This is a genomic window from Desulforhopalus glucosivorans (genome assembly GCF_054397165.1).
Map to the genome: position 1 here is coordinate 3,952,402 of NZ_AP044854.1, position 57,671 is coordinate 4,010,072.

A 57,671-nucleotide genomic window follows, 5' to 3' on the forward strand; every position below is an offset into this window, starting at 1 on the left:
GAGCCAGTGGCTTGCCTTTTTCGATTGAATTTCCTTGCCCGACTACGCTTTATATTTTACATCTTCTATGATAGAAGTAGCATAAATAACAGCTCGTACTCAACTACAGTTTATCCGTGAAAAAGAAGGGAGATAGAAATGCAAGAGATTCGTGATAACGCAAGAAAATTAATGGAACCGCAGTGCCGGGTATGTCCCATTTGTAACGGCAAGGTATGTTCCGGCCAGGTCCCTGGAATGGGTGGGCTTGGAAGTGGCTCTTCTTTTAGAAATAACATTGATGCTCTTGCAAAGTATAAATTTAATATGCGGCTCATCCATAACGTCACGGAGCCTGATACCAGCGTTAATATCCTCGGGAAACATCTAGCAATTCCAGTTCTGGCTGCCCCCATTGGAGGCATATCCTTTAACATGGGCGGCAAGGTCACTGAAGAGGATTATGCCGCAGCGATCATTAACGGTTGTAAGGAAAAATCCATCATCGGTTGTACCGGAGACGGCGTTCCCGAATTTATATACCAGGCGGGCTTTGCTGCCATAACAAACGCTGGCGGGCATGGTATTCCTTTTATTAAGCCGTGGGAAGATGATGAGCTATTCGATAAACTCGCTAAAGCTCAGGATACCGGATGCGACACAATGGGTATGGACATCGATGCTGCAGGTCTCATAACTCTTAAAAAAATGGGCAGACCAGTATCTCCAAAACCACTTGAAAAACTTAGCGAAATCATCAAAAAAAGCGGCATGAAGTTTGTCATCAAAGGAATCATGACTCCCGATGATGCGCAACTGGCCGTCAACAGTGGCGCAGACGCCATCGTTGTCTCTAACCATGGCGGTAGAGTGCTTGATCACGCCCCCGGAAGTGCCGACGTCCTGGAAGATATTGCTGATACTGTCAAAGGTAAAATTACAATTCTTGCAGACGGCGGAGTACGTAGTGGTGGCGATGTATTAAAGCTCCTTGCCCTTGGAGCTGATGCGGTCATGATAGGCAGGCCTTTCTCAGTTGCTGCAATAGGCGGGCTCCAGGATGGTGTTGAAAAATATATAGACACTATCACTACAGAGTTACAACAGACCATGGTGCTCACAGGTTCATCATCTGCAAGTTCTGTGGATAAAGATATTCTCTTTTCATCCTGATCTTCCTGACCCGGCAATAATTTATTGTCCGGGTCTTTTTTACCTGACACATTGTATTGGTTTAGATTATTGTTCAGTCCATCTTAGCTTCAACCATTTTTGTTCGTTGCAATAAGTTAATTGATTACTATTATTAACTAGCTATCAACTATCCGAAGTAACAGTAACTATCGGCTATAAGGTGGGAACATTTCTCCCTGTTATAGCGTACAAAATCTGCTAGGAGTACTTACATGAGCGAAAAAGCAACACTGAATGTTGGCGGAAACAGTTATGAATTTGATGTTATTACCGGGTCTGAAAACGAAACCTGCATAGATATCCAAAAACTACGATCAGAAAGCGGTATCATTACAATGGATCCCGGCTTTGGTAATACCGGTTCCTGCTACTCATCTATTACCTATGTGGATGGTGCCAAGGGCATCCTTAAATATAGAGGGTATCCCATTGAAGAGGTAGCTAAGAAGTCATCATTTACAGAAACCTGTTACCTGATTTTATATGGAGAACTTCCCACACCAGTGGAGCTACGGGCGTTTTCATCCAGATTAAAAGAACACGCTCCTCTACACACAAACCTTGAGCACCACTTTTCTGGTTTTCCAAAAGAAGCCCCACCCATGGCAATTTTATCCGCCATGCTCAACCTGGTCTCCTGTTTCCATCCGGAAGTCCTTGAAGTCCCAACCACAGGAGAGGAATTCGACAGAACAGCATCGTTACTTCTTTCAAAAGTTAGAACCATAGCGGCTTTTGCCTACCGAATGGCTGCCGGTAAGCCTATCAATCATCCAAACCCGCACCTCTCCTACTGCGGTAACTTCCTGCATATGATGCACTCCGACCCGTATCAGGAGTACGAGGTGTCACCGGTTGTGGACAGGGCGCTCAATCTCTTTTTGATCCTCCACGCCGACCATGAGCAGAACTGTTCAACCTCAACAGTACGGGTTGTGGGTAGTTCCAGGGCCAATCTTTTCAGTTCTGTTGCGGCTGGTGTATGTGCACTCTGGGGACCATTACATGGTGGTGCCAATGCTGCAGTAATTGCAATGCTTGAAGATATAAAACAGTCAGGCCACCCCATTCAATACTATCTTGATAAGGCTAAAGACAAAGACGACCCATTTAGGCTTATGGGCTTTGGTCACAGGGTCTATAAAAACTTTGATCCACGCTCCCTCATCCTTAAAGAGCAGGTCCATGAGGTTCTTGCAGCTCTCAATATTCAAGATAACCTGCTTGACGTTGCCCTTGAACTTGAAGAAGTGACCTTAAAAGACGACTACTTTGTCTCGAGAAACCTCTATCCAAATGTAGATTTCTACTCCGGCATACTCTTAAGAGCCATCGGTATACCGCTTAATATGTATACCGTGATGTTCGCCATTGGCAGAATGCCCGGCTGGATTGCCAACTGGAAGGAACTCCATGATCATAACCAGAGGATTTCCAGACCGCGCCAGATCTATACCGGGGAAACTACCCGTACATTTGTGCCGCTTACGGAACGCTAACCCGTTTTTTTCACTAATTTTTTATAATAAATAGTAACTCAAGAGTAGCCCCCGTCCAAAAACGAGGGGCTACACGATACAGACATGGAAGAACAGTTAGATAAATTTCAGATGATGGCAACCCGTACCGAGAGATACGGGGAATTGGAAAAGCCTGAAGGCTACGGAACTCGAACCGGAGAGTGTGGAGACACCATCAACATGTTTCTTTCAATCCGGGCAGATCAGATCCAGATGGTGACCTTTACAGTAAACGGCTGCAGCAATACAGTGGCCTGCGGCAATACGGTTTCCTATCTCATGGAGGGGAGATCAGTCCAGGATGGCTGGAACCTTTCCCCTGAAAATGTGGCGGATTACCTGGAGACACTACCGGAAGATCACTTTCACTGCGCAGAACTGGCGGTGGGTGCCTTTTATAAGGCGCTTGCCAGTTACAACAAGCTGCAAACAGAAAAGTGGAAGCAGGCATATCCAGCCAGATAGCTTACTTCCACCTCTATAAAAGAAATGCGGTACACATCATTTCAGCTGACTACTCATGGATGGTGTCAGCTGAATCGATTATCGCCGTATCAACAACTAGCCCCATACGCTCTGCAGCTTTTGGATTGATGTGAAAAGAAAGGTCTTTCTGGAACTCCACTGGTAAATCACCAGGCTTTGCCCCGGCTAGCAGTTTTCTTGCCATGGCTCCAGTCTGCTTGCCATGGAGATAGTAATCAAAACCAAGGGCTGCAATGGCACCCCGCTTTACAGAATCAGTATCTGCCGCAAAGAGTGGTAATTGTGTCCGCTCACATATCTTCACAACCGCCTCAAAGGCCGAGACCACTGTATTATCGGTGGGCACGTAGATGGCATCAACCTTACCCACAAGACTCTGGGTTGCCTGGAAAACGTCAGCTGAATTTGTAACCGGCCCATCCACAATGGTAATATTCCGCTCTTTCGCTGCTGCCTTGAGACGTTTTACATTGGAGACAGAATTCACTTCACCAGCATTATAAAGAACACCTAAGCGTTTTACTCCCGGGATAAAACGTTTGACCATATCAAGGTGTTTGTCCATGGGCATCTGGTTTGAAACACCTGTGATATTAGCTTCCGGCTTTTCATAACTCTTCACAAGACCCGCTGCGAGGGGATCGGTTATCGCTGTAAAAAGCATTGGAGTCTCAGCAAGCTGAGGAGCCTTTTCATATACCTTGGCACAGGCCTGGGCGCTTGGAGTGGCAATTGCCAGAATAAGATCAGGGGAATCTGAGGCAATCTGAGTCGCTATCTGCCCCGCTGTCCCCATATTACCATGCGCGTTATAATCTTTATACTTCACCTCCACACCATTTTCTTTCAGATCATCCTTAACCCCTTTAAGCACAGCATTAAGTGCGGGGTGTTCAACAAACTGATTCACTGAAATGAGCGGTGTTTGGGCAAGGGCAACAGAGGTCATTCCCAAAAGGGCGCAACCAAGAAAACCGGACAATAACTTTTTCATATCTTCTCCTTATCAATCAAGATTTGTTGTTTTTTAAGATTGGTCGACATTCCTATTGACCTTTCTAGAAGATTATGGGATTTCATTCAAGTTATATATATTTTTCGCTTTCCAGTTTGCCATATTGTGCAAACTCCATTGCATATCGTTAACAAATGATCGCAGAGATACCCCGATCATCCCTTCATGGTGTACATTCCATTTTCAAGGGTAAGGTGAAAGCGAATATCAATAATAAGCCGTCCCATTACTGCATTCTAACCAAGGAAAACCAAGGAGAACTAATGGCAGGAAAAAACGTTTCCCTTTTTATACAGTGCCTCGTCGACTCCATGTTTCCGGAAGCCGCGGAAGCCATGGTCGCAGTGTTTCAAAAATTGAATATCCCCTTTGACTACCCCACAGATCAAACATGCTGTGGTCAGCCAGCCTTTAATAGTGGGTATCGAAAAGACGCAGCTGTTGCCGCAAAGAGGTTTATCGAAATTTTTGAACATGAAGATGTGATCGTTTCTCCGTCAGGGTCCTGCGTTCATATGGTTCGCCATCACTATCCTGAACTGTTCGCAGATGATAGCGAAATGCTGGCAAGAGCCAGGGCCGTTGGGGATAAAACATTTGAATTAACCCAATATCTTGTGGATGAACTGCATCTATCCAACATAGGCTCAGAATTCAACGGCTCAGTCACCTACCATGACTCCTGTCACCTGACCAGAGGTCTCAATATAAATTCGCAACCCCGCACCCTGCTTCGTCATATAAAGGGACTTGAATTCATAGAAATGAAAGACAGTGACACCTGTTGTGGTTTTGGCGGCACCTTTGCCATGAACTACCCTGAGATATCCACTGCCATGGTCGATGACAAAATTGAAAACATCCTTGCATCCGGTGCAGAAGTCGTTACCGGTTGTGACATTAGTTGCCTGATGAACATTAAAGGCCGCCTCTCAAGACGTGGGGAAAACGTCAAAGTTATGCATATTGCAGAACTCCTAGCCAGCACAGGAGGTAAGTCATGAAACCGAAAACAAAATCTGCTTACACCGAGGGTTCCATAAAAGGAATCGCCTCCCCCACCCTGCAAAAGAGCCTTACCAACCTTCAGGATCGATTTGGCAAAGGCGCCATGCAGCTCTGGGAAGACATGGAAGACCAGACCATGAGAGACCGCGTTAAAGATGCCAGAATGCGTACCCTTGCACATCTTGACATTGTCCTGGCTGAGCTTGCAGAAAACGTGCGAAAACGTGGAGGCCATGTCTATTTTGCAGAAACTGCCCAGGATGCCATTGACTACACCTTAGATGTTGCCCGGAAAAACGAGGTAAAAAAGGTGGTCAAGGGTAAGTCAATGACCTCCATGGAAATTGATATTGACCCCGCCCTGCAGTCAGATGGTATCGAAGTCATTGAGACGGATCTTGGCGAATATATTATCCAGCTTGCAGAAGATACCCCTTCCCATATCATCGCCCCATGCATTCATATGGATCGTAATGATATCGGAGAATTATTTACTGAAAAGCTTGGCATCGAGCCAACCACTGATCCACCCGAACTCACCATGGCTGCAAGAAAAGCGCTGCGGGAAGAACTGCTCACAGCAGATATGGGTATCACCGGTTGCAATATGGCCTGTGCCGAAACCGGGCAGATCAGCCTTATCTCCAATGAAGGAAACATTCGCATGGCAACCACCATGCCAAAGGTGCATGTGGCACTTATGGGCATGGAGCGGGTAGCGGCCAACATGGATGAGCAGAGAGAGGCCATCCAACTCATAACCCGTGGAGCCGCCCTGCAAAAACTATCCACCTACGTGAGTTTCACCGGTGGGCCAAAGGCTCAAGGCGATCCGGATGGCCCGGAAGAGTTTCATCTTGTGATTATTGATAATGGTCGCTCGAAGATCTTAGGTGATACGGATTTCAGAGAGGCTCTTGCCTGTGTGCGCTGCGGGGCCTGTCTTAATATCTGCCCCGTGTACGGCAAAATCGGTGGACACGCCTACAACTCAACATATTGTGGGCCCATTGGCGCTGTTGTCACCCCACTGCTCGATGGCATCAATAAACACGCAGACCTCTGTAAGGGTGAGACACTGTGTGGAGCCTGCCTTGATGTCTGCCCTGTGAAAAATGATCTTCCGCGTATGCTCAGTGTTCTACGCTACAAACTTGCCTATGGTGATAATCACTGGAATGTGCGCCAGCATAATGTGGCAGAGTCCTACGTATATGCAGCATGGCAGAAAGCCATTTCACACAGCTCTGCATATAAGCGTATGATTAAAACTGTCCGTCTTTTGCAAAAACCATTTATCGGCGAAAACAATATGATTAAGAGAATGACAGGTCTTGCAGCGGGCTGGACAGACGATCGTGACCTGCCACCTATTGCCAAACGGACCTTTTCAGAAATCTGGCAGGATAAGTATGCAGATAAGGTTCAACAGAGCAAACTGCCGCAAACGGCTGCAAACGAGGAGGAAACCAATGAATAGTGAATTTCCTTTTTTAAAAAATCTTCGCCGGGCTCTAAAAGTTAATCCTGGGGCTTCACGTACCAAGAGTACCTTCCCTGAACTGTTTACCACAACTGACACGGAAGACCTTCTTAGTACAATTAGGTCCCGAAGCTATGCAGAAAAAGAACTCCTCATAGAACAGTTGGCTGACAACTGTGCAGGACTCAATATTACTCTTCATGTTGTGGATTCCCTGAAAGAGGCTGAAGACGTCGTAGTAGAGCTTATTCGCACGAAGCGACCCGAATTTTCCCATAACAGGCATATCATACAGCACACCCATCCTGACATTGCTGCAATGAAACTGTGGCAACGCTTTAATCGCGAATCAGTCACAGTACACACTGCATATCCCGGAGATGAAGAGGTTAAGGAAAAAACAATTGCCTCCTATATTGGCATCACCGCCCCCGACATAAGTGTCGCCGACTCAGCAACGCTTATGCAGCTGACAGGACCGGGCTGCCCCAGATCTACTTCGCTGGTACCATCAATCCATATCGCTGTTACCAGAAGTGAAAACCTTGTAGCCAATCTCGAAGAAGGATACGCACTTCTAAAAGAGCTTGATCCCCGGGAGAGCTTTGTCTTTATCTCAGGACCTTCTAAAACTGCTGATATTGAGGCCCACCTGGTACACGGTGCCCATGGCCCTAAAGAACTTCACCTCATTATATTAAAAGAAGATGAACCGCCCATAGAAGCCCAGCCTGAAGCTGAGGCGATCGCCGAGGACGTTGAAGAAAATACAGAAGAGATGGTCGAGGAAATCGGAACAGAAGAAAATCAGACAGACGATGCAGCTGAAATGGTAGTTGATGAGACTCCTGTAGAAAGTGACAAACAACAATAATCGAATCTCCGCACGCTGAGAGAGGAAAAAATAAAGGCAATTTGTCATGGCCAATCTACAAAAAGAAAATATCAGCAAGATCACTCTCGTGACCCTGGTTGTTCTCATCTCCGGGGTCTTCCTCACCATGATCCATCAGTTTTTGATGGCAATTTTCATGGCAGGACTGTTCTCCGCAACCGTCAAACCTCTGCATATTAAGTTGACAGAGAAGCTTGGTGGCAGGGAGACTGTTGCCTCGATCCTCACGGTCTTTGCCATTGTCACCCTGGTACTCACCCCCCTTTCTCTGCTATTTACCATTGTCATCACCCAGGCAATTACCATTGGCCAATCAGTCACCCCCTGGGTGCAAAGCTTTATTCAGGAACCCACAATAGCCACAAGCTACCTTGAAAAGTTTCCATACTATCAGGAGATTCTCCCCTACAGGGATATCATCATCCAGAAAGCAGGAGAATTGGTTGGTACGGTCTCTTCTTTTTTAATCGACTCGGTTTCCGGTTTTACCAAGCTAACGATGAACGCCGTCTTTTCATCGATTATAATGCTCTATGTGATGTTCTACTTCCTCACCATGGGAGATGTGCTGCTTAAAAAAATCCTCTATTTCCTGCCTCTTGACGATCACAACGAACTGCGCCTTCTCAACAGATTCACCTCTGTAACAAGGGCCACCCTTAAGGGCACACTTATCATCGGCCTGCTCCAGGGATCCATATGTGGTGTGGCCTTTGCCATTGCCGGAATTGAAGGCCCGGTCTTCTGGGGCTCTCTTATGGCCGTAATGTCAATTGTTCCTGCTGTTGGAACTGCTATAATCTGGGGCCCTGCACTAGTGATATTGGCTCTGATGGGCAATTTTTCCGGTGTCATTATTCTTGCCATACTCTGCGGCGCTGTTGCCGGCAACCTCGACAACCTCGTTAGACCTCGACTCGTGGGCAAAGACACAGAGATGCACGATCTCTTTGTGCTCTTTGGAACCCTTGGAGGACTCTCGATGTTTGGCCTCCTCGGCATCATCATCGGCCCCATCGTTGCCGCTCTTTTTATTACAATCTGGGAAATATATGGGGATACCTTTAGTGACTACCTGCCAAAGGTCCGATCAATCCGCCCAGCCAGTGAAGCTCAACTACCAGCAGAAGATGAAGAGTAAAATCACTTCAATTCCTGAGATTCTTGTTTTTTATGACAGCTTTTCTGGAGTAAGGTACTAACTGATGCCATATATCCTTCTCATACTGACAACCCTTTTCTGGTCAGGAAATTTTGTTTTAAGCCGTGGGATGCACGCTGCGATTCCTCCCATGTCTCTCTCTTTCTGGCGCTGGACTGTCGCTTTACTTATCCTGAGTTGCTTTGGACTCCGTCATCTGATCGCAGAGCGTAAACTGATAGTCGAACATAAAAAATTTATTATTACCCAGGGAGTGTTTGGGGTCGCAGGCTTTAACAGCCTCATTTATTACGCAATTCAGACCACAACTGCCATCAATGCGGTGCTCGTCAACTCTTGTATACCCGTCATTATCGTGGTTATTTCCTGGCTGATGTACAATGACAAACTCAGTCCCAGGCAATTTTTTGGCGTCTGCCTCTCACTGAGCGGAGTTGTACTTATTATCTCCCAGGGCAAACTTTCAACGCTCATGGAACTGCATTTTAACAGGGGTGACGTTCTGGTTTTTATCGCTGCTATCTTCTGGGCCTTCTATTCAGCCAACCTTAAAAGGTACCCCAAAGGGTTGCATCCCTTTGCCTACCAGACCGGAATTGTCATTGTCGGCCTTACAGTAATAAGCCCGCTCTATATACTTGAACTCTATTCAGGCAAGAGTATGGTTATCTCCACTCATACTTTTATTACAATAGGCTATGTTGCGCTCTTTGCCTCGGTCCTCGCTTTTATTTTCTGGAACCGTGCTGTCACTATGCTGGGCGCTAATATTGCCGGGCCATTTATCCACCTCATGCCCGTTTTCAGTACAATACTCGCGGTACTTTTTTTAGGCGAAACACTTACAACCAATCACATCCAGGCCATCTGTCTCATCTTTAGCGGTATCCTCATGACCACCTTTATGGTGAAAAAAGACAAGGGATGAAACCTGTTCAAGGTTCACCCCTTTATAATCAGGACCTCTTGGAAAGATCGAAAAATTTCAGCTCGATTTTTTCACAAATTTAGTCAAAATCACAATGTGTTGTCCACTCACCTTCCCTTCAATATGCTCGGCATTGTCAGTCACAAGAGAAATCGATTTTACCAGGGTTCCTCTTTTCGCGGTAAAACCTCCACCCTTTACATTAAGATCTTTAATGAGGGTGACTGAATCCCCAGCACTAAGGGTTGTTCCGTTTGAATCACGATGTACCACACTATCACCGCCACCATCAGGCAAACCCGCTTTTGCCCAGGTCAGGACGTCGTCTTCAAGGTACATCATATCAAGCAGATCCTGGGGCCATCCTTTATCCGCTAAAAGAGTGAGCATCCTCCAGGCAAGTACCTGGACTGCAGGAACCTGACTCCACATGCTGTCATTGAGACAACGCCAGTGATTTTCATCAAGGGCCTCATTACTCTCAACCTGTTCAATACAGGTAGAACAGAGCAATAGTTCCGGTTCAGCACCAGCATTCTCTGGCCCCACGACATAGAGAGCTAAATTATCCTTTGCTGCACACAGCTCACAACTGCTATCACTTCGTTCTCGTAGTTGTTCTTCGTTATTCACACTCGTTTTCCTTTATTAAAGCTATTAAAATCTATAGAGTCTCCTGCAAATGGCTCAATTTACAATCCAGCCCATACTTAATGCAAACTTAATAAATACTTACACAACATAGCAAGACACATAACAACCACCACTAGCCTAAGCAGTGCCGGGTTAATTTTAAGAAGACATTTAGAACCAGCCCAGGCACCCATAACCTGGCCTAGCATCATGATAAGCCCAGCACTCCACATCACCTTTCCAACAATAAGAAAGATACAGAGGGAACCTATGTTAGTGGCAAAATTAAACGTTTTAGCAACAGCAGTGGCATCAACCAGACCTTTGGCCCGCAGAGAGACCCCCGCGAGGGCAAAAAAAGAGCCCGTTCCCGGACCAAACATACCATCATACCAACCAATGAGCGGCACAACCACTCTCTGATACGTCGATCTAGACAGCAATGGTTCTGTTCTCTTTGAGGCCATAAGGGGTGAGAGGATAAAATAGATGGCAATGAGCAGCAATACCAGCGGAATGACGAACACCAGAACCCTGGTATCAATAAACTGCACGGCAATGGTACCTGCAACCGATCCTAAAAATGCATAAAGCATCGGCATCCTCACATCCCGTAGGCGAACCGCCCTTGATCGCAGCATCATAAGAGTTGCTGTGGCTGTGCCCATTGTTCCCTGTAGCTTATTGGTACCAAGGGCCAAAAGTGGAGGTATTCCACTTATGATAAGAGCGGGCAGTACAATAAGCCCTCCACCTCCGGCAAGCGTATCCAAAAAGCCTGCTATAAAGGCTGCAAGAAACAAAAATGCAAGGACATCCATAGAAAGAATTGTTAGTTCCACTACACACCCCAGTGACTATTTGCCTAAAAAAAACTCCCCGCATATCGTAAGATAAGCGGGGAGAAAATACACAGTTCAAAGAATCTTGAACAATTACTCTTTCCAGTCGGGCCTGATATGAAGCTCTGTCAGCTGCTTTCTGGCAACTGATGCAGGGGCTTCAGTCAGTGGACAGGTCGCCTTCTGGGTCTTAGGAAAGGCGATGACATTACGAATAGAATCACTTCCGGTGATGATCATAAGCAGACGGTCAAGACCGAAGGCTAAACCACCATGGGGAGGTGCACCAAGCTCAAGGGCTTTAAGCAGGAAGCCAAACTTCTCATCCGCCTCTTCTTCACCAATTCCAAGAACATCCAAGACCTTAGCCTGAAGATCTTTCTGATGAATACGTATGGAGCCACCACCAATTTCAGTACCGTTAAGCACGAGATCGTAGGCACGGGAGTACACCTTGCCAGGATCAGTATCGAGCTTTTCAATATCCTCTTCTTTGGGCGCGGTAAACGGGTGATGCAGCGCCTGGTAGCGTTTATCCTTCTCGTCATACTCAACGAGAGGAAAGTCAGTTACCCAGGTGAATTTGAAATCATCTTTTTTCAGGAGGTCAAGGCGTCTTGCCAATTCAACACGCAACTCTGAAAGTACCTGAAAAACGACTTTTGAACTGTCTGCACCAAAAAAGAGGAGATCGCCTTCTTCTGCATCTGCTTCTTTTGTTATTGCTGCGCGTTCATCATCGGTGAAAAATTTGGCGATGGGTGACTGCCACTCTCCATCTGCCTTCATCTTAACCCAGGCAAGACCTTTAGCACCAAACTGGGTAACCCAGTCGGTGAGTACATCAAGTTCTTTTCTGGAAAAAGTCGCACATCCCTTTGCATTAATAGCGCGGACAGAACCGCCCTGATCGGCAATAGCGCGGAAAACCTTAAACCCACAATTTGCGGCAATTGAGGTAAGATCCACAAGCTCCATACCAAAACGAACATCGGGACGATCTGTTCCAAATCTCCTCATGGACTCATCAAAGGTGATGCGATCAAAAGGAGGAGTGAGGTCGATATCTAGAGTATCTTTAAAAAGACGTGCTATCATACCTTCGTTAAGAGCCATGATCTGCTCTTCGTCAACAAAGCTCAGCTCCATATCTATCTGGGTGAACTCTGGTTGTCTGTCTGCGCGAAGATCTTCATCACGGAAGCATTTAACAATCTGATAATACTTGTCCATTCCAGCGATCATCAGTAACTGCTTGAACAGTTGGGGAGACTGGGGCAAGGCATAGAACTTACCGGCATTAACACGGCTTGGCACCAGATAGTCACGGGCACCTTCAGGGGTAGACCGTGTGAGCATTGGAGTCTCAATATCGAGAAATCCAGCATCGTTGAGATAGTTACGCACGGTCATTACCGCCTTGTGACGCATAACGAGATTTGACGCCATCTCAGGTCTTCTAAGATCAAGATAGCGATACTGTAATCTTAGATTATCAGATATCTCTGTTTCTTCATCGAGTGGGAACGGAGGCGTTTCACTGGAATTCAGGATTCTCAGCTCGTCAACAAGTACTTCAATGGCACCCGTATTAAGCTTTGGATTCGCCATATCTCCTGGACGCGCTTCAACCTTACCTTTAACGGCAAGAACCCACTCACTGCGAATCTGATGCGCCTTTTCATGGACTTCAGGGTTTATTTCCGGATTAAACACTATCTGGGTGATACCATCGCGATCTCTTAGATCGATAAAAATTACACCTCCGTGGTCACGCCTGCGGAGTACCCAGCCCATCAGTGTTACTTCTTCACCGATATTTTCTTTACCGAGGTCATTACAAAAATGAGTCCGGCTTAATTTTCCCATTGATTCCATGATGTTTACGTATGTTGAATTTTCTCTCTGCTTATTGGTATCAGCACTCGCCCCAACCCATCAAGGCGACTTAAAGAACAGAGAATAAGTATATTAGTACCTTAGAAATTTATGTCTTGTTTTTTTAGAATAATTTCGTGAAGGTACTTATCCCGTTCACCGGGGTTGTTTTATCCGATTGCGGCAGTGACAGCTTCGACAGTGAGTGCAACATTTTGTTGCTCAGCGTCACGGTCCCGCATGTTTCTCAAAACACCGGACTCTGCTTCAAGTTCGGCATCGCCAATGATAAGAGTATGTTTTGCAAAGGCCTTATTGGCCTGTTTCATCTGGGCCTTAAGACTTCTACCTTCGTGATCCATGGCAACAGAAAAACCCTGTTTCCTGAGTCCATGTCCAAGGGCAAATCCAGTACGACTTCCAGCCTCACCAATTCCTGCTATAAAAAGATCAACGGTAGCAGGCTCTAATGCTGCCTGCTTCTGTTGAATAAGGAGGACAATTCTCTCCATTCCCATGGCAAAACCGATACCGGGACTGTCCTTAGGTCCACCGAGGGTCTCAACCAGACCGTCATATCGACCACCGGCAGCTACTGCGGCCTGAGCACCAAGATCTGCGGTGATAAATTCAAAGGTGGTTCGACAGTAATAATCAAGACCACGAACCATGAATTTATTAAGTGTAAACTCCACTCCAAGATCAGTCAGGTTACTTTGCACAGCATTAAAGTGATCGCTGCAATCCCCACAGAGATGCTCAAGGATAGAGGGGGCATCACCTATCTGTTCCCGGCAGGTTGGGACCTTACAGTCAAGGACACGTAGAGGATTGGTCTCACTTCTTCTCTTACAGTCACTGCATAGAGCATCGATACGTTCGTTAATATATTCTATCAGAACTGCTCGGTATCCAGGTCTGCACTTGGGGCAACCCAAAGAATTTATTTCAAGACTGACACCTATACCAAGCTCAGTAAACAGCATATCGCCCATGGCCATAAGTTCAGCATCAACCCTTGGGCTTTCTGAGCCCAGTACCTCGACATCAAGTTGATGGAACTGACGCAATCGGCCTTTCTGAGGACGCTCATGGCGAAACATGGGACCGATTGTAAATAATCGCTGAACCGGTTTCTGCACATAGAGACCATGTTCAATATAGGCACGCAACAGAGAAGCGGTCGCCTCAGGTCGCATGGTGACCTGCTTATCGACAAAGGTATACATCTCCTTTTCGACAATGTCAGTGGCTTCACCAATAGATCGTGCGAACAACTGCGTTTCTTCGAGAATCGGCATACGAATCTCAGAGAAATTAAACCTTTCAAATATGCCACGTGCTGTCTTTTCCAGGGACTGCCACAACTCAACGTCACCGGGAACGATATCTTTAAACCCTTTCAGGGCCTTGATCTTCAAACCTTTCTCCAATTTATATATATGAAATGAGACAATATTTTTAATCAAAAACCCTGAATTTAACCGCAATTATATGATTTTGTCAAGCAGGACACGATTTTTTACCTGCAACCAGCACTGACTAACGACGCCATAACAGCGAGATATCCCAACAAACACCTTACAACAGGCCATCTTGTGAGATTTAGAGAATTCTTGACAAACCGCCGGAAGAGATGCATTATCTCAACTCTATTGCTTTTATTATTTACTAACCCCGATAAACGGGATAAGTACCTTGTGAATTACTCGAAACAATGATTTTACCTCAACTCAGTTTCTCGGTGTCTACCCTACCCGTTTTTTATGACAGGTTTTCCTGAGTGAGGTACTAAGGAGTTGCATTTTTATGAAGTTACCCTCGCTTAACATAGCTAACCTTAAAGCTACTTTTCCACTCCTTCAGGGTGGGATGTCAATTCGTGTTTCCACCTCTTCACTGGCCATTCCGGTTGCAGAGGCTGGTGGCATAGGCATAATTGGTGGATCCGGTCTTCCACTAGAAGAGCTCCACGAAGACATTAAAAAGGCCAAAGCAGCAACGGATGGAATCATTGCTGTCAATATCATGTATGCCATGAAAGATTTCTACAATCTCGTCATGACTTCAGTTGATGCTGGCGTTGATATGATAGTCACCGGAGCCGGTTTTTCCCGTGATATTTTCAAAATCGGCAAGGAACATAACACCCCCATCGTCATGATCGTCAGCTCACCAGCACTTGCAAAGATGGCAGAAAAACTTGGCGCTGCTGCTGTGATTGTAGAGGCCAAAGAGGCCGGCGGTCACCTTGGCACAGACAAACCACTGCGCGAAATTTTCCCTGCAATTCGAAAAGCTATCAAAAAAATCCCGCTCATCGCTGCCGGCGGCATCACCAATGGCTATGAAATGGCCGAAATGATGGACAAGTACGGCGCAGACGGAGTACAGATTGCATCCAGGTTTGTCCTCAGTGAAGAGTGCGATGTGTCGGACAAGTATAAACAGGCATTTTTAGATGCCCAAAAAGAAGATATTGTTCTCACCTCATCCCCTGTGGGAATGCCGGGACGGGCCCTGAACAATCCATTTGTAAAGGGAATGAATGCTGGCGAAGATGTCAGCACCAAAAAATGCCCCCACCTCTGCCTGAAAAAGTGTAACCATCACTACTGCATTAACGAGCGGTTGATGCTAGCTAAAGAGGGAAACACTAAAGATGGGCTTATCTTTTCCGGTGAAAACACCTTTAAAATGGACAGCATCCTTCCAGTTGCTGAAATATTCAAGCGATTCAAAGAACAGGCTGAGTCTGTTTACCGAGAGGGCAAAGGCTTTAGCCCAGTCGTATAACAGCCCCCACAATGAATCAAGACACCACTCCAAACGAAGTGCAGGACACACTCGATGTGAACTGCACTCCCGTTATCATTACACCAGACCAGCATCCGATCACAAACAACATGATCGACAAGGACGCACTCTACGTCCTGCGTAAACTTAAAAATGCAGGTTTTGCCGGTTACCTTGTAGGTGGAGGAGTGCGTGATCTCTACTTAGGAAAAAAGCCCAAAGACTTTGATATCAGTACAGATGCAAGGCCAGGACAACTCCGGAAACTCTTCCCCCATAGCAATACCATCGGCAGACGCTTTCGTCTTGTTCAGATATTTTTCAAAGGTGGAAAAGCCATAGAGGTGAGTACACTCAGGTCTCTTTCCGAATTTGACATAGACGGACCGGAAGCTGTTCTTGCACCCAATAACACCTTCGGAACCCTTCATGAAGATGCGAGAAGAAGAGATTTGACCATTAACTCTCTTTTTTATGAGATCCAAAACCGTACAATCATAGACTATGTGGAGGGAAGTAAGGACCTTGACCGTTCGATTATTCGCATAGTGGGTGATCCGGATAAGCGGTTAAACCGCGACCCTGTCCGGATGCTTCGAGCTATTCGTCATGCGGCCCGCAACGATTTCAAAATCGACAAACTCAGCTGGCGTGCCATACGTGACAATGCACCTAAACTTACCCTTTGCCCGCCATCAAGACTCAGAGATGAGTTAATAAAAGACCTGTACAGCGAGGCTTCGGAGCCATGGTTCCACCTCGCCCTGGATTCAGGTCTATTTTACTCGCTGTTTCCGTTTTACAAAAAAATCTTTAGCCCTAAGAGCAAGGACAGTGAGACCCAGCGCGAACTCCTTGGAAAGCTATTTGGCGCAATTGACTCCCTTAATGGACTCTGCCAGGCCAACACTATCCACAGACAGCGAGATTTTTTTCACATCGGCCTTATCCTTGTGCCTTTTGCAGAATCCCGCTACCAGCTATACAGTACATACCGCAAGGGCGGCGCCCTGTTTCAACTGGCAAAGCAGATCCGCCAGGACATCGACCAGGGAATCGGCACCCATCTTAATCTAAGGAAATCATTACGCCAGGAAGTCGTCAATCTGCTGATTAACCTTGCTCAGCTCATTCACCAAGAGCATAATAATAACTGGCCAAAGTGGTTAAAAAAGAAGAGTTATTTCAAGAGAACAAAACTTTTTTACCAGTGTTACCAAAGTGCAGCAATGGGTATTCCCATTGAATTACAGCACATATCCAACAAACCGGTCCAGATACCTGTCTCCTCAGCACCCTCAGAATCCTCAGAATCCTCAGAATCCTCACTACCCTTAATTCCAGAGAATAGCACAACAGCCCCGGCCAGCTCCCCAAAACCTGTTATCTTAAAAAACACCAAAGGCGGCATCTTTGGCCTGCGCAAATAATATCTTTCAGAGGTCCTTTCAAATAACCACAAAATAGTCACACGCACATCCCGCACAACCCCACCCCGACCCGTTCAGATTGACAGGCATTCTCTGCAGGCTGCCACTCACCAAAACAAGCCCCCAGCCCAACAGCATGCACACCCACCCCAACATCTTTAAAATATTGTTGCTTTAGCAGGGTGATGGTGGTATTTTTACCAGACTTTTTGACTCATGTGGCGTTTTTGCACAAGCAAACCGCCGCTCTTACACTTTTTATTGACGCACTCTTTGCACAATGGCTGAAAAGATCCATTACAGGCAACCCGCTCAATTAAAGGGTTGTCCCAGCACCAACCACCCTAGTTCCAACAATTGCCCCCTCTGTTTCCGGGTAGAACCGGCATACCAATACAGCATTAAAACAGGTCACACCCCAGCAAAAGACAAAGAAGAATCTAAGCACAACCACCTGATAAGGCAGGAAATACACAAACAACAGCCTTCATCAACCCCATTTATTTGTCAAAAAAACATTGGTACCTTTTGGGCACCGCGCTATGTAACCCACAAAGCCCATGGGCTTTTTAATATTATGAGTAGTTTAGTTTTTTTTGTTTTCGGCACTGCACGTCGAACTAATCGCGCACTGGCGCACACTTGTTGTCACACAGCAATAGGAGGTTGATATGGCAGACACAGTTAAAAGTAATCTGGACCCGCAGCTTGATCGGCGCGGATTCCTTAAAGGCTGCACAATGGCTGCAGCTGCATTGGGATTATCCGATGCAATGATTCCCAAGCTGGTTGAAGCGGCTGCAACAGCAGAAAGGCCCAGAGTTATCTGGTTGCATTTTCAAGAATGTACTGGATGTACGGAAAGTTTACTCCGTTCCTCCCACCCTGATCTTGCCAGATTGATACTTGATGTCATCTCACTTGACTACCACGAAACCATCATGGCAGCAGCTGGTCATCAGGCAGAGCATAACCTGCATGACACAGTAGACAATCACCCATTCATTCTTGTTGTGGAAGGCGCAATCCCAACAAAAGACAATGGTATCTACTGCAAAATAGCTGGAAAAACGGCAATGGACATTCTGGCTGAAGTGGCTCCTAAGGCTTCTGCTATTATTGCAATTGGAACCTGTGCCACCTTTGGTGGAGTTCAGGCTGCTGCACCAAACCCAACCGGTGCTGTAGGCGTTCAGGATCTCGTCAGTGACAAGCCTATTGTGAACATTCCAGGCTGTCCGCCCAACCCAATATCCTTTCTTGGAACCATTCTCCACTATTTGACTTTCAAGAGACTGCCGGCTCTTGATAACCTCAACCGCCCACTATTTGCTTACGGTCGTAGGATACATGACCATTGCGAAAGACGTGCTCACTTTGACGAAGGTCGCTTTGTTGAAGAATTTGGCGATGAGTTCCATAAGCTTGGCTACTGCCTCTACAAGGTTGGCTGTAAGGGACCTGAGACATTCTCCAACTGCCCGGTCGTTCGTTTTAACGACGTAGATGTTTGGCCTGTAAGTGTTGGGCATGGTTGTATTGGCTGTACTGAGCCAGGGTTCTGGGACACTATGACTCCATTTTATGAGAGACTGCCAATGGTAAAAATCCCTGCTACAGGCATTGTTGAAAATGCTGATAAAGTTGGAAAAACTATTCTGGCTGCAACCGCTGCCGGTATCGGTATCCATGCTGCTGTAGGTATTGGTAAAAGTTTAATTAAAGGGAAGAAAAAAGAAGATACTGAAGCTTAATTGATTCACCCCTTTACACATTATCATTTGCATACGCTTACCGGTAAGGAGATGTAATACTCTCACACCTGGTAATCTAAATTTATATGGAGGTTTCACAAATGGCTCAAAGAATTACCATTGATCCGATCACCAGGATCGAAGGTCACCTAAGAGTAGACGTTGAAGTTGATGGTGGTCAGATCACCAAGGCCTGGTCTTCGGGACAGATGTACCGCGGCTTGGAAAACATTTTAAAAGGCCGCGATCCTCGGGATGCATGGCTTTTTGTTCAGCGTATCTGTGGTGTATGTACCACCGTTCACGCCCTTGCTTCTGTTCGCGCAGTTGAAGACGCACTTGGACTACAGATTCCACTCAACGCCCAGCTCGTGCGTAACATGGTTCAGTCCATTCATTGTCTGCAGGATCATATCGTCCACTTTTACGCACTGTCTGCACTTGACTGGGTTGATGTTGTTTCCGCCCTTGATGCTGACCCTGTAGCTACTGCAAAACTTGCTGATAGTCTTTCTGACTGGACTGGTAACAGCCCTAAGCGTTTTGCTGCAGTAAAAGATAAGGTCAAGACTCTGGTTGCAAGCGGCCAGCTTGGACCATTCAACAATGCATACTGGGGTCACTCAGCCATGAAACTGCCACCTGAGGCAAACCTCATGGCTGTATCTCATTACCTTGAAGCCCTTGATTACCAGCGTAAGGCAACTCAGGCTCTAGCGATCCTTGGTGGTAAAAACCCGCATGTTCAGAATCTTTCAGTTGGTGGTGTGACCACCAACCTCAACCCTGAAAACGAGACTGCAGTTACCATGGAACGTCTCTACTGGGTTAAGCAGCTTATCGAAGAGGTTCGTGACTTCGTTAAGATGGTATACATGACCGATGTCGTTGCAGTTGGCGCTCTCTACGCAGACTGGATTCCATACGGCGCTGGTGTCACTAACTACCTCGCAGCTCCTGATATGTTCCTCGATGCAGCAGCTACTAAAGCTGATCTTCCTGGCGGTACCGTCATGGGTGGCGACCTCAGCACCATCAAGAACATTGATATTCATGCTGATCCATACTTTAAGGAAAATGTGGAAGAGTCCATCGCAAGAGCCTGGTACGATGGAGACTGGTCCAAGCATCCTTGGGAATCATCCACTGATCCTAAGTACACTGACTTTGAAGATGAAGGCCGTTACACCTGGCTCAAGGCTCCACGCTTCCAGGGTAAACCAATGCAGGTTGGTCCTCTTGCCCAGATGGTTGTAGGTTATGCCCAGGGTCATGATATGACCGTTAAAAGTGTTGATGACTTCCTTGGCCGTGTCAGCTCAGTTGCTGGTGTTAAGGTTGGTCCTGAAATCCTCCATGGAACCATTGGTCGTCATGCAGCCCGTGCAGTTCGTGCCGGAATGATGGCTGATCTTGCGCTCAAGCATTGGGATCTACTCGTGAACAACATTGGCTCCGGTGACTATGAGATCTTCAACCCACCTGTATTTCCTAAGGGAGAGCAGCGCGGTGTTGGTGTCCATGAGGCTCCTCGCGGTCTCCTGTCACACTGGATCGTTATCCAGGATGGCAAGATCAAAAATTACCAGTGTGTTGTTCCTTCAACCTGGAATGCAGGTCCACGTGATGCAGAAGGACAGCTTGGGCCATACGAGGCTTCGCTTATGGGCAACCCTGTTGCTGATCCGGAAAGACCTCTTGAGGTACTGCGTACTATTCACTCATTTGACCCTTGTATTGCCTGTGCCGTCCACATGCTCGACCCTGAAGGGAAAGAAGTAGTTAAAGTAAAGGCGATGTAACGAGCTGTTTACAATAACTTCAATCTTTTCTTTTTGGTTCATACCAAAGGAGGTAACTAGAATGGCAACATTTGAAAAACAACAGTGCTGGAGCATACTACTCCGGCTGTTTCACTGGATGTTTGCTCTCTCTATTGTGTTTCTTGTAACCACGGGTTTTTACATCAACAATCCTTGGACCAACACCATGATAGAGGGCAGTGCAAGCTTCCCAATGGCGTATATGCGCTATATTCATTACATAGCAGCGTACACCTTTTCTGGTGCAGTGATGATCAGACTTTTTCTCTACTTTTTCGGTAATCCCCAGGAACGTATCTGGGACATCCTGCCGATCAACAAGAGAAATCTGAACAACCTGAAAATGACTTTGCTCCAATACAGCTACATCAGCGAAGAACATGATGAACGACTCGGCCACAACATCCTGGCCGGCTTGTCTTACCTGTTCACTTTCCTAGTGGCTGTAGTCATGATCATCAGCGGCTTTTTCATGCTCTTCCCTGAAATACCTTTCTGGGAAGGTTGGGGGCTTGCGCTTTTTGGCAGCCAGCAAGCTGCGCGTTACTTACATCACTTACTTATGTGGTGGTTTATGATATTTGTGATCATCCATCTGTATCTCTGCATATGGAATGACGCTAAATCACCTGAGGGATTAATTTCCTCTATATTTACCGGTGTCAAGTTTACCCACAAATCATAAGCAGTGTAGAGTCGAAATCCTCGTCCAGGGCACAGTCCAGGGCGTAGGATTTCGACCTTTTATCTACAACTTAGCCTTGCGCCTTAATATTGTCGGAAGTGTTATCAATACCGGTGCAGGCGTTCGCATCCATGCCCTGGGTGAGGAGTCCACTCTTCACACTTTTACCTGCGCAATCACTGAAGAAGCTCCACCTCTTGCCGTTATCGACTCCGTCGAGTCCAGACCCACACAAGAAGAGTTTAACACCTCGGAATTTTCTATTCTAACCAGCAATAACCAAAACATAGCAAACACCGCAATTCCACCAGATATTAACCTGTGCAGTGACTGCCTTTCAGAACTTTTCAATCCTGATAACAGAAGATTTCACTACCCATTTATCAACTGCACCAACTGCGGCCCCAGGTATACCATAATCAAAAGCATCCCATATGACAGAAAGGAAACCTCCATGCAGGTCTTCCCGATGTGTGAGGATTGCAACAGAGAATACAACGACCCAACCAACAGACGCTTTCACGCCCAGCCAAACGCCTGTCCAGTATGCGGCCCTAGCATTACCTTCCACAATTCAAAAGGAGTTCAGATAGAGTCCTTAGATGCAATTGAGGACGCAGTGCAAGGCATTGGTAGTGGTAAGATCATCGCAATTCGTGGACTTGGAGGCTTTCATCTCTGCGTTAACGGCTGTTCATATGATGCAGTGGCTCATTTACGCTCTAAAAAGAATAGACCCGACAAACCCCTTGCCATCATGGTAGCAAACCTTGAGACGGCACGGCAGCTCTGTCATGTTAGTGACAATGATGCGAAACTCTTGCAGTCATTTGAACACCCCATCGTTCTACTCAAACGTAATCAGGACAGCCTGCTTGCAAACAATATTGCGCCCTGCATAGAAGAACTTGGTGTCATGCTCCCCTACACGCCACTCCACCACCTTCTCTTTGCACATAAAGATTGCCCCAAAGCCCTGGTTATGACGTCAGGCAACATGAGTGGCACCCCGATCTGCACCAAAAATGACGAAGCTATCCAGCGACTCGGTCATCTTGCTGATAATTTTCTGCTCCATAATCGAGAGATCCTTACACGAGTTGACGACTCTGTTGTTAAAAATGTAGATGACCTGCAAATCATTTTAAGACGTGCACGGGGCTATGCTCCTGCAAAAATTAGTATCGACATGGAACTCCCCCAGATACTTGGTTGCGGGGCGGGGCTCAAAAACACCTTTAGTTTTTCTAAGGGAAGCAACATATTTCCCAGTCAATATATTGGAGATCTGGACAATCTGGAAACCACTGAGTTCTACCAGGAATCAATAGAACATTTACAACGGCTGTATCAGATCAAGCCCGAGGCTGTGGCCTGTGACCTCCATCCGGACTACCCCTCTACTCTCTATGCAAAAAGCTTAGGCCTTCCAGTCTATCCCGTTCAACACCATCACGCCCACGCAGTGGCCGTGATGGCAGAACACAGCCTCACTGAACCTGTTTTAGCCATAGTACTAGATGGCGTAGGCCTTGGAGGTGATGGAACGCTGTGGGGCGGCGAAATACTTAAGACGAGTTTGGTTGACTTTGAGCGACTGGGTCATCTCAGTCAACTACCTATGCCCGGTGGTGACGCAGCTGCCGCGGAACCATGGCGCATGGCAATCTCCGCACTCTATACAGTTTATGGTAAAGACGGGATAACAGCTGAGAAGTTACCAGCAACCCTCAAACACCTTGACCCTGCGACTGTCAATGTCATCAGCTCAATGCTTGAAAATGGTTTTAACTGCCCACTCACCTCAAGCTGCGGTAGACTTTTTGACAGTGTTGCCAGTCTTCTTGGCATCTGTCATAGTCTAAGCTATGAAGGCCAGGCGGCTATGGAACTGGAAGCATTGGCAAAAACCGCCAAATCTACCTATTGGCCAGAACTTGAAGCGCACAACCTGCCCATAAATAATGACCAAATCTTGCGTCGCAAGGACGGAAAGTGGGAGATTAGTTCAGCAGAATTTGTTAAACTGCTTCTGGATAGAGTGCAGCAAGAAAAGGATGTTGCGTCAATTGCGCTCGACTTTCACCTCATGCTTCTTACAAGTGTGAGTCAACTTATTGAGACCCTCTCCAAAGAGACAGGAATTCAACAGGTTGTGCTTTCTGGAGGCTGTATGCAAAACAGCCTGCTATTAGAAGGCTTTATGTATTTTCTTCAACAAAAAGGCCTGGAAGTTTTTACAGGAAACTGGCTGCCGATTAATGACGGTGCCATTTCCATAGGTCAGACAATTATAGGAGGTCTGCGTCATGTGTCTCGCAATTCCGATGAAAGTAACCGCCGTTCAGGGTGATCCTGACGATTTCACCACTAATCAAATTGCAACCGTTGATGCGGATGGTATTAGTCGGGACGTTAGACTAGATATCATCGATTACTGGCCAGCAGTTGGCGACTACGTCATTATCCATGCTGGTTTTGCCATTCATTCTCTCGTTGAGGAAGAGGCTCTGAAAAATATTGCTCTTCTTCGAGAACTCGCAGAAAACACCCCAAATGAGCTGCTTTCTTAGAGGGAACGAATGAAACACCTTGATGAATACCGCGACAGCACTCTTGCTCTGCCCCTGGTTGAAGAGCTGAAAAAAGCTGTTACGAAACCTCTTACTGTCATGGAGGTGTGCGGTTCCCACACCATGGCCATCTTCCGTAACGGTCTGCGTTCTATTCTGCCCGATGGCATGAAGCTTGTTTCCGGCCCCGGCTGCCCTGTCTGCGTAACGTCTGCATCCCATATGGATGCCTTTATCGCCATGGCCGATATCCCCGGAGTACACGTCACGATCTTTGGCGACCTTTTCAGGGTCCCTGGAAGTGCAGGTTCCCTTGCTGAAGCTAGCTCACGGGGTGCTAAAGTGGACATTGTCTACTCCCCCATGGACGCTCTTGAGATTGCAAAAAACAACCCGGATGAGCTTGTAGTGTTTTTAGGCGTTGGCTTTGAAACCACAACTCCTGGAATTGCAGCCACAATACTTGCCGCCAAAAATCAAAATGTAGACAACTTCTGTGTTTTTGCGACCCAGAAGACCATGCCCGCCCCCATGGAGGCACTCCTTAACGACCCAAGCCTTAAGATTGACGGGCTGCTCTGCCCTGGCCACGTCTCATCCATTATTGGTGCAGGAGCCTGGGAACCAATGGCAAAGCAATATGACCTTGCCTGCGTTGTCGGAGGCTTTGAGACCGCCGATCTGCTTAAAGCACTCATCCTTCTTGCACGACAGGTCGGATCAGGGGAAATCAAAGTTGAAAATGTCTACCCCCGTGCAGTTGCATGGGAAGGTAACGCCAGGGCAAACAATATGGTCACAGAGATATTTGAGCCTGTTGACATGGATTGGAGAGGCCTGGGCTCAATCCCCAAAAGCGGTTTAAAGATTCGAGAAAAATATAAGGAATTTGACGCAGAGTTCCGCCTCGACATTTCTCTACCTGAATCAAAGGAACCTAAGGGTTGCCTCTGTGGTGAGATCCTCAAAGGCAAACAGACACCAAATGAGTGTCCACTTTTTGATAGTCGCTGCACTCCAGCAACCCCTATCGGCCCATGCATGGTCTCCAGCGAAGGAACCTGCGCCGCCTACCATAAATACGGCAGGGACCTATAGACAGATATCACTGATGCAATTTTTCTTAAGACTCCCCACGAACTCCCATAGAGGTTTTCTCTCATATGTCAGATAAAATGATATTGCTTGACCACGGTAGCGGAGGCCTTGCAAGCCAGGAACTGATCAGCGACCTGTTCCTAAAGCACCTTGATAATCCCATACTTAACTCCCTTGAAGACAGTGCCATTCTTGAAAACAATGGAGGTAGGATTGCTTTTACAACAGATAGTTATGTGGTGGACCCGATATTTTTTCCAGGTGGCGACATCGGAAAACTTGCCGTCCATGGCACCATTAACGATCTCGCCATGCGAGGTGCCCAGCCCCACGCCTTGAGCCTTGGCCTCATTTTAGAAGAAGGACTGCTCTTAGATGATTTAGAAAGGGTTATCATCTCCATTGCCGAGGCCTGCAAAGAAGCCGGCGTCTATATCGTCACAGGTGACACCAAGGTTGTACCCAGGGGCAAGGGAGATAAGATCTTTATCAACACCTCTGGCATCGGCTTTGTCCCTGACGGCATCGATATTTCTTCAAAATATGCAAAAGAAGGTGACGCGGTCATTTTATCGGGCACCATGGGGGACCACGGCATTACCATCATGACCAGAAGAGCTGGTATAGCCGTTCAAGGAGACCTTCAAAGTGACACCATGGCTCTGCATAAACTTGTGGAGAAACTCCTTACAGAATTGCCTGGTTCAGTACACACCCTTCGTGATCCTACCCGGGGAGGCGTTGCTTCTACACTCAATGAAATCGCAGAAAACAGCGGCCTCTCCATAGAACTCGATGATCAGGCTCTACCGGTGCGCCCACAGGTCAATGCGGCATGTGAGCTGCTCGGTCTCGAGCCACTCTACCTTGCCAATGAAGGAAAGTGTCTCGTCATAGTGGCTGGTGACAAGGCTGAAGAAGCCCTGAAAATTATGCAGGCCACGGGTGAAGGTAAAGAAGCCGCAATAATTGGAAAGTTGGTCGCCGGAAAAGCCGGAAGAGTCATCATAAATACACCGGTTGGAGGCGCCAGGGTTGTCACTCCCCTGCACGGTATGCCCCTGCCCAGAATATGTTAAGGTACACAACATGACTGAAGAAAAAAGAATTGGTATTGCCGGTATTGGTAACTACATCCTCATGGATGAAGGTTTTGGAGTTCACGTTGTACACTACCTCCAGGAAAACTATGATTTCCCTGATAATGTAGACATTCAAGATGTTGGTACAGCCGGCATTTTCATGGCTCCTTTTTTTGAAGAATGCGACCCGGTTTTTGTCATCGATGTTGTCGATATCGATGGCGAGCCCGGCTCCTTTCACTACTTTGATATCAACGACGTAAAGGCTGGAAATTTCCAGTTACGGATGTCACCCCATCAACTTGGATTGCTCGAGATACTGGAAGTCTCAAAACTCCGAGGAGCCATGCCCGGTGACATTGAGTTTTACACGGTCATCCCAAAGACTCTTGAAGAGGGCATTGAGCTCTCTGAGGTGGTCGAAGCACGAAAAGTTGAAGTCGCAGAAATGATCCTTGGCAGGTTGACTGACCTCGGGGTTACCTATACTAAAAAACAATAGCTGGATCTACCATGCACGAGATATCGCTTGTACAGGGACTTTTTCAGCAACTAAAAGACCTGGCCGGAGAAAACAAGGCCACCCAAATAACATCTGTGACCATGGAAATCGGTCCGCTCTGCGGGGTTGTACTTGATTCATTTCAGTTTGGTTTTGAAATTCTTTCAGCCGATGACCCGATGTTTAAAGGTGCCAAACTCATCGTCAAGATTCCCGATGTTGAGTATAAATGCACAGACTGCGGACATATTGAAGTCATCGCAGGCCCGCGCCCTGAAGAGTGCCCAAAATGCGGCGACCTGCTTCTTATCCCAACCGGGGGAGAAGACCTGATATTGCTCCAGGTGGAAATGGAATAGATTGCTTCGTTTAAATTTTTACAGTGCATAGAGCATTGCAGTACTGTTGCTCTGTCACTTTACCCTGATATACTTGAAGATTTGCTACTAATCATATTAATGAGGTTGAACAATGTGTGATACATGCGGTTGCCCAAGCCCTTCTGACCATTCTCACGATCACTCCCATGATCATAGCCACAGCAAGCCAAAGATTGTTGACGTACACGCAAGTCTATTTGCAGCAAATGATGCCTTGGCAAAGGTCAACAAAGACCATTTTGATGAAATAGGTGCTGTTGCCCTTAATCTCATCAGCAGCCCAGGTTCGGGGAAAACAACTCTTCTAGAGCACACCATTGATGCACTCAAGGGAGAAATTAATATCGGGGTAATCGAGGGCGACATTGAAACAGAGCGCGATGCAGAACGCATCCGGGCTAAAGGTGTACCTGTTATCCAGCTCACAACGGGCGGCGCCTGCCACCTTGACGCGGCCATGACCCACAAAGGTTTTCACAGACTTCAACAAGAGCCGGGCGGGGATAATATCGACCTTCTCTTTATTGAAAACGTTGGCAACCTGGTCTGCCCTTCCACCTTTGATCTTGGTGAGCACGAGCGTGTGGTTTTTGTCTCTGTACCTGAGGGACCGGATAAGCCGTCTAAATACCCAAAGGCTTTCAGTACATCACAAACCTTTGTTATCACCAAAACAGATCTGTTGCCGCATTTTGATTTTCCAGTACCCGACGCGAGAGGCGACGCCCTGAAAATTAATCCAAATCTTCGCACCATGGAGCTTGCCTCCACTACTGGTGAAGGTATGGACAAATGGCTGGACTATCTGCGAGAACTTGTTGCAGCAATGAAGGCTAAGAAAAATGCGTAAGCCATAGTCCCAAAGCAGTAACGAAAAAAGCCCCTTGATTCGTCATGAATCAAGGGGCTTTTTTTATTGAGTAATACTGGTAATACTAATGTAAAGCATTTGCTACGCAGTATGGCTCTGGAAGTAGATCGATCTTCTTGCGATCCTATTACTTATTTTCTTCTTCAGCCTGAGCCTGTACCGCTGTAATGGCAACGGTGTTCACAATATCAGCCACCAGACAACCACGACTCAGATCATTTACTGGAGCACGGAGTCCCTGTAGAATTGGGCCTACAGCTACAGCACCTGCAGATCTCTGTACCGCCTTATAAGTGTTATTTCCTGTATTAAGATCAGGGAAAACAAAGACCGTGGCCTTACCGGCAACCTTGCTGTTTGGCATCTTAGTCGCAGCAACACCTGGATCTACTGCCGCATCGTACTGAATAGGACCTTCAATCTCAAGGCCTGGATACATTGTCTTGGCTCGTTCTTTTGCCATTTCAGTTGCAGCGCGAACCTTTTCTACCTGCTGGCCTTTTCCAGAACTTCCAGAAGAGTAGGAAAGAAGGGCTACAAGTGGATCAATTCCAAAGAGTGCAGCTGTCTGGGCTGAACTAATCGCAATCTCGGCTAGCATCTCAGCAGTAGGGTCAGGATTTACAGCACAATCACCATAGGCCAGAACACGATCATTGAGACACATGAGAAAGACTGAAGAAACAATAGAACAGCCAGGCTTGGTCTTAATAAACTGAAAAGCTGGTCGAATGGTATCTGCTGTAGTGTGAACAGCACCGGAAACCATGCCATCAACATGTCCCTTGTAAATCATCATGGTGCCAAAGAAGTTCAGGTCTGTCATAACATCCCTGGCAACATCCTTCGTTATACCTTTAGCCTTACGCAGTTCATAGTATGTTTCTGAGTAGTCCTCAAATTCGTCAGCGCCACGTGGGTCAATAATCCGTGCCTTTTCCAAATGAAGCCCGAGGCTTTTTACTCTCTCACTGATTTTTTCTTCATTCCCTAGAAGAGTAAGGTCAACAACGTCCCGGCGAAGTAAAACTTCCGCAGCCTGTAGTACGCGATCGTTCTCACCCTCAGGCAGAACAATGTGTTTCTTGTTAGAACGAGCCCGTTGTAGCAGTTGCGACTCAAACATTTTAGGTGTGACAATTGTGGTCTTGGTCTTGATAATTTTATCACTGAGCGCTTCCATATCAATATGACGCTCAAAAACGGCGAGGGCGTGGGTGATCTTTCTGGTATTGTCAGGGGTGATGGCTGCGTGAATTTTCTCTACCCTGATCGCCGCCTCAAAGGTGTTTTCATTAACTGCAATAATGGGCACCGTATTATGAAAACCTTCTATCACTTTTTGAATAGGTTCTTCGGGAACGAGACCACCTGTGAGCATGATGCCCGAGATATTTGGCATTGTTGCAGACTCAACGGCTGCAAGAGAGGCAAGCACAACATCAGAACGATCACCAGGAGTAATCACTAAAGTACCGTATTCAATTCGATCAAGCAGATTACGCAACTGCATGGCCGCAATGGTAAAGCTACGAACATGGCGGGTCAGATTATCTTCACCGTAGAGGATCTCGGCATTAAGCAGTCGTGCAACTTCCCCCACAGAAGGGTTACCAAGATTTTCATTATTGGGAATCACATAAAAATGCTGGGCACCATTTCCGATCTTTTCTTCAGCTAACCGCTCTTGAATACGATCCACCATTAAAGGATCTGCACGGTTAACTATGGTACCTACAACATCACAACTCCTCTCCTGCAATGATTCGTAGTACACCTTGATGGATCGAACCAACTCATCTGTGGACTTCATCCGGCCACCTGCAACAAGCATTACCGGGCATCCAAGGTTATTGCTAATCTCTACGTTGAGATCGAAATCAAATGAAGCGCTGGCACCTTCAAGCTCAATTCCTTCACAGAGAACAAAGTCAGCCTTAGCTGAAAGAGCATTAAATTTTGCCAAGATGCCTTCATGAAGCTCTTCTGTTCGCCCCATGGAGATCATCTGGTTCGCCTCTGTTACCGTATAGGCGTACATCTCATCACAGTCGTAGCAAAGATGATAATGGTGCTTGATCAAACTAATGGTATTATCAATCCCCGCATGCCGGTCGTCTATGTCAACAAGAGGCCTGAAAAACGCAACCTTTTTGATATTTCTGGTCAACAACTCCATTAAACCAAGAATAACTGCAGATTTACCGGTACGCGGTTCTGTTCCCGCAACATATAGTTTATTAGCCATGATCTTCTCTTTCCATACTCCTGCGTAGATAGGAGGGACAACCTCCCTGTAACCTCAACTTCACAACGTTAATTATACAATACCTCTTAGGACACTTGTCAACTTGGGGCGTAAAAAAAATGCGAGTATACCCAAGTCCCATCGTTATTTCTACAAAATATCATTGATTTTTTAGGCATTTTTTCTTCATATCTCAAGGTCTGCCAGTAATCCAAATCATTGTAAGGACTTAGTTTTCAATTAATGAATAATTATTTTTATATTAAGGTCTTGGACAGCGACGCAGCTTTCTATAATGCTTATTCAAAGCATCAATGATATTGAGGGATAGCGCCGATTTGTTACATTGTTGTGAATCCATGAACAATTATTGTCAGACGTACACACGAAGCCGCATATGCCATAGCCAGACACATTTTATACTTAAAAAGAGAGAGATTGCTTTTTTAGGGGACAATCGATTAGGTTTTCAATGCTTTCACTTTTGCATCTAACCAACTATGTATACTTTTACCTACGGACACACATGTATATTCTCAAATACACTTTTTTCCTTTTTGCACTTACGCTCCTCACCACAATATCACCATGCAGTGCAGATGAACTGAAACCAACCAAAGACTATCTCAAACGCACTGCCCAGGTATTTTCTGAAATAATTGAAACGTGCAAACCTGCAGTTGTCTACATTCAGGTCACCAAGAAGGCGAAAAATAATGGTTCGTCAATGGATGAACTGAGTCCTGAACTGGAAGAGTTTTTTGGTAAAAAAGACAAAACCAGTGACAACAACCCATTTTTTGGCCAACCAACCTATGGATATGGCTCAGGGTTTATATACAACAACCAGGGATATATTATTACCAATAGCCATGTTATTAAAGATGCCGTTGAGGTCACTGTCACCTTGACCGATAAACGACAATTACCGGCACAAGTTATTGGGGTTGACTCAAAAACAGATATTGGACTGATTAAGGTGGATGCTGATGATCTCCCCACCATTCCCCTTGGAAATTCAGACCTGCTCAAAAGTGGCCACTGGGTTCTAGCCATAGGCTCCCCCTATGAATATATCCAAACTGTCACTGCCGGAATTATCAGTGCCACAGGCCGTAATGCACTTGGGATCAGCGATTATGAAAGTTTCATACAGACTGATGCGGCCATAAACCCCGGCAACTCAGGAGGACCACTGGTCGATATTGAAGGGGAAGTTATTGGGATGAATACCGCTTTTCTCACCCAGACCGGCGGATATATGGGAATTGGCTTTGCCATACCCATTAATATGGTACGAAAGGTCACAGAACAACTCATTGACCATGGAAAAGTAATACGCGCATGGCTTGGCGTTGCACTCAAAGATGGAACAGTTGACCTTCCCAACCTGAATTTAATCAGCAATCAGGCAGCAAGAATTGTTGGTGTAAAAAAAGATTCACCTGCTGAGCGTGCTGGGTTTCAAAAAGGTGATCTCATTATAACTATTAATGGTGCCCCTATTGCGGGTGCTGCTGATCTCAGGAATAGAGTTTCCCTTTGCCCGCCAAACTCTGAGGTGACCATAGAGTACGTCAGAGGACAACTAAAAGTTATCGAAAAACTAAAGCTTGGAGTGCTCAAATAGCTGTCCATTACTCCTGATTTCGGAGGGCTGCATCCCCAAAACTACAGATCCTGTTTTAGGCCAGTTGTTTACGATTTGCCTCTATTGCCAATTCAACAAGCTTGATCGTGACAGGACGAATTTTTCTGGTTGAAGCCAATTTCCGAAACTGACCGGCCTCCTCTACGATGGTGGAGATGACATCCCCAGACCACGTCATATCAAGACCACCTTGCTGAGCGAGTTCCAGCATTTTAGTGCGCGTGATATCACAACCCTCTCCACACACATCCATTTGATGCTTGCCACCTGGCCCTTCGCTAAAGGTCAAATCGTAGCAAGGAGCCAAACGCCAGCGGCGGTCGCGACCGAGACGGAAAGAAAAATTCTTACTGTGGTCATCTCGATTATTAAAGACGATATTGAATACAGCCCTTTCATATGCTTTTTGCACCTCACGCTCGTCACGGGTAAACATGCGCGTAGCGCGCAAAAATGTCGAATAATCTACTGAGAAAGGCAACCGAAAATTAGCGTGCAAAGCACCAGCAAGGGTGTGTACAGGTACCCGCATACCGTCTTCCACATCAAAGCGCTCAATACCAAATGCGGCTAGATTTTTATCTAGATCAAAGTAGTGTGTAGTCGGCATATCCAGACCACAGTTACGTGCGAGTTGCGCATACAAATCCTCAAGCGCGCAGACTTCTTTGTGCTCATTCTGGGCCTGAAATTTAACCAGCCACGGTTGGCTATTGGCCATCGGAGTCGTACTCATAATACCCGATTCCGTATTGTAGTAGACCAACACCTTAGGACGCGCTCCATGCGGAGAGCCACCCATCAGTGCTAACTGACGCAGCGCAATGCTATCCTCCCCGGCAATAATAGCCTGAACGTCTTTAGCAAGCCCCAATAGTTTCACGTCCTCTTCTTGTAAGTCCAACATATTCTCGGGCTCAAAAGACAGAGCACCCAATGCACGATCGCCAATGAAAGCCAATCGATCCAGCGAAGACAGTTGAGCCGGCATCATTCCACTCTTACGGAACAAGCGGTCCATTAACAACATGCCCCACCCATCCGGAAGCGAATCCGCAATGAGACCAGGCAAGCGCTGTAAATACTCTGGAAATCCGCCGTAGGCCTGCCCACGCAGCATCAAATGACGCGGTGACATTTCTAACCCTTGCCTTAATGCTTCTGGTGAATATTCAAACAATAACTCATCGCCGTTATCCGCCAAAGTGCCGAGAAGCCAATGTTCACCCCATCCATTATAGTAGACGAAGAGCTTCTTCATTTGACAACCCTTCGAGGGGCACGAATTCGCTTGGATTGTTCTTTTTGCTCCATCTGAGCGATGGACTTAACCTGCAAATTGAATAACTCCTGAAAATGGTCAGCCAAACCAAGCGCCAAACCAAGACGAACAACCGATTCTATTGATGATTGACCTTTATTTTCGATATTTTTTACGGTCCCCGCTGATACGCCAGCCCGTGCTGCAAGCTCCTCCTGGGTGAGCAGTTGGGCTAAACGCTGGGCTTTCAAGCGAGCACCGAGCTCCTTACAAACCTCTTCGTATGTTGAAAAACCAATGTCCATTATAATACCCCTTAAACTGTTTTCAAGACGTTAATGACTAATATATTAACCTTTAAATCGGATTTAATCAAGTTTCAAATCTGTTACAAAGGAAAGTGAACTTCGGAATTTTCATGATGGAGAATTGTGAATATTTAAACTTTGAGAGGGTTTTGGTCTGGTTGAGTGAAATACAATAAGATTAAACTATTTCTTAAAAAGAAGGGTTGAGTATCAAATTGTAGTTTTTCCATTGCGATAGAAATTTTTGTGTGTCCCGAGAGCCAATAGTTCTAATATTACAGAGCCATTTTCGTAGCGATACCCCAGCAGCGACAGTTGCTTTGACATCTTGAACTTGTAAACACGCATATAGGAGAGGTCGCCTTTTTTCTGTTCACCCAGTAAAGGATTTTCCATTAATTCCCGGACTGCTGCATCAAGATCTTTTTTCTTGTTTTTGTGAAGTTTTTTTACGGTTTTCTTGAAACCGGCAGCTTGAAGAACGTGCGTGATTTTAACCAAAATCGTAACTCTCTAATTCTCCAGCTTCTATTTCAGCTTTAGCAATAACCGCCTGTTTGACAAACTCATAAGATAAGTCAGGGTTATCTTCCATCATTTTACCAATTTTAGCCCAATGCTCTATTTGCTTTGGAGTAGTTCTATCAAGCGCTTTACCTATAATTGCAGCTCTGTTTATGAGGTCTTTATCGAGCCGAATGCTTACTGTAGCCATATTTCACCTCCTAGTGATATACAAATTGTAGCAACTTGCTACAGAAAAAACAAGTGGGATCAGTATAATCCGCTTACTACAAGTATAAGCATCTAACAAAAGAGGATGAGAAAATTTGGCTAATGAATTGGACCATCATATAGCATCGAAACGTCGAAGATGATCTGAAAAGTGTTACCCCATCTCCCTGAAGGGCATAAGTTCCATAGTGATATATCTTACAACATAATTTTTAAATATATTCTTCATTTTCTTGTTTTTCTTACAGAAGTTCAGGAGTAAGGTACTAACCCCGGTAAACGGGAAAAAGCCAGGATAAGTGCCAAGGTGGCTATGTTAACTACTTAATTTCAAAAGAGGCTCCAGCTTTCTTGTTTTTTTAGGCAGAAGTTGAGTTATAAGGCACTAATAGGTGAAATCAATTTTTATACACTAAGCTATACTCCATTCAGGATTATTAATATGGCAGACATCAGATGGATACAACGATTTCAAAACTTCGATCGAGCTTTTGTGTTGCTTCGTTCAGCAATGGAAGAGAGACCCATAGAGCAGTTTTCCGATTTGGAGCAAGAAGGGATTATCCAACGATTTGAATATTCTTATGAACTTGCATGGAAAACCCTGAAGGACTATCTCGAGGAAAATGGAGTCATCATAACACCGATTACCCCTCGGAACGTCATCAAAGAGGCCTTTGCTGCAGGTATGATTGACAACGGCCAGATATGGGTTGACATGATGCTTCACAGGACCCTTCTTGCTCACACATACGATTTCTCAAAATGTAAAGAAGTATTGAAAGCAATTGAAGATCATTATTTGGCAGAGTTCAGTTCAATCCATGAATGGTTCAGCACCAAGCAGTTCGAGACCTAAATATTGCATGTCAAACATTCAAAAAACATATTTACTATGTCAATACGTTCTTTCTCGTTTGGAAAAGAAGGTATTAACGAACTCAAAAAAATTTGTTTTCTCATATTTTCCTCCCTCGGGGAGAACCGATTTTTCTTCGTCAACAGCCCCTTGAGGTACACAAATACGTCTACGTGTCTATTGCTTTCATCTCCGGAAGATAACGCAGATTCCGAACCTATGCGATTGCAAATTTAGGTGATACATGAAGAACTTAGGGTTAAACAAACAGGAACTAACGAAGATCCTTTCGGTCTTTAACCGCCATCCAGAAATTATTAAGGTTGTCATTTTTGGATCGCGCGCGAAAGGCACATCACGACCAAATTCAGACATAGACTTTGCGGTGGATGGGATCAGCAGTGACTTGCACATTGAATCCCTCGCCATGGAACTTGACGAACTTTCATTACCCTATAAATTTGATGTGAAATCAATTGCTACAATTAGCAATAGTGCTCTGAGCGAGCATATAGAAAGGGTCGGTGTTACTATTTACCCCTAGCCCGAAACTCCTCAAAGCAGGGGCACTGAAATCAGCCCCCCTATTGTGATCGATAATTCCGTCTCCCCTATTTTGACTCCAACAAGACCTTTACTTCAAGAGGTGCAAAGCGGGCCTGGATAGTACTATCAACAACAGGATAAACCCCGCCTGTATAATAGTCCTGCCAGTCAATTGGGCCTTCTGACGGAACCTCTATGTGCGCTTCTGTATAGGTCCTGATTGTATTCACACAGATCAGCATTCCTGTATTGTATTGCTCTTTGCGAGCACAATGCACGGCTTTATTTCCGCTAGGATCAACTGAGTATTTTGAAATCATTTTGAGTTTCACTGGCTCATCGTCATTTACAACCTGCAACCAGGAGCGAATACTATTGAGGCGACGAATCAACCGGGAGAAATCTTCCTTCCCTTGATCTGTAGAGGTAATACTAGGGAAGGTATAATAATATATCCCTCGACTCCCATGAACAACAGAGAGGAAAGAAAGGCAGTTCATCTCTTCAAAAGTTGGAAGTCTTGGCCAACCGCTATTTTCAAATTTTCCACCACCAAATGCCTGAATGACAGACTGGAGCCGATCTTTTCCAACGTAACCAGCAGCCTCATCCATGGATTCCGAAAGCCAACTCATCGGCATATGGGGGACGGGGTATTGATCCAACATGAAGAAGTCTGCCGCTTGCTCGTAATAAGGTATCGCTTGGGGACGAACAATTGCCATATTGGTCACAGCATTTGGGAAATGGGCTTTAACAGTATCGTATATCTCTTTGGCCGTGGATTCTGAAAATGAATGAATCCCCGGTTCATCATTCACATAATAGGAGAAATTGCCGAGTCCAAGTGTGGAACTAAATTTCTCCAATGCAATCGCAAGCTTCCCAGCATCGCGGGGCACTGAAAGAGTACAACGCATACCCAGTTCAAGACAAATATCAATATTCTCCCGGGTCATTGCCATAACGGCGGTATTAAGGCCCAGTTCTTTTATCTCTTTTACGTTTTTTACATTTGCTCCATAAACACCAAGGGGGAAAAAGTCGGTTTGAAGAGTTTCTCTCTGGAACTCCAATTGAGGGCGTGTATCGCGGACTAACTGAGGGGATCGCATCCAGAAAGTGGTTCCTGGGTAGTCATTTTTAAACAGAAAGATATCGTCCTTCTCAGCTATATCCTCAGGACAAACGACCTGAGCTTGTAGTTTTTGCCATGCATCTATGACCCTGTGGGTGTTTAGTCGATACTCCTTCCCCCAGATTGACACTTCAGCATAGGCCCGAGGATCACTACGATCTTGCCGGTAAAAATCACCACTAAACTGATATCTCTCGCCAGGCTCACAGCTCTGCAGTCTGGTTGACCATTGAGCACTTCTGTCATGGCCCGCCGTAAGCCCGATTGCATAAATGTCGTCACTCCCATAGGTGCCATATAAGAACGTACTATCTTGGATTAAAGATGGCGGCGGCCGAAACCAGTCCAGAGGACTGCCCACACCATTTTCCCCTCCACCCTCTCCTTGACCTTCCTCATTTTGCAGTTGAGGATTTGGGATAAGGTTTTCCTGAAGCGTAAAACCATCTGCAAGCGCAAGTGGTGGATAGCCACATAGAAGTACATAATAAACCACAAGTAGTCTTATCACATCAACTCTGTAGAGAATACTCATTTGCCCCCCAATACCCAACTACGTTCTCGCAAAAACAGAGAAATCATCACCATAATCGAAAGCCACCAACCTTGACATCACTTCAGGCTCACCGTAAGATGTGGCCAACAACGTCCGTTACACATACACAAGCCTATAAAATGCCAACAAATTTTAATCACCGCTTTTTATCTCTTATTTTTGGTTGCCTGGTCTTTACCACCTCAACAGATACACTTGATGCAGCTGAGTTGCAAATCGATCCTACCGAAAACGATGCAGCTTATAGCTACATATTAAAATTGGATCGCATAGAGAAGCTCGCCGGTGTAAAACTCGTCATAAATTACCCTAAAGACCAGCTGCACTTTGCCTCTGCACGCAAGGGAAAAACATTCAATTCATTTATGCATATTGTAAATGACAAGATTCCGGGAAAGATAATTGTGGTAATGGCGAGCGCAAAAGGGGTTTCAGGATCGAATCTGCCCCTTTTAACCCTTAACTTCTCAAGAATACACTCAAATGCTTTAGCTGACAACCAATCAATCAATCCGGTACAATGCCAGTTGATGAGCGAGGATCTTCAAGAAATATCATGCACAACCCCACAACAGGCAAAAGGTAATTCACGCCATTGACAACACTACATGTGCATGTTAATGCTAAATTTTCAAACTATCATTACTGCCGACAAAAATGACGAACACAAAGAAACATAAATTCCTTTTCCAAGTAGTCACTATAGCACTGCTGGTGTTTTATGTTTTCTCTTCCCCCCCTTTTTGTCAGTTTAATGAAACATCCTCAGATCTCAGTCAGATAATCCTGCACTTGCAAGAAACTGGGGAGTCCATCACACCACATTGCGCCACTGAAAATACTCGTTACTTAGACTCGATTCGAATTCTGCAATCAATTGCAGGTTTCAATTCTATGCAGGTTGACAGAGATGACAGTGACCAGAACATCGTGGTTGTTGAGTTAAAAACGTTCCATCTCTTATCTGCTACCCAAGAAGCACCTGCCCTTCTTGTCGGAAAAGAAATTATACATCATCAAACTTTCTTTTATATTTCAATTAACTCTCCACCAGACACACCCCCTCCCACAAGAGATATTGCTTAACCTGTAATGGAAAAAACCATTTTTTTCCTCTATTACTTGGCCTACACTGCATTTTAAGTGTATAATTTAGCGAAGATCTAACCCAGGAATTTAATATGCACATGAAGATAAGCAAAACATTGCTTACTGTTATATCCGCCATACTTGTAGCTTCAACAACCGTAACGGCTGCAGATAAAACTATCAGCCTTTTATCTGACGCAGGTCTGAGTACGATTGATGTTACTAAAGGCAACAGTTTTACTGTCCAGCTTAAAGTAGATGATGCATCAGAAATAGCAGGTGCTTCGTTTACCGTAACCTACGACACTGACAATATAACTCTAAATGGCGTAACCAGTCAATTTTTCGGAACATTTGATGACCAGGCAATCGACACACCAGATACAGACGCTATCGGAGGATACGTTGCTGTAGATTCAGTTAATTACTATAGCCCGCTGGTTCTTGCTTCGGCGACCGATAATGGCAGTATGCTTGCTGCAGCAAGGTTTGATAATGGTTCGGGGATAGATGAAACTCTTTTCACACTGACATTCAGGGCCACAGGGAGTACAGGTATCTATCCCATTTCTGTAAGCCAATCCACCATTAATAATGTTGATGCGGGATACGATGAAGCAGGTGAGAGCATCCCATTTTTCGTTGGCATTGATAATGACACATATCTCAGTTACAATGATTGTACGGTTAATGCAGTTACTGTAACGGTGAAGATAGTCGATAACGACAGTGACGGCATTGATGACGACTGGGAAATCGAATACAACCCAGATGGTCTGGGTATAAATGATGACGGAGTCCTTGACTACTTCACGGCAACTGGTGACTATGACAATGATGGGTACAGTGATTACCAGGAGTATGTGAACGCACAGAATGGTGAAACCGACCCTGATGGTGGTTCATATAATCCAACCGTAGAAAATGCCCCCAATGGCACGGGATATGTCGCTAAGAGAATAATTCCTCCCGGGATAAACCTCCTTCTTTTAAACTGAGAGCCAAATCAATGCGAATTCTTATTCTCACAATCTTGTTTACAACATTTTTTCCAATTTCTGGCTTCCCTGCTCAGCCAAAAGTAACATTAATATTGAAAGAAACGCCTTTAATAGAGGTTTTGGAAAAAGTGTCGATACAAACAAACTTGTCTTTCAAAATTGATGAAAATTTAGGCCAAAAGAAAATTTCTGGAAATTTTGTTGAAAATGACATAGAAAGTTTTATTAGCAAATGTCTTCGCGGTTCTAGTTATACATATGTTCATGAGGCGTCCAATAACACCATCATAATTAGTACTTTTGGATCCCAAAACAATCAACTCGTAGACATTAAACATTCGACAGACACCGATAAAAATAGTCCTCTAATAACAGAGAACATAGGACAGCTTCGTGCAAAGGAAAACATTACCTATGAAGAGTATATAAACAACCCAAAATCTATTGAGCCTTTATCAGGAATGACGCTCCAAGAAATAGCCATTATTCAAAAAGATGAGAATATTGCTTTTAATCAATATCTCAATGCCCCTGATGCAATAGAGCCTTTAACCGGCACGAAATTGCAAGAAATCGAGCTACTCAAAAAAAAGGAAAATGAAGCATATACTCAGACAATTAACAACCCAAAATCTATTGAGCCTTTATCAGGAATGACATTCCAGAAAATTGCAATCCTCCACAAAAGAGAGAATGAAATATACACTGGTAATAGCAATCCATTAAGGCTCAAGCCATAATGTAAACCAAGAAAACATATACTTAAGGAGAACATAAAATGACTGCCCTATACAAACTCATACTACTATCTACCTTCGCCACTGCCTTTTTTTTCGCCACATTTCAATCCTCATTTGCACAAGATGGATATTGCTCAGATGTTATAGTTACTTCTGTAGGTGCAAATAATATTGGAACGATTGTCCAAGCACAAAACACTAGAAGTGATTGTGGAGATTGGGAGCGATTTGCTTATAAATGGTTTTATGTAGATAATAGTGGAGGCAATGCAAACGTGATGGTTGCGGCTGCAATGACAGCAATGGCAATGGAATCGACTGTTACAGTAGTTCACAAATCAGGGAACACCTATACAAATTGGGGTTCGCTAATGCACATTTCTGCTAACAGAAATAGCCCTTAATAATAAAATAACTAGACTTCAGTTGGATTGAGCAATCACCGGTGCTCAACTCAATTTTGACCACAGACTCTAGTTTCACAGAAAACTGTGCTATCAACGAGAGGATTGTTGCAACTACGATAATCCTCCAATAGAATCTTTGTTCGCGATCCTTAAACGCCGAGCGCTCTATAGAGTTTTGGGGAGTCAAGCATATTGTTGGTTTTATACAGGATCTCGTTTTCGTTCTATCTACTAATTTGCAATTTATTTAGGATTCATACATACGGTTTACAGCGTTGCCTAGTTTATTATTGTTCCGGAGCAATTCTACTTGCACGTCGCAACACTTCTTCAAGAACGTCGCATGTCAAACTGATATCAGCGCCAGTAAGCGTTGGATGAACGAGGAACATCAAACTGTTTTCGCCCAATTCCCTGGCAATATGCAACGGTGCAGTGGGTCTCCAGCCGGTGTTATCGAAGGCCTTCTCCATATAGATTTCAGAACAGGCGCCGGAATAGCAGGGAACACCCTGTTGATTTATTTCTGCCATGATTCGGTCACGATTCCAGTTTGACTGCAAACGTTCAGGCTCAACAAAAATGTAACATTTATAAGCCGCATGACCTATATAACTGGGAACAACAGGCACGCGCAAGCCTGAAAGTTTTCGGGCGCTATCCCAGATAAGCTGAGCATTGCGACGGCGTTGAGTAGTCCAGTTTAACATCCGTTTTAACTGGATTCGGCCAATCGCGGCCTGCATCTCCATCATCCGCCAATTGGTACCAAAGGATTCATGTAGCCAGCGAAACCCTCGCCGATGTTTTCGTTCGTACACCGCGGCCCAACTTTTGCCATGGTCCTTGTATGCCCACCCCTGCTCCCACCAGTCCTTGCAGTTGGTCGTGAGCATACCGCCTTCCCCCCCCGTAGTCATTATTTTGTCCTGGCAGAACGACCAAGCTCCAAAATGGCCGATGGATCCAACCGACTTCCCTTTGTAAGTCGCTCCATGCGCCTGGGCACAATCTTCTATGACGTACAAGTCCTTCTCGTCTGCTAGGGCCATGATCGGGTCCATATCACACGACCAACCAGCCAAGTGGACACAAATCACCGCTTTGGTATGAGGCGTTAGTACAGCTCGAATCGATTCTACTGTAATGTTCTGTGAATCAGCATCCACCTCGGCAAAAACCGGAGTCGCTCCGACTGTCACGACGCAGGAAGCCGAGGCAATAAAGGAACGCGGTGTCACCACAACTTCATCGCCAGGGCCAATGTTCAATACTTTCAAGGCTAAGTCCAGCGCCAGCGTGCCATTGGTCAGGGCGATGGCATGTTCAGCTCCGCACCAGGCGGCGAATTCCTGTTCAAATTTCCGACATTCTGTACCAGTCCAGTAATTGACCTTATTGGAGAGGAGAACGTGTTGGATAGCTTGAGCTTCTTCTACTGTAAAACTAGGCCAAGAAGAAAATCTGTTGGAAGTCATACCTTATCTGCCTCATAATTAATCGCATGAATGCAACAAGTTGAGCAAAATTCAACAAAATCTTAATATAAACAAATCAGAAACACTCACTTGACCCGAGCGGGATTACCAAAGACGACACTCCCATCAGAAACATTTTGGGTTACAACAGCCCCCATACCAACGACAACTCCATCTCCAATAGACACTAACTGCTTAACCACTGCGGCAAGTCCGATCCAGCTTATCCGCCCGACAACCACACCTCCCGCCAAGGCCCCATTGGGACTAACATGAACGCCATCGGCCAACCTGCAATCGTGTTCTACAATCGCGCCCGTATTGATAATACATCCCCTACCAATCTTGGCTCCTGCATTCACTGCCGAATTAGCAAGGATAACCGTCCCAGGCAATACCTTAGCATATCGGCTGACCTGCGCCGACGGATGAATGACAATCGCCAGCGGTGCATTTTCTCGTTGCAGTTCAAAAAGCTTTTCAAGACGTACAGTGTTGTCCCCGATGGCGACAACCACACCGTCGAAACGTTTGAGTTTTTTACGCAGTTCGCTACTGCAACCCTTAACAGGCCAGATACCATTATTATTGTTTTCTGGCCAAGCGTCGTCATAAAAAACCACATCAGTCCAACCTGACAGCTCCGCAGCATCCGCAACTACTTTGCCATGACCGCTAGCACCGAGTATGGCCAAACGCTTCACGAGTCATTTCCACGAAATTTAGTCATCGTTGCCACACCTTCCTGATTAATTCCGTCCCGTCTTATTACTTTTTGAATCGTCAAAAATAAGATCTTCATATCCAACCAAACGCTGTGGTTGTCGACGTACCACACATCCAGTCGAAACTTCTCATCCCAACTCAAAGTGTTTCTACCATTTACCTGTGCCCAACCTGTGACACCCGGTCGTACGTCATGCCGGCGAGCCTGTTCAGAGTTGTATAGTGGCATGTATTCCATCAATAACGGACGTGGTCCCACCAGGCTCATATCACCCTTAAGCACATTCCATAACTCTGGCAACTCATCCAGGCTATTAGTCCGTAGAAACCGTCCAAACCGTGTAATACGCTCCGAATCAGGTAACGAGTTGCCTTCACTATTAAAAGCATCACGCATGGTACGGAATTTGATCATATCAATGGGTATGTTATCTCGCCCAGGCCGGGTTTGGCGGAAAAACACAGGAGAACCGAGTTTAAGCCGAACCAACAAAGCTAGCACCGAAATTAAGGGGGAAAGGAGCAGGAGACCAACTACGGAGGCAACGATATCGAAGAGGCGTTTTAGCATTTGATTCCAATTTCTTGAAGTATTTGTGCATTGACTTTATGTACGTTATATTTTTCTTCACTAATCTTACGCGAACACTTTCCCATCCGTGCAATCAAATTTGGATCCTCAATAAATAATTCCATTGCCTTTGCCAATTCCTGTACTTTTTTAACAGGAACTAGAAGACCATTACTGCCCTCCACCACTGTTTCACGACAACCTGGTGCATCAGTTGTAATGATGGGCCGCCCCATGGCCATTGCCTCAAGAACAGTGCGTGGGGTACCTTCACGATATGAAGGCAAAACATAGACTGAACAATCAGCTATAGCAGGACGAACATCATCAAGGTGCCCCATGTATTCAATCTCTCCGTCGCGCTCCCACTTTAAAATTTCTTGGGTACTGATGGAATCGGGATTATCATCCACATCACCAACGAGTTTAAAAATTGCGTTCGGATGACGACTACGCACTTCTGACGCTGCTTCGACATACTCACGAATACCTTTGTCTCCCAATAAACGTGCAATCAAGAGGAAAACCACCTTTCCTTCAGGCAACGGAGCAACCTGAAAGTGGATAAGATCAATACCTGAACCGTTAACTACAGTCGAGGGTGTATACGCAGGCAACAATCCCAACTGTCGGAATAAGGTTTGATCATCAGGGTTTTGAAAAAAAACTTTCTCAGTACGTACTAATGCTATCGAATATAGTTTACGTACTAGCTTTTGCACAAATTTTCGTTTTCCGGTTATCTCGCCGGTAAATGCATAGCCTAAGCCAGTAATTAATGCAAACCGTCGTGGGACCCGAACCATCCAAGCAACTAAGGTACCATATATTACCGGCTTAATGGTATAACAAAATACGACATCCGGCTTCATCACACGCATCAAGCGATATAAGCTCAACACGCTGCACAAATCATGTATAGGATTGATGCCAGCGCGTTGAAGATGGATATCATGACAGCTTACACCCCACTCTTCAAGCTTCACACAGACATCCTGACATTTAGTCAAATCCACGGCTGCAGCATGAACGCGACAACCGGTGTCACACAGTGCTTTAATGAAGGGTCCGCGAAAGTTGATCAACGAACTATTTAAGCCAGCCAGCACTAACACACGTATGGGTGAAGTTTGTTGTGTATTTTCCATACAATAGAGACTTACAACATCTGAGTTACGCAAACCACCTTCTCAACCGAAAATGGTTGCCACATACACTTCGTAACGTTGAACCAACGACTCGATTGTATTGATAACCGATACGACAAAAAAACCAATCTACATTGATTAGAAAAAGAAGCATCTTTTTCAAACATTATGCGTCTCCACCCAAGACTGAAACATCAATACATTCCACAAATGGTATTGCCAGTTATGACGTCCACTCAAGTGTTCTTCCCACATTTTCCTGATAGGCCCTACATAAAAATACCCCTCTCGCTCCAAACGTTCTGCAGCTAATAAAGATTCAGCCCAGTCTCGAAGAGGGCAGCGCAACCAACTATCCAAAGGAATGCCAAACCCCATTTTGGGGCGCTCAATTAGCTCTTTTGGTACATGGCGATATAGAACCTGCCGCAACAGCCACTTTCCCTGCCCATGCCGGATTTTATATTCAAGAGGCATGTGCCAAGCCAATTCAATAACTCTGTGGTCCAGCATCGGCAAACGGGTTTCGAGACTCACGGCCATAGCTGCGCGGTCTATCTTTGTGAGAATATCGTCCGCCATGTATGTTTGAGCGTCCATCGCCATCATGGCGTGCTCCAGGCAATCGACATCCGGCCATGCCTCATGGTTCGTGATAAGCGTAAGGGGTTCCTTGCCACCAATAACGACGCTTTCCGGAGCCGTCCAATGGCTAGTCAACTGTCTGTAATAGGCCTTGCCATCCATTAAAGAAAGTACTTCAGCCAATTTCCGAGCTTTTTCACCCGGAATAGAGATTTGCAGCTTTTTGGGTAAAACCGGCCTAGCCAATTCAAACAAGCGATCCCAAGTTCCAGGTGGCATTGCTCTTAAACCGCTTGCGGCCAAACACCTTGCAAAAAGCGGAAGCTTCAGTACTGACCCCAACACTTTTTGCGCAACCATATACCGATTATACCCCCCAAAAAGTTCATCTCCTCCGTCACCACTCAACGCCACAGTAACACTCTGGCGGGCTAGTTGGCTCACTAGGAATGTCGGAATCTGTGAGCTATCACCAAAGGGTTCACAATACATCTCCGCCAATTTCGGGATCACCTCTAATGCTTCGCCTGAACGCAAATAAACCTCGGTGTGATCGGTTCCAAGATGCTTTGCGACTTTTCGAGCGTGCTCAGCCTCGTTATACCCGCCTTCCTCAAAACCAATAGTGAAGGTTTTTACAGCTTGCTTACTTTGCGCCTGCATGAGCGCTACCACAGTACTGCTATCAACTCCGCCACTCAGAAAAGCGCCTAATGGAACGTCTGCCAGCATCTGATCCATAATACTGGAGGTCAATCTACCTTCAAGTGCGTCTACTGCTGCCTCGGGGCTACCGGAAAATGGATTGGCAATTCCTTGGCGAACTGTATTATTCATTGCCCAATAGGGCTGAGAACTGACTTGCTTCGACAATGACACATCATCCCCCAATGGAATAGAAACGAAGTGCCCTGGCATCAGCTTTCCAATACCTCTATAAATGCTATACGGTGCAGGAATATAACAGTGCCTGAGTAGTAGCGTAAGCGAATCGCGATCAATTTCTGGCTTAAACCCCGGATACGCCTTTAGAGCTTTAAGTTCAGAGGCAAACAACAACGTGTCATCACACCAGCCCCAATAGAGTGGTTTTTCACCCACTCTGTCCCTTGCTAGAGTGAGTGTTTTTTCCTGTTTGTCCCAAAGGGCAATAGCAAACATACCTACGACACGCCTGAGTGTCTGCTCTATCCCCCAAGTAGAAAAACAAGCAAGCAGAGTTTCAGTATCAGAATGACCCCGCCAATCAATTTGAACACCCGAATTCGTGAGCTGATCGCGAAGAGTAAGGTGGTTATATGTTTCGCCGTTAAAAACGATAACATAGCGGCCACAAGCAGACTGCATTGGCTGCTGTCCCGCCGGAGACAAGTCGAGAATAGACAAACGACAATGCCCCAACACCACCGAGCTTTTCTCATCAAACCAAACGCCATTACTATCTGGACCACGGTGGTTTATCTCAGCGCACATGCGTTTTGCTGTGGCGACCGAATCTGCCCCCCCACAGGTAAAGCCTATAATACCACACATTAGTGTCGAGCCTCGCACATTACCTTATAGAATCTGGGAGCCTGAGCTTGAAGCGAATAACAACTTTCAACCTGCGAACGTCCTGCTTTTCCCATTCGCTTACGTTCTGATAGCTTTGCCTGTATAAGCTGTCTTAGTGCCTGCTCCCATTCTTCAACCGATTCGGCGAATAGACCATTATCACCACTATTAATAATATTTAAATTCACACCAACCGGTGAAACCACCACAGGCAGCCCACATGCCATATATTGAATCAACTTATATCCACATTTACCCCGCTCCCAGGGTGAGTCAACAAGTGGCATAATTCCAACGTCAAACTGTTGCACAGATTCAACTTCAGAATCTTCAGACCATGACCAAGCCTCTACGGGCGTGTCTTTGAAATCATCAGTATTCACACCTACCGCAACAAAACGAACAGACATTTCTTTTTTTAAAGATTCAAACACCGGCAAAAGTGTTTTCAGATAATGGCTAGTTTTAGGGGTACCAATCCAACCAACGATGGGAGTCTCTATGCCTAATTTCTGCTTTGACTGATAGCGTAAAGTGTCAACTACTGTAGGAATAATCTCAACACTGCTTGCACCGGCACGGTAGGCACGTTCAGCGAGATAATTGTTCCCTACAATGACCGTGGTGGCGTGGCGCATCACCAAGTCGATCTTTTGACCTAACAGCCGCCTTACCCAAGGATTGGAATGGCAGTCGTACTGGTGAAACAGAGCGTCATCGTAATCCACTATGTAAGGTACACCAATGCACTGTAAAATACGTTCGGCGGTTGCAGGCATGAAAGGGAACAGTTCTTTTTCGATAATAACAACATCAAACCGCCGAACACCCAGCAGCGCCAGAACTCTTCCTGTATAGCCTGTCACCACTTCCACCCAGCGGGTGTCACCACAGTATAACGCTTGCAAATAAGCGTCAGAAAGCAGTGGCTTATCCGTCACCTCTACACCTTTGGATTGAAGGTACGGCAGATACTGCAAAAATCGTACGCGAGAGCTGGCGCCTAAAGACCCATATCTAGAAAGAAGTAGAACTTTCATGTGTTATCTCCCCTCTCACCGCGAAAGATATGGCCCATGGAACGCCACAACATGCAATAAGCGGACCAGGTATGCTTAATACCGGCGACATCGCTACGTAACAAACACCAAGAGAACCGCGTAATCGGTTCCAACAGGTTGGTCACGACAACCAATATCCAAGCTTGCCAGCATGGGAAATGTTTAAAAGCATACAACAAACGACTACGAAGAGAGTAGAACAACCTGTTAACCTTGACCTGCCTAGATGCCCCCCCTCCTGCGTGAAATGCACGAGCTTCAGTAAGGTACCAACTATCCCACCCTGCTAGTTTGCTGCGCCTTGCGATATCCACTTCTTCAAAATACACGAAGAATCTCTCATCAAAACCGCCACAGAGCTCAAAAACTTTACGGCGAATGAAAAAGAAAGCGCCGATGATTTGATTAACCTGACGAGTATCGTTGTGGTCCCAATCACTCATACGCATTCCAGTACCCAACAAACCTGGGAACTTATCTAAACCCAACGCCGACGATATTAAGCGTCGAAAAGTAGGGAACCTCGCACAAGTACGACTTACCTCACCATACTCATCAACCAACTGAATACCACAAATACCGACCTTCTCATTCTCCGAATGTTCCATGAAGGCTAAAGGCACTGAAATTGATTCACTTTTTAAGCGGGTATCAGGATTCAGAAATAATATGTGAGGGGCATTACTGGCCTTCGCACCGACATTGCATGCTGCACCGAAGCCCAAGTTTTTCCCAGTAAAAATTACCTCTACACCGGGGACACTTGCAACCACATCAGCAGAGCCATCAGTAGAGCCATTGTCTACAACGAGGATGCGGAATGCTTCATCTCTACTATGGGCGAGGATGGAATCGACACAATCTTTTAATTGATGACCTGTGTTCCAATTTACAATTACTATGTCAAGCATACTTAGATCGTTGGGTTAGATGGGCATTTATTAGAGCTACCGGAAGAAAAATTATCCATAGGTAATCAAATTTCCCAAGATAAGGATTAGTGGCATTTATAATAAGGAACGCACAAAGCGCAGTGTTCAAGGGAAGAAATAGTTTAGCAAACTCAATGTTCTTACGTGACAGCCGAATTCCTTTTAGCACCACCCAAAAAACAGCAATTGAATAGACCAAAAAACCAACAAGTCCAACATTCATCAACAATGCTAAATAGGACAACTCATAGGCCCAAGGCGTATCATGGGAACGAATTACATCGGTAGTACTACCAAATCCATGACCAATTAGTGGAGATTTTATAAAGGCGTCCCATAATGCAGCCGCCTGATGAAAACGTGCACCACTGGACGCTTCTTGACCTTGGAAAGCAGATACAAATTCTTCTAGCAATGCTGCTGAGTCAAGCCCCAAAAAAGTAATTATACCTACTACCGTCAACGAAGCGAGCCCTGTAAATCTCAACGCTAGTGAAAAAAACGACACAGATTGTATTTTACATGCAGACATTTGTAGAACCGGCAATATAATAAATGGTGTTAACAGCATCACTAACCAAAAAGCACGGCGACCAGAACCTAAGGCTGCCCCTATAATCGCAAATAAGAGTAGGTAAACTGCAAGTTTACGAAAACCAGACAATTCATCCCGCCTTACCAAGAGAACGGACAGCACAAATGGAAAACCATACATCACAGTAGAAAGCCCATATGTTCGAAATTCGATGTAACCTCCAAAATTTCCGTAAGCCGCACCCTGGAACTCAAGAATAGGAAAGATAACAGAGCCATAACCAAAGACACCTGCCAGCATAACGAGAAGGGCCATGAGCGTGGCTAAAGTTATTCCAAGAAGTAATGCAGACTCTATAGATTTAATTACCCTTAGATCGTGTACCAATCCAATAAAGAGAAGATAAAGCACTGGCCAAATAAGATACACTGTTGAAACCCTTAACGCTCCTGGTGCAAAACTGACAACACCCCACACGACACCCAAAAGACCAACCAAGATTGTTAGAAGCCAGAGTAAGAAAATATTGCGGTGAACTCGCCATGTCTGGAGCGCTAGTACACTGCCAATCCCCACGATCAAAACAAGAAATACACCACGCTGAACTTGAAGCGAGGTTGGCACAGCAAGCATCAGAACAAAAAAGGACTGAACAAGAAAGAGCCAAGCTTTTGTTGATAATTTTTGAGATACATACATTTAATTGGATTTCTAATAAATTTTCATAGCACAAAATCATTGATTCATAATCACCATCATTTACAATGTGGTTTTGAAAAAAATTAACAGTTTTTCACTGGTAATAAAAGGTGTGTAGTAAACGTTAACACCTTAAAACACAAGTGATTTCACAAACACCATAAACTGCAAAGCCAATTCTGATTCTGAATAATCGCCTGGTATTAAAAAATTGCCCTTTTCAAAAAAAACAGTTCCTTCATTTACAGTACTGCAAGCAGTACTGGTGGCAATATCAATGATCACTGCCTGCGGAAGAGACTCACAAAGAGTCCATGTTGCACTCCCCTTCTCAGTCACAACGAAAATTGGCAATCCAGTAGGTATATACTCAAAGAGTTTACTTGGCAATGCTGCATAGGATGCTGATAAAAGTAACAATCCTCTAACTTTGGGTAACTGCTCTAATAGTGCAGAGCGTGGGATCGCCCCAAGGACCTTAATCTGCCAACCAATGGCCTTAAACCGTGGTTCAAACACCGAAATTTGTGTCAATTCTTCCTCACTCAGTGCACCGATTAAAAGTACAATTCCGGTCTTAGGAGAGTTAGTAAGATTTTTTAATAACGGCTCCAATAACAACGCTGGATATTGTGTAAGCCTAGACCCTGTGAAGCGCCCCGCATGAATCAGTATATTTTCTGCACATGAAACACCAACGCCATCTTTAGCTTTCAGTGCATTTTCATTTTCGGGATAGCCATTTGTCAGCACCTGAACTTTTGAACCTAGTTGAGCATAACGTTCGCACAACAAATCCTTCCACACCAACGATGTCACTTGAATTCCTTTAGCATCTTGCAAAATCCGCCGTTCTAAACGCGACTCCTGCCATCGGCGTAGAGCTGAAGAACGTAATAACGGTTTAAGAGGTTCATCAAGCCAACCATCACGCATATCAACGACATGCACCACAGAAAACTTACGGGACAAAATCCACGCGCCAACATGGGCTGATTCGGGGGGACTTGAAGACAAGATAAAGTGTGCACCCTTCATAGCTGCCAAAACTGTGGAATGACGTGCAGTAGAGCGTGCCCAAACAACAGTCGGATCAGGATTAAATAACCTATAAGCAAGCGCACGGCGCCACTTGTTGGGCTTTCGTGGGTTAACAACAATATCGGATCTCGATTCAACGTCGCGATAAAGCCCAAGGCGATCGCATACCGTTATTTCCTGTCCCCAAGATTCTTCACGTATAGCATCAACGCTACCGGCCCTAATCATGACGATACGATAGCCGTCTGCCACAAGCCATCGAACAAACCGCTCTACGCGGTTATTACCAACATGCCCGGCATGTCGCCAGAACGGTGCGAGAATAATCGCTTTTTTAGGTGTGTTCACCATTATTTTTTCAGTCCATTGTTCAATGATGTGAGAAAACTTTATAAAGCGTTATTAACCCGGCGGCCAAATGCGTCTATGCTGCGTAGCTTATTGCCGGATGGTTAAAATACTTCCTGATCCTTTCGGGTTTCTGTTGTAACATTCTCATATGCCCCAGAACTTTACCTTTGAGAGACTTTTGGTTTCTTGCAGGCGATGAACTACGAATTCCTGTTTTCAGATCACAGTTTAAATACTCATCTGGGTTAAGTTCAGGTGAGTAAGATGGCAGATAAAAGACTTCTATCTCATCCTCATGTCTTTCAAGCCAAGCCTTTACCAGTTTTGCATGATGTACTCGCAGATTGTCCAGAATAAGAAACACGGTTCTTTTGGCATCTTTTATCAACCTTCTCATAAATTTAATGAGAACACGAGCTGTCATGTTCTGCTCATATATCATGAACCGTAACAACCCCTGGTTGTTAATGGCAGAAATCATATTGAGAGAAAAGCGTTTAGCATTGATTTCAACTACTGGCGTTTTCCCTTTTGGAGCATAACCTCGACTGTGCTGGCAATCATTTCTGATTCCAGTTTCGTCACCCCAATAAATTTCAGCATCATCTTTTTTTGCTAACTTTTGGATCTCAGGGTACGTATGGTCTAGCCAATCCTGAACAGTCTTGGGGCTTTGTTCGTATGCCTTTTTAATCGGTTTTTGTGGAGTAAAACCCCAACGCCTCATGTAGTCACCAATAGTGCGTACAGCAATTTTTATTCGCCACATTTGATAGATGGCAGACTGAATAGCTTTTCGGTTCCAGAGGGCAAATGGTAGTTTAAGTTGTTGCGGATTCTTGTTGACCAACAACCGCTTTAGCTCAGATTCTTGAGCCTCCGTTAGCATACGTTGTTCAACAGAACCACGACCACGTTTTTTCAGCTTTATAGCTTTCTCTCCACCCTTTTTCCAGGCGCGAATCCATCTACACACAACGTCGTAATGTACGTCTACAATCGCAGCAATTTCTTTGCGTGATTTCTTCTTCTTAAACAAACGAATTGCTTGATCTCTATTGTGTTGCTGAACTTCTTTTGGCAAATTTCTGGCATCTTTAGTTTTCATGCTGAAACTATACCATTAAAAGACCTAAATGGCCACCAGGTCAATATATAGCACATTTCCTCTTGAAAATCCCGCATATTCAACTCGATAGGTTATTTTTCAGAATCGACTACGTAGCGTTTACCATTCGATAAGTGATAAACATGTACCACGATATCTGGCTGAATACTGCTATCGCTTTAACCGAAGGTTTAATATGGGAGGAATGATTTCATCTCTCCTTAAACATGCCGTTAATACTTCACCGATGTCCAGAAGACTTCTCAAGTTGGCTGAAGTTTGATGGTAATCAGAAAAGAAAAACAACTGATATTTATTAGTTCAATAAGGTGCTAAGTTTACCAAACAAGAAATCGCCGCATGGTCCTCGAAACATTATGCTCATAATATCAAAATCACGTCCGATGGTCTCAATTTTTTTCTTATAGTTAAAAACGAAAAATCGGATAATTTTTCAATTCCAACCCACTGCTGTCTCATGGTTCAAGCTCTACTTAAGCGATATATGATCACTTCACCGATGCCTGATCAACTTTTGACAATGGCTGAAGATCAATGGCAATCATATTTTATTTTTATTTGATTTTCTAAAAACTAAAAATCGATGATGAGGATTCTCTGGAACCCTATATGTATTAGTAAGTAAAAATTGTCTTTTTGATATAAGGAAAAGATCATTTAACACTTTTCGAAATGGGAATTCATTTTTATTAATTTCCCAATAGTGTTCTCCATCGAACTCATGGACATTTTTTATAAAAAATGGTTTAGGAATATGAAAAACCATCTCACCTATTTTAGGTATATGGACTAAATATACCCATAAAGTACGGGCATCAGGTAAACTAATAACTATATCGTTTTGTGCTACCCTCACCATTTCTCCAAATGCTTTTAAAAATTGCTTATACGGTAAATGCTCAAGCACCTGAAATGCACATACACAATCATAAGAGTTATCATCAAAGGGAAGATCCTCAGCCGACGCAAGATAATTCGGCTTCAGTTCAGGGTCGACATCTACGGTTTCCACTGAGAGATTAAAATGACCAGCTAACGCTTTAAATAGACCTGATCCCGGGCCAATTTCCAGTAATGACTGCGGCTGAAGGCGCAAAACTTCATCAATTTGATGCCATACACTTATCCAGCGTTTTTTACTCAAATAGTTTTCAAAATCATAGTGCGATTTTTCTACTTGTTTTCTAAATATTTTATTTTTTTCGTCCATAATATAAACTCGATAAAATAACCCAAACGATAAGTGCAATATATGCGATAGAGCCAAAAAAACTGAATAATACTATTGCAACTAAGTCATCATTGAAAACTTTAAATCCTATATATAGTGCTAATAATTTTGAACCAGTACTAAAAAATTCATAAATTAATAAACCTTTTTGCAAATTTAGGATAGGAACTGCGATAACAGATGGCCTGTTGATAAACATAAAAAACATCCAAAAAGACAAATATCTCGCATACTCACCTGCTATTACCCACTCTTGTCCGAAAACGAACCCAAAAAGTCGCGGCCCCCAAACTATAACGGCCCCAAAAGGAATACATGCAACCAACACCAGTGACAAAGTCGTTTTAATAATAATTCTAGATAAAATTTCACCTTCATATGAGGCTTCAACCAATCTTGGGTAAAAAACTTCAGAAACTGAGTTACCGATTAAATCAGCAGGAAGCCCCAACAACTTAACACAAAGGGCATAGAACCCCGCCGCTGCAGGTCCGGCAAAAGCGGCCAACATCAAAATTGGTAAGCTTTGCGATATCACATTGATAAAAACCTGTGGAGCACGGTACAAGGGAAAATCATAATATTTCTTTGCGACTTTCAAAAGGAGATGATCGTAATTGATAGTTTTATTCTGATTCTTGCGATCAGACGTTTTAATACCCCAAGCCATTATGCCCGCACTAATAACATTTCCCAAAACTGAAAGAAAAATCAGTACGGCCGCCAGCGGTTTGAACAGGCCTATGCCTGTTTTTAAGCCATTGGCCACCAAAGCATTGAGTACTGATATGCGAGCAGTAATATGATACTGTTTCTTTCGAATCAGCCATTGTCGAGCTATAGTTGTAAAAACAGAAAAAATTATGACCAGAGGAATAAGAAGAAAAAAACTTTGAATTTCTTGCATTTGAAGCTTTACTGCCAGCCAGTTTCCACCAAATAAAAAGATTAGAAAAACAGCAGTTCCAGTACTCATAGCAAGATAGGCTGAAAGTTTTGCAATTGCTTTTGCCTCACTGTCTTGTTTTGGCAAAACAATGGCAATGGGATATGTCAATGCTGCAATAGGAGCGACAACTCCAGCTAGAGCAAGAAACGAACCTAACAAACCAAACACCTCAGGGCCATACAGTCGAGTAATAATGGGTGCAAAAGCCATATTGATTGCTTGTGCTCCGGCAGTACCTGTAACAACCACTGCCACATTGCGCACAAATTTACTTTTCACTGTGTGACGCATAGAGTTTTTAATTTCCGCCCAAAAGGCTGATTCCCTAACATTTATCATATCTTTCATTTTTATAAAGGGAAGTGTGAAATATTCTAAACTTTCAAGCCATCATACTTTGTACTATTATTAACATGGCGAAAATTAGGCATTCAGAAAATTTGATCAAATTCCGCATATTTAACCAGTTAAACAAGATACAAGTATCTAGGAAATTAATTTTTCAGCTCAACGGCATTACTTCGAGGACACTTTACGACAGATTGAACCTCAAGCGCCGGCAGATATTCTGGAACAATGGAATGTAGTTTCGTTTTAATTGCCGGGGCATCATGTTCACTACAAAACGCAGCAAGCTGGACAAAGTGTTTATGCAATATGGAGCAAGGACATAAACTGTCTCCCCGCAATACCATTATCTTTTTGTGCTCCGTATCAACAATATCCTCGCCAGCCGTGATAAGCTCTTCATAGAGTTTTTCACCTTCTCGCAAGCCTGTATATACAATTTCAATTTCACTATCTGGCTCTTTTCCAGCAAGTCGAATTAATTCTCTCGCCATCAAATCGATCTTTATCGGCTGGCCCATTTTCAGGATAAATATTTCTCTTCCTTTACCCATCGATCCCGCTTGGAGTATAAGCTGAGCCGCTTCATCAATAGACATAAAATAGCGCGTCATTTCAGGATGCGTTACCGTAACTGGCCCGCCCCTCTCTATCTGTTTTTTAAAAAGTGGAATAACAGACCCGGAAGAACCAATAACATTCCCAAACCGTACAGCCATAAACATGGTATCGTGAAAGGGTTTATCCTCGTCAACAATCTCCTCATAGTAGTCCTTTGACAACACTCTTTCCCATGCTGGGCTCAACGTCTTGTCCCAAGTATTTGCATTATAAGCCTGAACAAGCAACTCAGTGAGTCGTTTTGAAGCTCCCATTACATTTGTAGGACGAACAGCTTTGTCTGTCGAGACCAGAACAAATCGTCGTATTTTATATATAATTGATGCCTCTATTAGTAATTGAGTACCAAAGACATTATTCTCTATTGCTTGCCATGGATTCCGCTCCACTAGCGGAACATGCTTATAGGCTGCCGCATGAAAAACTACTGCAGGTCGGTATTGTTCAAAGAGCATGTTCAATAAGCTTATATCCTGGACCTTCCCAAGGAAAGTGACGGTATCATTAAATCCACACTCATGTAACAGTTCCATCTCTATGTTATAGAGATTCTCTTCACTGCTATCAAATAATAGTATTTTCCCTGGCGAAAACCGTAAAATTTGTCGGCAGAGTTCTGAACCAATGGACCCACCTGCTCCAGTAACAAGAATGGTTTTTCCACTAAGATATTCTCCAATCCTACCCTGTTCCAGCTCTACCTCTTCTCGACCTAAAAGATCATTATACGAAATGTCTCTGATTGTTTTAACCGAAATATTACCATCAATTAATTCTCCAAAGCCTGGAATAACCTTGAATGCAACGGGAATTTCCTGACATAATTCAACAAACCTCTTTATCTTCCGTCCTTTTGCAGAAGCAATCGAAATGAGCACCTCATCAATACGATTAACAAGAGCATGCTCTTTAAGATCATCAACTTTACCAACAACAGGAACACCATGGATTTTCAAGCCCGCTTTTCTTGGATCATCATCCAGGAGTGCAACCGGAATATATGGAAGATTTTGATTGGTCTTTAATTCTCGAAGAATTTTTTCTGCTGCGTCTCCAGCACCGATTAAAAGTAAACGTTTTTTTGGTGGTGTGTTCCCTGCCGAAATCAAATGACTGGAACCATTCGATGAGCTATATAAAAGCCGTAAACTGACACGATGAGCGCAAATCAAAATAAAGGTAAAAATCGTATCAAGAATAAAAACGGAGCGGGACAAGCCTGCAAATCGATTTACATATAAGAACACAACAACCAATACCAGTGTTGCAATCGAAGTTGCTTTGAGAATATTAAAAAGGTCCTCAGTACTCGTATACCGCCACATCCCCCTATAAAGCCCCCAGAAGTAAAAAACAGGTATTTTAACTGCAATGGTGATGGGCAATATAGCTAAAAATTGATGCGACTCCTCTAACTGAAAAACATTCCCTTCAAAACGCAAGGTATACGCACAATAGAGTGAAATTATCAGAAGAAGGATATCAACCGAAATAACAACCCAAAATTTTGGATTTCGACTTATCTGTCTTGCAAATGACAGATGCAGAAAAATAGTCGTACGTAGTGCTGTTAACATAAGAAGCGAAAACACCTAAAAGATTTATATAAAATAGAAATCACGTCACAGGCTTAGCTGAAAAAAACACCATAAAACATTTCAATTATCAAATTCATAGTCCATAGAGCGAATACGAAGCTCTCCATTATTATCCTTTAACACAAAGCGTATTGCCCCTGATCCATGAATTTCGTGAGCATCTCTATATAATAGGTATACTTTAAACCTACTCCGAATTGAAAAACCATTGTCAATGGCTTCCCAGGCGAGCATTGTCATATCCATTTCAATTTGGGACGTTGCAGCAAAAAGGTCCAGGTATACTGGCAACATTGATGTAAAGAGTTTCCCATTCTCTAAGGCATCAGCCTCAAAAAACCTTGAGTACGAAACGGCATTACGCTGTTTATATGTATTGATATATTCGGCAAAAAAACTCTCAATTCTTGCTTGTTGAGCAGCTGTATCATTCTGCGCAATATTTGAATTGTCTTTTTCTACCGCAGCCTCTTCACCCAGCCCTTGCTCAGCAATATCAACATGATTGACCAATTTTTTTCTATCACCCTCGTTACTGCTCAGGCCTGGGATCGTGGG

Annotated in this window: 53 protein-coding genes (1 of these 53 running past the window's edge); 28 read left to right on the forward strand and 25 right to left on the reverse strand. The window is 44.7% G+C overall.

Going from position 1 to position 57,671, the window contains the following annotated elements; genetic code table 11:
* Nucleotides 1-138 precede the first annotated feature (138 nt).
* The 3 genes from ACX6CI_RS17085 (at nt 139) to ACX6CI_RS17095 (ending at nt 3,158) form a co-directional block, all read left to right on the forward strand.
* Complete coding sequence (locus ACX6CI_RS17085) at nt 139-1,152, forward strand: alpha-hydroxy-acid oxidizing protein (protein WP_458774862.1); 1,014 nt, start codon at nt 139-141, stop codon at nt 1,150-1,152.
* A gap of 233 nt (nt 1,153-1,385) precedes the next feature.
* Nucleotides 1,386-2,672, forward strand: a complete 1,287-nt coding sequence (locus ACX6CI_RS17090) for a citrate synthase (RefSeq protein ID WP_458774863.1) — start codon at nt 1,386-1,388, stop codon at nt 2,670-2,672.
* An 84-nt stretch (nt 2,673-2,756) separates the two neighbouring features.
* Nucleotides 2,757-3,158 carry an iron-sulfur cluster assembly scaffold protein gene (locus ACX6CI_RS17095; RefSeq protein ID WP_458774864.1) on the forward strand — a complete coding sequence of 134 codons (402 nt, stop codon included), beginning with the start codon at nt 2,757-2,759 and terminating at the stop codon, nt 3,156-3,158.
* A gap of 49 nt (nt 3,159-3,207) precedes the next feature.
* On the opposite strand, the gene ACX6CI_RS17100 is transcribed toward ACX6CI_RS17095, so the two are convergent.
* Nucleotides 3,208-4,173 (reverse strand): ABC transporter substrate-binding protein, encoded by a 966-nt coding sequence (locus tag ACX6CI_RS17100; protein ID WP_458774865.1) that lies wholly within the window; start codon nt 4,171-4,173, stop codon nt 3,208-3,210.
* A gap of 284 nt (nt 4,174-4,457) precedes the next feature.
* On the opposite strand from ACX6CI_RS17100, the gene ACX6CI_RS17105 reads away from it, so the two are divergent.
* The 5 genes from ACX6CI_RS17105 to ACX6CI_RS17125 all read left to right on the forward strand — a co-directional run bounded on the left by ACX6CI_RS17105 (nt 4,458) and on the right by ACX6CI_RS17125 (nt 9,670).
* Complete coding sequence (locus tag ACX6CI_RS17105) at nt 4,458-5,198, forward strand: (Fe-S)-binding protein (RefSeq protein ID WP_458774866.1); 741 nt, start codon at nt 4,458-4,460, stop codon at nt 5,196-5,198.
* A complete protein-coding gene (locus tag ACX6CI_RS17110) occupies nt 5,195-6,682 on the forward strand; it encodes a LutB/LldF family L-lactate oxidation iron-sulfur protein (RefSeq protein ID WP_458774867.1) in 1,488 nt (495 codons plus the stop codon). Before ACX6CI_RS17105 ends, ACX6CI_RS17110 begins: the two co-directional genes overlap by 4 nt.
* Nucleotides 6,675-7,559: a LutC/YkgG family protein gene (locus ACX6CI_RS17115; protein WP_458774868.1), complete on the forward strand. Its 885-nt coding sequence runs from the start codon at nt 6,675-6,677 to the stop codon at nt 7,557-7,559. The genes ACX6CI_RS17110 and ACX6CI_RS17115 overlap by 8 nt, the downstream gene beginning before the upstream one ends.
* A 46-nt stretch (nt 7,560-7,605) precedes the next feature.
* On the forward strand, nt 7,606-8,721 hold the full coding sequence (locus ACX6CI_RS17120) for an AI-2E family transporter (RefSeq protein WP_458774869.1): 1,116 nt from the start codon (nt 7,606-7,608) through the stop codon (nt 8,719-8,721).
* 64 nt (nt 8,722-8,785) lie between these two features.
* Nucleotides 8,786-9,670 (forward strand): DMT family transporter, encoded by an 885-nt coding sequence (locus ACX6CI_RS17125; RefSeq protein WP_458774870.1) that lies wholly within the window; start codon nt 8,786-8,788, stop codon nt 9,668-9,670.
* Nucleotides 9,671-9,727: 57 nt separating this feature from the next.
* Here the strand turns inward: ACX6CI_RS17125 and ACX6CI_RS17130 are convergent, their stop codons facing one another.
* The 4 genes from ACX6CI_RS17130 to hisS form a co-directional block, all read right to left on the reverse strand.
* The gene (locus ACX6CI_RS17130; RefSeq protein WP_458774871.1) at nt 9,728-10,303 is read right to left on the reverse strand and encodes a PhnA domain-containing protein; all 576 of its coding nucleotides are present in this window, start codon (nt 10,301-10,303) and stop codon (nt 9,728-9,730) included.
* 77 nt (nt 10,304-10,380) lie between these two features.
* Nucleotides 10,381-11,145, reverse strand: a complete 765-nt coding sequence (locus tag ACX6CI_RS17135; RefSeq protein ID WP_458774872.1) for a TSUP family transporter — start codon at nt 11,143-11,145, stop codon at nt 10,381-10,383.
* Nucleotides 11,146-11,238: 93 nt separating this feature from the next.
* Nucleotides 11,239-13,023, reverse strand: coding sequence for an aspartate--tRNA ligase (aspS, locus tag ACX6CI_RS17140; protein ID WP_458774873.1), 1,785 nt, complete (start codon nt 13,021-13,023; stop codon nt 11,239-11,241).
* 170 nt (nt 13,024-13,193) lie between these two features.
* Nucleotides 13,194-14,444, reverse strand: coding sequence for a histidine--tRNA ligase (hisS, locus tag ACX6CI_RS17145; protein WP_458774874.1), 1,251 nt, complete (start codon nt 14,442-14,444; stop codon nt 13,194-13,196).
* 388 nt (nt 14,445-14,832) lie between these two features.
* Here hisS and ACX6CI_RS17150 point away from each other — a divergent pair, with 388 nt between their 5' ends.
* From ACX6CI_RS17150 to hypB, 12 genes are all read left to right on the forward strand, one after another.
* Nucleotides 14,833-15,819 carry an NAD(P)H-dependent flavin oxidoreductase gene (locus ACX6CI_RS17150; RefSeq protein ID WP_458774875.1) on the forward strand — a complete coding sequence of 329 codons (987 nt, stop codon included), beginning with the start codon at nt 14,833-14,835 and terminating at the stop codon, nt 15,817-15,819.
* A gap of 11 nt (nt 15,820-15,830) precedes the next feature.
* Nucleotides 15,831-17,249 carry a polya polymerase gene (locus tag ACX6CI_RS17155; protein ID WP_458774876.1) on the forward strand — a complete coding sequence of 473 codons (1,419 nt, stop codon included), beginning with the start codon at nt 15,831-15,833 and terminating at the stop codon, nt 17,247-17,249.
* 671 nt (nt 17,250-17,920) lie between these two features.
* Nucleotides 17,921-19,003 (forward strand): hydrogenase small subunit, encoded by a 1,083-nt coding sequence (locus tag ACX6CI_RS17160; RefSeq protein WP_458774877.1) that lies wholly within the window; start codon nt 17,921-17,923, stop codon nt 19,001-19,003.
* A 101-nt stretch (nt 19,004-19,104) separates the two neighbouring features.
* Entirely contained in the window at nt 19,105-20,805 is a 1,701-nt protein-coding gene (locus ACX6CI_RS17165) for a nickel-dependent hydrogenase large subunit (protein WP_458774878.1), read from the forward strand.
* 61 nt (nt 20,806-20,866) lie between these two features.
* Nucleotides 20,867-21,511 carry a Ni/Fe-hydrogenase, b-type cytochrome subunit gene (gene cybH / locus ACX6CI_RS17170; RefSeq protein ID WP_458774879.1) on the forward strand — a complete coding sequence of 215 codons (645 nt, stop codon included), beginning with the start codon at nt 20,867-20,869 and terminating at the stop codon, nt 21,509-21,511.
* The gene (gene hypF / locus ACX6CI_RS17175) at nt 21,486-23,864 is read left to right on the forward strand and encodes a carbamoyltransferase HypF (RefSeq protein ID WP_458774880.1); all 2,379 of its coding nucleotides are present in this window, start codon (nt 21,486-21,488) and stop codon (nt 23,862-23,864) included. Before cybH ends, hypF begins: the two co-directional genes overlap by 26 nt.
* On the forward strand, nt 23,821-24,084 hold the full coding sequence (locus tag ACX6CI_RS17180; RefSeq protein WP_458774881.1) for a HypC/HybG/HupF family hydrogenase formation chaperone: 264 nt from the start codon (nt 23,821-23,823) through the stop codon (nt 24,082-24,084). Before hypF ends, ACX6CI_RS17180 begins: the two co-directional genes overlap by 44 nt.
* 9 nt (nt 24,085-24,093) lie before the next feature.
* Nucleotides 24,094-25,182 (forward strand): hydrogenase formation protein HypD, encoded by a 1,089-nt coding sequence (gene hypD, locus ACX6CI_RS17185; protein ID WP_458774882.1) that lies wholly within the window; start codon nt 24,094-24,096, stop codon nt 25,180-25,182.
* Nucleotides 25,183-25,247: 65 nt separating this feature from the next.
* Nucleotides 25,248-26,261: a hydrogenase expression/formation protein HypE gene (gene hypE, locus ACX6CI_RS17190; protein ID WP_458774883.1), complete on the forward strand. Its 1,014-nt coding sequence runs from the start codon at nt 25,248-25,250 to the stop codon at nt 26,259-26,261.
* Nucleotides 26,262-26,271: 10 nt separating this feature from the next.
* On the forward strand, nt 26,272-26,766 hold the full coding sequence (locus ACX6CI_RS17195; RefSeq protein ID WP_458774884.1) for a HyaD/HybD family hydrogenase maturation endopeptidase: 495 nt from the start codon (nt 26,272-26,274) through the stop codon (nt 26,764-26,766).
* Nucleotides 26,767-26,777: 11 nt separating this feature from the next.
* On the forward strand, nt 26,778-27,125 hold the full coding sequence (locus tag ACX6CI_RS17200) for a hydrogenase maturation nickel metallochaperone HypA/HybF (protein WP_458774885.1): 348 nt from the start codon (nt 26,778-26,780) through the stop codon (nt 27,123-27,125).
* A 112-nt stretch (nt 27,126-27,237) separates the two neighbouring features.
* Nucleotides 27,238-27,996 (forward strand): hydrogenase nickel incorporation protein HypB, encoded by a 759-nt coding sequence (gene hypB, locus ACX6CI_RS17205; RefSeq protein WP_458774886.1) that lies wholly within the window; start codon nt 27,238-27,240, stop codon nt 27,994-27,996.
* Nucleotides 27,997-28,144: 148 nt separating this feature from the next.
* Here hypB and pta read toward each other — a convergent pair whose 3' ends face one another.
* Nucleotides 28,145-30,265 (reverse strand): phosphate acetyltransferase, encoded by a 2,121-nt coding sequence (gene pta / locus ACX6CI_RS17210; RefSeq protein WP_458774887.1) that lies wholly within the window; start codon nt 30,263-30,265, stop codon nt 28,145-28,147.
* Nucleotides 30,266-30,791: 526 nt separating this feature from the next.
* Between pta and ACX6CI_RS17215 the strand changes: the two genes are divergently transcribed.
* The gene (locus ACX6CI_RS17215; RefSeq protein ID WP_458774888.1) at nt 30,792-31,895 is read left to right on the forward strand and encodes a S1C family serine protease; all 1,104 of its coding nucleotides are present in this window, start codon (nt 30,792-30,794) and stop codon (nt 31,893-31,895) included.
* Between the two features lie 55 nt (nt 31,896-31,950).
* On the opposite strand, the gene ACX6CI_RS17220 is transcribed toward ACX6CI_RS17215, so the two are convergent.
* From ACX6CI_RS17220 to ACX6CI_RS17235, 4 genes are all read right to left on the reverse strand, one after another.
* A complete protein-coding gene (locus ACX6CI_RS17220) occupies nt 31,951-33,177 on the reverse strand; it encodes a type II toxin-antitoxin system HipA family toxin (protein ID WP_458774889.1) in 1,227 nt (408 codons plus the stop codon).
* A complete protein-coding gene (locus ACX6CI_RS17225) occupies nt 33,174-33,482 on the reverse strand; it encodes a helix-turn-helix domain-containing protein (protein ID WP_458774890.1) in 309 nt (102 codons plus the stop codon). The genes ACX6CI_RS17220 and ACX6CI_RS17225 overlap by 4 nt, the downstream gene beginning before the upstream one ends.
* Before the next feature lie 213 nt (nt 33,483-33,695).
* Nucleotides 33,696-33,986 (reverse strand): type II toxin-antitoxin system RelE/ParE family toxin, encoded by a 291-nt coding sequence (locus ACX6CI_RS17230; RefSeq protein WP_458774891.1) that lies wholly within the window; start codon nt 33,984-33,986, stop codon nt 33,696-33,698.
* Entirely contained in the window at nt 33,979-34,200 is a 222-nt protein-coding gene (locus ACX6CI_RS17235; protein WP_458774892.1) for a TA system antitoxin ParD family protein, read from the reverse strand. The genes ACX6CI_RS17230 and ACX6CI_RS17235 overlap by 8 nt, the downstream gene beginning before the upstream one ends.
* Nucleotides 34,201-34,662: 462 nt before the next feature.
* Between ACX6CI_RS17235 and ACX6CI_RS17240 the strand changes: the two genes are divergently transcribed.
* Both ACX6CI_RS17240 and ACX6CI_RS17245 read left to right on the forward strand, forming a co-directional pair.
* Nucleotides 34,663-35,079, forward strand: a complete 417-nt coding sequence (locus tag ACX6CI_RS17240; RefSeq protein ID WP_458774893.1) for a nucleotidyltransferase substrate binding protein — start codon at nt 34,663-34,665, stop codon at nt 35,077-35,079.
* 244 nt (nt 35,080-35,323) lie between these two features.
* Nucleotides 35,324-35,623, forward strand: a complete 300-nt coding sequence (locus ACX6CI_RS17245) for a nucleotidyltransferase domain-containing protein (RefSeq protein WP_458774894.1) — start codon at nt 35,324-35,326, stop codon at nt 35,621-35,623.
* Nucleotides 35,624-35,690: 67 nt separating this feature from the next.
* On the opposite strand, the gene ACX6CI_RS17250 is transcribed toward ACX6CI_RS17245, so the two are convergent.
* Nucleotides 35,691-37,298: a hypothetical protein gene (locus ACX6CI_RS17250; protein WP_458774895.1), complete on the reverse strand. Its 1,608-nt coding sequence runs from the start codon at nt 37,296-37,298 to the stop codon at nt 35,691-35,693.
* Between the two features lie 140 nt (nt 37,299-37,438).
* Between ACX6CI_RS17250 and ACX6CI_RS17255 the strand changes: the two genes are divergently transcribed.
* The 5 genes from ACX6CI_RS17255 to ACX6CI_RS17275 all read left to right on the forward strand — a co-directional run bounded on the left by ACX6CI_RS17255 (nt 37,439) and on the right by ACX6CI_RS17275 (nt 40,553).
* On the forward strand, nt 37,439-37,918 hold the full coding sequence (locus ACX6CI_RS17255; protein ID WP_458774896.1) for a cohesin domain-containing protein: 480 nt from the start codon (nt 37,439-37,441) through the stop codon (nt 37,916-37,918).
* 295 nt (nt 37,919-38,213) lie between these two features.
* On the forward strand, nt 38,214-38,405 hold the full coding sequence (locus ACX6CI_RS17260; protein WP_458774897.1) for a hypothetical protein: 192 nt from the start codon (nt 38,214-38,216) through the stop codon (nt 38,403-38,405).
* A gap of 95 nt (nt 38,406-38,500) precedes the next feature.
* Entirely contained in the window at nt 38,501-39,406 is a 906-nt protein-coding gene (locus tag ACX6CI_RS17265; RefSeq protein ID WP_458774898.1) for a hypothetical protein, read from the forward strand.
* An 11-nt stretch (nt 39,407-39,417) separates the two neighbouring features.
* Entirely contained in the window at nt 39,418-40,149 is a 732-nt protein-coding gene (locus tag ACX6CI_RS17270) for a hypothetical protein (protein ID WP_458774899.1), read from the forward strand.
* A 38-nt stretch (nt 40,150-40,187) separates the two neighbouring features.
* On the forward strand, nt 40,188-40,553 hold the full coding sequence (locus ACX6CI_RS17275; protein ID WP_458774900.1) for a hypothetical protein: 366 nt from the start codon (nt 40,188-40,190) through the stop codon (nt 40,551-40,553).
* Nucleotides 40,554-40,843: 290 nt separating this feature from the next.
* On the opposite strand, the gene ACX6CI_RS17280 is transcribed toward ACX6CI_RS17275, so the two are convergent.
* The 14 genes from ACX6CI_RS17280 to ACX6CI_RS17345 form a co-directional block, all read right to left on the reverse strand.
* Nucleotides 40,844-42,034 (reverse strand): DegT/DnrJ/EryC1/StrS family aminotransferase, encoded by a 1,191-nt coding sequence (locus ACX6CI_RS17280; RefSeq protein ID WP_458774901.1) that lies wholly within the window; start codon nt 42,032-42,034, stop codon nt 40,844-40,846.
* Between the two features lie 86 nt (nt 42,035-42,120).
* Nucleotides 42,121-42,738 (reverse strand): acetyltransferase, encoded by a 618-nt coding sequence (locus ACX6CI_RS17285; protein WP_458774902.1) that lies wholly within the window; start codon nt 42,736-42,738, stop codon nt 42,121-42,123.
* Complete coding sequence (locus ACX6CI_RS17290) at nt 42,735-43,331, reverse strand: sugar transferase (RefSeq protein ID WP_458774903.1); 597 nt, start codon at nt 43,329-43,331, stop codon at nt 42,735-42,737. Before ACX6CI_RS17290 ends, ACX6CI_RS17285 begins: the two co-directional genes overlap by 4 nt.
* Nucleotides 43,325-44,479 carry a glycosyltransferase family 4 protein gene (locus tag ACX6CI_RS17295; protein ID WP_458774904.1) on the reverse strand — a complete coding sequence of 385 codons (1,155 nt, stop codon included), beginning with the start codon at nt 44,477-44,479 and terminating at the stop codon, nt 43,325-43,327. The genes ACX6CI_RS17290 and ACX6CI_RS17295 overlap by 7 nt, the downstream gene beginning before the upstream one ends.
* 159 nt (nt 44,480-44,638) lie before the next feature.
* Entirely contained in the window at nt 44,639-46,597 is a 1,959-nt protein-coding gene (gene asnB / locus ACX6CI_RS17300) for an asparagine synthase (glutamine-hydrolyzing) (protein WP_458778481.1), read from the reverse strand.
* Entirely contained in the window at nt 46,597-47,658 is a 1,062-nt protein-coding gene (locus ACX6CI_RS17305; protein WP_458774905.1) for a glycosyltransferase family 4 protein, read from the reverse strand. The genes asnB and ACX6CI_RS17305 overlap by 1 nt, the downstream gene beginning before the upstream one ends.
* Nucleotides 47,655-48,590, reverse strand: coding sequence for a glycosyltransferase family 2 protein (locus ACX6CI_RS17310; RefSeq protein ID WP_458774906.1), 936 nt, complete (start codon nt 48,588-48,590; stop codon nt 47,655-47,657). The genes ACX6CI_RS17305 and ACX6CI_RS17310 overlap by 4 nt, the downstream gene beginning before the upstream one ends.
* Nucleotides 48,583-49,845 (reverse strand): hypothetical protein, encoded by a 1,263-nt coding sequence (locus tag ACX6CI_RS17315; protein ID WP_458774907.1) that lies wholly within the window; start codon nt 49,843-49,845, stop codon nt 48,583-48,585. Before ACX6CI_RS17315 ends, ACX6CI_RS17310 begins: the two co-directional genes overlap by 8 nt.
* A gap of 132 nt (nt 49,846-49,977) precedes the next feature.
* Nucleotides 49,978-51,237 (reverse strand): glycosyltransferase family protein, encoded by a 1,260-nt coding sequence (locus ACX6CI_RS17320; RefSeq protein ID WP_458774908.1) that lies wholly within the window; start codon nt 51,235-51,237, stop codon nt 49,978-49,980.
* Nucleotides 51,238-51,310: 73 nt separating this feature from the next.
* Nucleotides 51,311-52,345 carry an IS630 family transposase gene (locus ACX6CI_RS17325; protein WP_458774909.1) on the reverse strand — a complete coding sequence of 345 codons (1,035 nt, stop codon included), beginning with the start codon at nt 52,343-52,345 and terminating at the stop codon, nt 51,311-51,313.
* A 562-nt stretch (nt 52,346-52,907) separates the two neighbouring features.
* The gene (locus ACX6CI_RS17330) at nt 52,908-53,576 is read right to left on the reverse strand and encodes a class I SAM-dependent methyltransferase (protein WP_458774910.1); all 669 of its coding nucleotides are present in this window, start codon (nt 53,574-53,576) and stop codon (nt 52,908-52,910) included.
* The gene (locus tag ACX6CI_RS17335) at nt 53,560-54,894 is read right to left on the reverse strand and encodes a lipopolysaccharide biosynthesis protein (RefSeq protein ID WP_458774911.1); all 1,335 of its coding nucleotides are present in this window, start codon (nt 54,892-54,894) and stop codon (nt 53,560-53,562) included. Before ACX6CI_RS17335 ends, ACX6CI_RS17330 begins: the two co-directional genes overlap by 17 nt.
* Nucleotides 54,895-55,040: 146 nt before the next feature.
* Nucleotides 55,041-57,092: a polysaccharide biosynthesis protein gene (locus ACX6CI_RS17340; RefSeq protein WP_458774912.1), complete on the reverse strand. Its 2,052-nt coding sequence runs from the start codon at nt 57,090-57,092 to the stop codon at nt 55,041-55,043.
* Nucleotides 57,093-57,173: 81 nt separating this feature from the next.
* Nucleotides 57,174-57,671 carry the 3' portion of a J domain-containing protein gene (locus ACX6CI_RS17345; RefSeq protein ID WP_458774913.1) on the reverse strand. It continues 1,128 nt past the right edge of the window, so only the last 498 of its 1,626 coding nucleotides appear in the window; its start codon lies beyond the right edge, outside the window; it ends in the stop codon at nt 57,174-57,176.

Excerpts from the sequence above, each read along its gene's own strand:
- ACX6CI_RS17085 (WP_458774862.1), top strand. The coding sequence starts at position 139 with ATGCAAGAGATTCGTGATAACGCAAGAAAATTAATGGAACCGCAGTGC.
- ACX6CI_RS17090 (WP_458774863.1), top strand. The coding sequence starts at position 1,386 with ATGAGCGAAAAAGCAACACTGAATGTTGGCGGAAACAGTTATGAATTT.
- ACX6CI_RS17095 (WP_458774864.1), top strand. The coding sequence starts at position 2,757 with ATGGAAGAACAGTTAGATAAATTTCAGATGATGGCAACCCGTACCGAG.
- ACX6CI_RS17100 (WP_458774865.1), bottom strand. The coding sequence starts at position 4,173 with ATGAAAAAGTTATTGTCCGGTTTTCTTGGTTGCGCCCTTTTGGGAATG.
- ACX6CI_RS17105 (WP_458774866.1), top strand. The coding sequence starts at position 4,458 with ATGGCAGGAAAAAACGTTTCCCTTTTTATACAGTGCCTCGTCGACTCC.
- ACX6CI_RS17110 (WP_458774867.1), top strand. The coding sequence starts at position 5,195 with ATGAAACCGAAAACAAAATCTGCTTACACCGAGGGTTCCATAAAAGGA.
- ACX6CI_RS17115 (WP_458774868.1), top strand. The coding sequence starts at position 6,675 with ATGAATAGTGAATTTCCTTTTTTAAAAAATCTTCGCCGGGCTCTAAAA.
- ACX6CI_RS17120 (WP_458774869.1), top strand. The coding sequence starts at position 7,606 with ATGGCCAATCTACAAAAAGAAAATATCAGCAAGATCACTCTCGTGACC.
- ACX6CI_RS17125 (WP_458774870.1), top strand. The coding sequence starts at position 8,786 with ATGCCATATATCCTTCTCATACTGACAACCCTTTTCTGGTCAGGAAAT.
- aspS (WP_458774873.1), bottom strand. The coding sequence starts at position 13,023 with ATGGAATCAATGGGAAAATTAAGCCGGACTCATTTTTGTAATGACCTC.
- ACX6CI_RS17150 (WP_458774875.1), top strand. The coding sequence starts at position 14,833 with ATGAAGTTACCCTCGCTTAACATAGCTAACCTTAAAGCTACTTTTCCA.
- ACX6CI_RS17155 (WP_458774876.1), top strand. The coding sequence starts at position 15,831 with ATGAATCAAGACACCACTCCAAACGAAGTGCAGGACACACTCGATGTG.
- ACX6CI_RS17160 (WP_458774877.1), top strand. The coding sequence starts at position 17,921 with ATGGCAGACACAGTTAAAAGTAATCTGGACCCGCAGCTTGATCGGCGC.
- ACX6CI_RS17165 (WP_458774878.1), top strand. The coding sequence starts at position 19,105 with ATGGCTCAAAGAATTACCATTGATCCGATCACCAGGATCGAAGGTCAC.
- cybH (WP_458774879.1), top strand. The coding sequence starts at position 20,867 with ATGGCAACATTTGAAAAACAACAGTGCTGGAGCATACTACTCCGGCTG.
- ACX6CI_RS17180 (WP_458774881.1), top strand. The coding sequence starts at position 23,821 with ATGTGTCTCGCAATTCCGATGAAAGTAACCGCCGTTCAGGGTGATCCT.
- hypD (WP_458774882.1), top strand. The coding sequence starts at position 24,094 with ATGAAACACCTTGATGAATACCGCGACAGCACTCTTGCTCTGCCCCTG.
- hypE (WP_458774883.1), top strand. The coding sequence starts at position 25,248 with ATGTCAGATAAAATGATATTGCTTGACCACGGTAGCGGAGGCCTTGCA.
- ACX6CI_RS17195 (WP_458774884.1), top strand. The coding sequence starts at position 26,272 with ATGACTGAAGAAAAAAGAATTGGTATTGCCGGTATTGGTAACTACATC.
- ACX6CI_RS17200 (WP_458774885.1), top strand. The coding sequence starts at position 26,778 with ATGCACGAGATATCGCTTGTACAGGGACTTTTTCAGCAACTAAAAGAC.
- hypB (WP_458774886.1), top strand. The coding sequence starts at position 27,238 with ATGTGTGATACATGCGGTTGCCCAAGCCCTTCTGACCATTCTCACGAT.
- pta (WP_458774887.1), bottom strand. The coding sequence starts at position 30,265 with ATGGCTAATAAACTATATGTTGCGGGAACAGAACCGCGTACCGGTAAA.
- ACX6CI_RS17215 (WP_458774888.1), top strand. The coding sequence starts at position 30,792 with ATGTATATTCTCAAATACACTTTTTTCCTTTTTGCACTTACGCTCCTC.
- ACX6CI_RS17220 (WP_458774889.1), bottom strand. The coding sequence starts at position 33,177 with ATGAAGAAGCTCTTCGTCTACTATAATGGATGGGGTGAACATTGGCTT.
- ACX6CI_RS17225 (WP_458774890.1), bottom strand. The coding sequence starts at position 33,482 with ATGGACATTGGTTTTTCAACATACGAAGAGGTTTGTAAGGAGCTCGGT.
- ACX6CI_RS17235 (WP_458774892.1), bottom strand. The coding sequence starts at position 34,200 with ATGGCTACAGTAAGCATTCGGCTCGATAAAGACCTCATAAACAGAGCT.
- ACX6CI_RS17240 (WP_458774893.1), top strand. The coding sequence starts at position 34,663 with ATGGCAGACATCAGATGGATACAACGATTTCAAAACTTCGATCGAGCT.
- ACX6CI_RS17245 (WP_458774894.1), top strand. The coding sequence starts at position 35,324 with ATGAAGAACTTAGGGTTAAACAAACAGGAACTAACGAAGATCCTTTCG.
- ACX6CI_RS17250 (WP_458774895.1), bottom strand. The coding sequence starts at position 37,298 with ATGAGTATTCTCTACAGAGTTGATGTGATAAGACTACTTGTGGTTTAT.
- ACX6CI_RS17255 (WP_458774896.1), top strand. The coding sequence starts at position 37,439 with ATGCCAACAAATTTTAATCACCGCTTTTTATCTCTTATTTTTGGTTGC.
- ACX6CI_RS17260 (WP_458774897.1), top strand. The coding sequence starts at position 38,214 with ATGCAGGTTGACAGAGATGACAGTGACCAGAACATCGTGGTTGTTGAG.
- ACX6CI_RS17265 (WP_458774898.1), top strand. The coding sequence starts at position 38,501 with ATGCACATGAAGATAAGCAAAACATTGCTTACTGTTATATCCGCCATA.
- ACX6CI_RS17270 (WP_458774899.1), top strand. The coding sequence starts at position 39,418 with ATGCGAATTCTTATTCTCACAATCTTGTTTACAACATTTTTTCCAATT.
- ACX6CI_RS17275 (WP_458774900.1), top strand. The coding sequence starts at position 40,188 with ATGACTGCCCTATACAAACTCATACTACTATCTACCTTCGCCACTGCC.
- ACX6CI_RS17280 (WP_458774901.1), bottom strand. The coding sequence starts at position 42,034 with ATGACTTCCAACAGATTTTCTTCTTGGCCTAGTTTTACAGTAGAAGAA.
- ACX6CI_RS17290 (WP_458774903.1), bottom strand. The coding sequence starts at position 43,331 with ATGCTAAAACGCCTCTTCGATATCGTTGCCTCCGTAGTTGGTCTCCTG.
- ACX6CI_RS17295 (WP_458774904.1), bottom strand. The coding sequence starts at position 44,479 with ATGGAAAATACACAACAAACTTCACCCATACGTGTGTTAGTGCTGGCT.
- asnB (WP_458778481.1), bottom strand. The coding sequence starts at position 46,597 with ATGTGTGGTATTATAGGCTTTACCTGTGGGGGGGCAGATTCGGTCGCC.
- ACX6CI_RS17305 (WP_458774905.1), bottom strand. The coding sequence starts at position 47,658 with ATGAAAGTTCTACTTCTTTCTAGATATGGGTCTTTAGGCGCCAGCTCT.
- ACX6CI_RS17310 (WP_458774906.1), bottom strand. The coding sequence starts at position 48,590 with ATGCTTGACATAGTAATTGTAAATTGGAACACAGGTCATCAATTAAAA.
- ACX6CI_RS17315 (WP_458774907.1), bottom strand. The coding sequence starts at position 49,845 with ATGTATGTATCTCAAAAATTATCAACAAAAGCTTGGCTCTTTCTTGTT.
- ACX6CI_RS17320 (WP_458774908.1), bottom strand. The coding sequence starts at position 51,237 with ATGGTGAACACACCTAAAAAAGCGATTATTCTCGCACCGTTCTGGCGA.
- ACX6CI_RS17325 (WP_458774909.1), bottom strand. The coding sequence starts at position 52,345 with ATGAAAACTAAAGATGCCAGAAATTTGCCAAAAGAAGTTCAGCAACAC.
- ACX6CI_RS17330 (WP_458774910.1), bottom strand. The coding sequence starts at position 53,576 with ATGGACGAAAAAAATAAAATATTTAGAAAACAAGTAGAAAAATCGCAC.
- ACX6CI_RS17335 (WP_458774911.1), bottom strand. The coding sequence starts at position 54,894 with ATGAAAGATATGATAAATGTTAGGGAATCAGCCTTTTGGGCGGAAATT.
- ACX6CI_RS17340 (WP_458774912.1), bottom strand. The coding sequence starts at position 57,092 with ATGTTAACAGCACTACGTACGACTATTTTTCTGCATCTGTCATTTGCA.